The organism is Amycolatopsis vastitatis (assembly GCF_002234595.1).
GTDB classification, from domain to species: domain Bacteria; phylum Actinomycetota; class Actinomycetes; order Mycobacteriales; family Pseudonocardiaceae; genus Amycolatopsis; species Amycolatopsis vastitatis.
Genome location: NZ_NMUL01000004.1, coordinates 1 through 57,671 on the forward strand (window position 1 = coordinate 1; position 57,671 = coordinate 57,671).

The 57,671-nt window shown below is 71.0% G+C and carries 50 protein-coding genes (1 of these 50 running past the window's edge); 21 read left to right on the forward strand and 29 right to left on the reverse strand.

Features of this window, described 5'->3' with window-relative positions; all coding sequences use genetic code 11:
* The coding region (locus tag CF165_RS02785; RefSeq protein ID WP_093945822.1) for an SDR family oxidoreductase at positions 1-571 on the forward strand (571 nt) is incomplete at its 5' end.
* Here the strand turns inward: CF165_RS02785 and CF165_RS02790 are convergent.
* Positions 568-1,305: a TetR/AcrR family transcriptional regulator gene (locus CF165_RS02790; RefSeq protein WP_093945823.1), complete on the reverse strand. Its 738-nt coding sequence runs from the start codon at positions 1,303-1,305 to the stop codon at positions 568-570. The two genes, CF165_RS02785 and CF165_RS02790, sit on opposite strands and share 4 nt — an antisense overlap.
* 72 nt (positions 1,306-1,377) lie before the next feature.
* A complete protein-coding gene (locus CF165_RS02795) occupies positions 1,378-1,734 on the reverse strand; it encodes a hypothetical protein (RefSeq protein WP_093945824.1) in 357 nt (118 codons plus the stop codon).
* Positions 1,735-2,143: 409 nt separating this feature from the next.
* On the opposite strand from CF165_RS02795, the gene CF165_RS02800 reads away from it, so the two are divergent.
* The 4 genes from CF165_RS02800 to CF165_RS02815 all read left to right on the forward strand — a co-directional run bounded on the left by CF165_RS02800 (position 2,144) and on the right by CF165_RS02815 (position 7,091).
* Entirely contained in the window at positions 2,144-3,013 is an 870-nt protein-coding gene (locus tag CF165_RS02800; RefSeq protein ID WP_093945825.1) for a ribokinase, read from the forward strand.
* 28 nt (positions 3,014-3,041) lie between these two features.
* Positions 3,042-3,782: a hypothetical protein gene (locus tag CF165_RS02805; RefSeq protein WP_093945826.1), complete on the forward strand. Its 741-nt coding sequence runs from the start codon at positions 3,042-3,044 to the stop codon at positions 3,780-3,782.
* Positions 3,772-5,403 carry a phosphoenolpyruvate--protein phosphotransferase gene (gene ptsP / locus CF165_RS02810; protein WP_093945827.1) on the forward strand — a complete coding sequence of 544 codons (1,632 nt, stop codon included), beginning with the start codon at positions 3,772-3,774 and terminating at the stop codon, positions 5,401-5,403. Before CF165_RS02805 ends, ptsP begins: the two co-directional genes overlap by 11 nt.
* Before the next feature lie 290 nt (positions 5,404-5,693).
* Positions 5,694-7,091, forward strand: coding sequence for an MFS transporter (locus CF165_RS02815; protein ID WP_093945828.1), 1,398 nt, complete (start codon positions 5,694-5,696; stop codon positions 7,089-7,091).
* 86 nt (positions 7,092-7,177) lie between these two features.
* Here the strand turns inward: CF165_RS02815 and CF165_RS02820 are convergent, their stop codons facing one another.
* On the reverse strand, positions 7,178-7,840 hold the full coding sequence (locus CF165_RS02820) for a DUF1707 SHOCT-like domain-containing protein (protein ID WP_093945829.1): 663 nt from the start codon (positions 7,838-7,840) through the stop codon (positions 7,178-7,180).
* Between the two features lie 75 nt (positions 7,841-7,915).
* On the opposite strand from CF165_RS02820, the gene CF165_RS02825 reads away from it, so the two are divergent.
* Positions 7,916-8,959 carry a hypothetical protein gene (locus tag CF165_RS02825; protein WP_093945830.1) on the forward strand — a complete coding sequence of 348 codons (1,044 nt, stop codon included), beginning with the start codon at positions 7,916-7,918 and terminating at the stop codon, positions 8,957-8,959.
* 4 nt (positions 8,960-8,963) lie between these two features.
* On the opposite strand, the gene CF165_RS02830 is transcribed toward CF165_RS02825, so the two are convergent.
* Genes CF165_RS02830 through CF165_RS02840 form a run of 3 tightly spaced genes read right to left on the reverse strand, consistent with a single transcriptional unit; the run spans position 8,964 to position 11,949 of the window.
* Positions 8,964-9,620, reverse strand: coding sequence for a response regulator (locus tag CF165_RS02830; protein WP_093945831.1), 657 nt, complete (start codon positions 9,618-9,620; stop codon positions 8,964-8,966).
* Positions 9,617-10,753 carry a MacS family sensor histidine kinase gene (macS, locus tag CF165_RS02835; RefSeq protein ID WP_093945832.1) on the reverse strand — a complete coding sequence of 379 codons (1,137 nt, stop codon included), beginning with the start codon at positions 10,751-10,753 and terminating at the stop codon, positions 9,617-9,619. Before macS ends, CF165_RS02830 begins: the two co-directional genes overlap by 4 nt.
* Entirely contained in the window at positions 10,750-11,949 is a 1,200-nt protein-coding gene (locus CF165_RS02840) for an AI-2E family transporter (RefSeq protein ID WP_093945833.1), read from the reverse strand. The genes macS and CF165_RS02840 overlap by 4 nt, the downstream gene beginning before the upstream one ends.
* Before the next feature lie 225 nt (positions 11,950-12,174).
* Here CF165_RS02840 and CF165_RS02845 point away from each other — a divergent pair, with 225 nt between their 5' ends.
* Positions 12,175-13,134: a hypothetical protein gene (locus tag CF165_RS02845; RefSeq protein WP_093945834.1), complete on the forward strand. Its 960-nt coding sequence runs from the start codon at positions 12,175-12,177 to the stop codon at positions 13,132-13,134.
* Between the two features lie 206 nt (positions 13,135-13,340).
* A complete protein-coding gene (locus CF165_RS02850) occupies positions 13,341-16,817 on the forward strand; it encodes a beta strand repeat-containing protein (protein WP_240521434.1) in 3,477 nt (1,158 codons plus the stop codon).
* A 221-nt stretch (positions 16,818-17,038) separates the two neighbouring features.
* Here CF165_RS02850 and CF165_RS02855 read toward each other — a convergent pair whose 3' ends face one another.
* The gene (locus tag CF165_RS02855) at positions 17,039-17,809 is read right to left on the reverse strand and encodes a dioxygenase family protein (RefSeq protein WP_093945835.1); all 771 of its coding nucleotides are present in this window, start codon (positions 17,807-17,809) and stop codon (positions 17,039-17,041) included.
* Between the two features lie 64 nt (positions 17,810-17,873).
* Positions 17,874-18,266: a helix-turn-helix domain-containing protein gene (locus tag CF165_RS02860; RefSeq protein ID WP_093945836.1), complete on the reverse strand. Its 393-nt coding sequence runs from the start codon at positions 18,264-18,266 to the stop codon at positions 17,874-17,876.
* 66 nt (positions 18,267-18,332) lie between these two features.
* Here CF165_RS02860 and CF165_RS02865 point away from each other — a divergent pair, with 66 nt between their 5' ends.
* Positions 18,333-18,785, forward strand: coding sequence for a MarR family winged helix-turn-helix transcriptional regulator (locus tag CF165_RS02865; protein WP_093945837.1), 453 nt, complete (start codon positions 18,333-18,335; stop codon positions 18,783-18,785).
* A 164-nt stretch (positions 18,786-18,949) separates the two neighbouring features.
* Here CF165_RS02865 and CF165_RS02870 read toward each other — a convergent pair whose 3' ends face one another.
* Positions 18,950-19,351, reverse strand: coding sequence for a hypothetical protein (locus tag CF165_RS02870; RefSeq protein ID WP_143268424.1), 402 nt, complete (start codon positions 19,349-19,351; stop codon positions 18,950-18,952).
* Positions 19,352-19,531: 180 nt separating this feature from the next.
* Between CF165_RS02870 and CF165_RS02875 the strand changes: the two genes are divergently transcribed.
* Positions 19,532-23,194 carry an nSTAND1 domain-containing NTPase gene (locus CF165_RS02875; RefSeq protein ID WP_093945839.1) on the forward strand — a complete coding sequence of 1,221 codons (3,663 nt, stop codon included), beginning with the start codon at positions 19,532-19,534 and terminating at the stop codon, positions 23,192-23,194.
* Here CF165_RS02875 and dnaB read toward each other — a convergent pair.
* The 12 genes from dnaB to CF165_RS02935 form a co-directional block, all read right to left on the reverse strand.
* A complete protein-coding gene (dnaB, locus tag CF165_RS02880; protein WP_093945840.1) occupies positions 23,191-24,594 on the reverse strand; it encodes a replicative DNA helicase in 1,404 nt (467 codons plus the stop codon). The genes CF165_RS02875 and dnaB overlap by 4 nt on opposite strands.
* Before the next feature lie 504 nt (positions 24,595-25,098).
* Complete coding sequence (locus CF165_RS02885) at positions 25,099-25,887, reverse strand: ESX secretion-associated protein EspG (protein ID WP_093945841.1); 789 nt, start codon at positions 25,885-25,887, stop codon at positions 25,099-25,101.
* Positions 25,888-25,975: 88 nt separating this feature from the next.
* Positions 25,976-27,316, reverse strand: coding sequence for a hypothetical protein (locus tag CF165_RS02890; RefSeq protein ID WP_093945842.1), 1,341 nt, complete (start codon positions 27,314-27,316; stop codon positions 25,976-25,978).
* Between the two features lies 1 nt (position 27,317).
* On the reverse strand, positions 27,318-27,944 hold the full coding sequence (locus CF165_RS02895; protein ID WP_093945843.1) for a DUF3558 domain-containing protein: 627 nt from the start codon (positions 27,942-27,944) through the stop codon (positions 27,318-27,320).
* A complete protein-coding gene (locus CF165_RS02900) occupies positions 27,941-28,291 on the reverse strand; it encodes a hypothetical protein (RefSeq protein ID WP_093945844.1) in 351 nt (116 codons plus the stop codon). Before CF165_RS02900 ends, CF165_RS02895 begins: the two co-directional genes overlap by 4 nt.
* Positions 28,292-28,419: 128 nt before the next feature.
* Entirely contained in the window at positions 28,420-28,881 is a 462-nt protein-coding gene (gene rplI, locus CF165_RS02905; protein ID WP_093945845.1) for a 50S ribosomal protein L9, read from the reverse strand.
* 14 nt (positions 28,882-28,895) lie between these two features.
* Complete coding sequence (gene rpsR, locus CF165_RS02910) at positions 28,896-29,144, reverse strand: 30S ribosomal protein S18 (protein ID WP_003098744.1); 249 nt, start codon at positions 29,142-29,144, stop codon at positions 28,896-28,898.
* 43 nt (positions 29,145-29,187) lie between these two features.
* Entirely contained in the window at positions 29,188-29,700 is a 513-nt protein-coding gene (locus CF165_RS02915; RefSeq protein ID WP_093945846.1) for a single-stranded DNA-binding protein, read from the reverse strand.
* A 17-nt stretch (positions 29,701-29,717) separates the two neighbouring features.
* Positions 29,718-30,044, reverse strand: coding sequence for a 30S ribosomal protein S6 (rpsF, locus tag CF165_RS02920; RefSeq protein WP_176742059.1), 327 nt, complete (start codon positions 30,042-30,044; stop codon positions 29,718-29,720).
* A 102-nt stretch (positions 30,045-30,146) separates the two neighbouring features.
* Positions 30,147-31,037 (reverse strand): hypothetical protein, encoded by an 891-nt coding sequence (locus CF165_RS02925; protein WP_093945847.1) that lies wholly within the window; start codon positions 31,035-31,037, stop codon positions 30,147-30,149.
* Between the two features lie 81 nt (positions 31,038-31,118).
* Positions 31,119-32,021, reverse strand: a complete 903-nt coding sequence (locus CF165_RS02930) for a hypothetical protein (protein WP_205660749.1) — start codon at positions 32,019-32,021, stop codon at positions 31,119-31,121.
* Positions 32,022-32,143: 122 nt separating this feature from the next.
* Positions 32,144-32,959 carry a hypothetical protein gene (locus CF165_RS02935; RefSeq protein WP_205660750.1) on the reverse strand — a complete coding sequence of 272 codons (816 nt, stop codon included), beginning with the start codon at positions 32,957-32,959 and terminating at the stop codon, positions 32,144-32,146.
* A 113-nt stretch (positions 32,960-33,072) separates the two neighbouring features.
* Between CF165_RS02935 and CF165_RS02940 the strand changes: the two genes are divergently transcribed.
* Positions 33,073-33,846, forward strand: coding sequence for a deoxyribonuclease IV (locus tag CF165_RS02940; RefSeq protein WP_167441332.1), 774 nt, complete (start codon positions 33,073-33,075; stop codon positions 33,844-33,846).
* Here CF165_RS02940 and CF165_RS02945 read toward each other — a convergent pair.
* Together CF165_RS02945 and CF165_RS02950 are read right to left on the reverse strand one after the other, a co-directional pair.
* Positions 33,843-35,396 (reverse strand): glycosyltransferase family 87 protein, encoded by a 1,554-nt coding sequence (locus CF165_RS02945; protein WP_093945850.1) that lies wholly within the window; start codon positions 35,394-35,396, stop codon positions 33,843-33,845. The genes CF165_RS02940 and CF165_RS02945 overlap by 4 nt on opposite strands.
* Positions 35,397-35,444: 48 nt before the next feature.
* Complete coding sequence (locus CF165_RS02950) at positions 35,445-36,503, reverse strand: ROK family transcriptional regulator (RefSeq protein ID WP_093945851.1); 1,059 nt, start codon at positions 36,501-36,503, stop codon at positions 35,445-35,447.
* 76 nt (positions 36,504-36,579) lie between these two features.
* On the opposite strand from CF165_RS02950, the gene CF165_RS02955 reads away from it, so the two are divergent.
* Positions 36,580-37,635, forward strand: a complete 1,056-nt coding sequence (locus CF165_RS02955; RefSeq protein ID WP_093945852.1) for a Gfo/Idh/MocA family oxidoreductase — start codon at positions 36,580-36,582, stop codon at positions 37,633-37,635.
* A gap of 34 nt (positions 37,636-37,669) precedes the next feature.
* Here the strand turns inward: CF165_RS02955 and CF165_RS02960 are convergent, their stop codons facing one another.
* From CF165_RS02960 to CF165_RS02975, 4 genes are all read right to left on the reverse strand, one after another.
* On the reverse strand, positions 37,670-40,066 hold the full coding sequence (locus CF165_RS02960; RefSeq protein WP_093945853.1) for a transglycosylase domain-containing protein: 2,397 nt from the start codon (positions 40,064-40,066) through the stop codon (positions 37,670-37,672).
* An 85-nt stretch (positions 40,067-40,151) separates the two neighbouring features.
* Positions 40,152-42,605 (reverse strand): transglycosylase domain-containing protein, encoded by a 2,454-nt coding sequence (locus CF165_RS02965; RefSeq protein WP_439098486.1) that lies wholly within the window; start codon positions 42,603-42,605, stop codon positions 40,152-40,154.
* A gap of 146 nt (positions 42,606-42,751) precedes the next feature.
* On the reverse strand, positions 42,752-45,484 hold the full coding sequence (locus CF165_RS02970; protein WP_167441333.1) for a transglycosylase domain-containing protein: 2,733 nt from the start codon (positions 45,482-45,484) through the stop codon (positions 42,752-42,754).
* A 67-nt stretch (positions 45,485-45,551) separates the two neighbouring features.
* The gene (locus CF165_RS02975; RefSeq protein ID WP_093945855.1) at positions 45,552-45,947 is read right to left on the reverse strand and encodes a DUF5318 domain-containing protein; all 396 of its coding nucleotides are present in this window, start codon (positions 45,945-45,947) and stop codon (positions 45,552-45,554) included.
* Positions 45,948-46,192: 245 nt separating this feature from the next.
* Here CF165_RS02975 and CF165_RS02980 point away from each other — a divergent pair, with 245 nt between their 5' ends.
* From CF165_RS02980 to CF165_RS02995, 4 genes are all read left to right on the forward strand, one after another.
* The gene (locus CF165_RS02980) at positions 46,193-46,741 is read left to right on the forward strand and encodes a PadR family transcriptional regulator (RefSeq protein WP_020642474.1); all 549 of its coding nucleotides are present in this window, start codon (positions 46,193-46,195) and stop codon (positions 46,739-46,741) included.
* Between the two features lie 69 nt (positions 46,742-46,810).
* Entirely contained in the window at positions 46,811-47,899 is a 1,089-nt protein-coding gene (locus CF165_RS02985) for an inositol-3-phosphate synthase (RefSeq protein ID WP_093945856.1), read from the forward strand.
* Between the two features lie 103 nt (positions 47,900-48,002).
* Positions 48,003-48,521 (forward strand): RNA polymerase sigma factor, encoded by a 519-nt coding sequence (locus tag CF165_RS02990; RefSeq protein ID WP_093945857.1) that lies wholly within the window; start codon positions 48,003-48,005, stop codon positions 48,519-48,521.
* Complete coding sequence (locus CF165_RS02995; RefSeq protein WP_093945858.1) at positions 48,518-49,276, forward strand: hypothetical protein; 759 nt, start codon at positions 48,518-48,520, stop codon at positions 49,274-49,276. The genes CF165_RS02990 and CF165_RS02995 overlap by 4 nt, the downstream gene beginning before the upstream one ends.
* Here CF165_RS02995 and CF165_RS03000 read toward each other — a convergent pair.
* The gene (locus CF165_RS03000; RefSeq protein ID WP_093945859.1) at positions 49,242-49,880 is read right to left on the reverse strand and encodes an HAD family hydrolase; all 639 of its coding nucleotides are present in this window, start codon (positions 49,878-49,880) and stop codon (positions 49,242-49,244) included. The genes CF165_RS02995 and CF165_RS03000 overlap by 35 nt on opposite strands.
* Positions 49,881-49,946: 66 nt before the next feature.
* Here CF165_RS03000 and CF165_RS03005 point away from each other — a divergent pair, with 66 nt between their 5' ends.
* The 5 genes from CF165_RS03005 (at position 49,947) to CF165_RS03025 (ending at position 56,299) form a co-directional block, all read left to right on the forward strand.
* The gene (locus CF165_RS03005) at positions 49,947-50,405 is read left to right on the forward strand and encodes a MarR family winged helix-turn-helix transcriptional regulator (RefSeq protein WP_093945860.1); all 459 of its coding nucleotides are present in this window, start codon (positions 49,947-49,949) and stop codon (positions 50,403-50,405) included.
* Entirely contained in the window at positions 50,395-51,612 is a 1,218-nt protein-coding gene (locus CF165_RS03010; protein WP_093945861.1) for an MFS transporter, read from the forward strand. Before CF165_RS03005 ends, CF165_RS03010 begins: the two co-directional genes overlap by 11 nt.
* Before the next feature lie 141 nt (positions 51,613-51,753).
* On the forward strand, positions 51,754-53,814 hold the full coding sequence (locus CF165_RS03015) for a PhoX family protein (protein WP_093945862.1): 2,061 nt from the start codon (positions 51,754-51,756) through the stop codon (positions 53,812-53,814).
* Between the two features lie 179 nt (positions 53,815-53,993).
* Entirely contained in the window at positions 53,994-55,625 is a 1,632-nt protein-coding gene (locus CF165_RS03020) for a DUF7850 domain-containing protein (protein WP_093945863.1), read from the forward strand.
* Positions 55,622-56,299, forward strand: coding sequence for an SDR family oxidoreductase (locus tag CF165_RS03025; RefSeq protein WP_093945864.1), 678 nt, complete (start codon positions 55,622-55,624; stop codon positions 56,297-56,299). Before CF165_RS03020 ends, CF165_RS03025 begins: the two co-directional genes overlap by 4 nt.
* Positions 56,300-56,714: 415 nt before the next feature.
* On the opposite strand, the gene CF165_RS03030 is transcribed toward CF165_RS03025, so the two are convergent.
* Positions 56,715-57,671: the 3' portion of an amidohydrolase family protein gene (locus tag CF165_RS03030; protein WP_093945865.1), read on the reverse strand. The gene runs 351 nt beyond the window's last position; 957 of the gene's 1,308 nt are visible here — the last part of the coding sequence; its start codon lies beyond the right edge, outside the window; the stop codon is at positions 56,715-56,717.

Here is a 57,671-nt window from a genome sequence, read left to right on the forward strand (position 1 = left end):
CGCGCTGGCGATCCAGGCGGATTCGGCGGACGCTTCAGCGGTTTCCTCGGCGGTCCAGGCGACCGTCGCGGAGTTCGGCAGGCTCGACGTCCTGGTGAACAACGCGGGCGTCGGGTTCGTCGGCGCGTTCGGTGAAACTTCTTTGGAAGATGTCGACCGCGTGCTGGCGGTGAACGTCCGCGGCGTGTTCGCGGCGACCCAGGCCGCGGCCGGAGTCCTGGCCGACGGCGGCCGCGTGATCACGATCGGCAGCTGCGTCACCGATCGCGTGCCCGGCCCGGGCATGGCGCTGTACGCGACCAGCAAGGCGGCGATGGTCGGCCTGACCAAGGCGCTGGCGCGCGAGCTGGGCCCGCGCGGCATCACGGTCAACCTGGTCCACCCGGGCCCGACGGACACGGACATGAACCCGGCCGACGGGCCTTTTGCGGCCGACCAGCGCGCGCTTACGGCGTTCGACCGCTACGGAAGGCCGTCCGAGGTGGCCGCGGCGGTCGCTTACCTCGCTTCACCCGGCGCCGAGTACGTGACGGCGGCGGTGTTGTCGGTGGACGGCGGCCACGCCGCCTAAGCGGAGTAGAGCCCGATCTCCCGCGCGAGGTCGGCCAGCATCGATTCGAACAGAACGTCCGGTTTGGACATCGGGATCGGGTAGTTGCCGAAGACCTCGAGCGTGACGTGCCCGTAGAGCCGGGCCCAGAACTGGATCATCAGGTACGTCACGCCGAGGTCGATCTTTTCGACGGGCACGCCCTGGTCGGACTCGACGAGCACGGCAACCAGAGACTCCTGGAAGGTCTTCAGGTCATCGCGCAGCTCATCGGGCACACTGCTGGCCGACGGCAGCACGATGTCGTGCCGCGCGAGCACCCGCCCGGCGGCGGCGAGGAAGATCCGCCCGAACGGCTCGTCGACCCGGCTCAGCGCACTCCCCGACGTCGACCCGACGCCACCGGTCGGCGACGCGAAGACCAGCGTGAATTCCTTCGTGTGGGTGAGCGCCCACCGCCGGAAGCCCTTGCAGATGGCGAACAGCTGCAGCACGCCGTCGTCGGGCAGCTCGGCGATCTCTTCGGCGAGATCGTCGGCCAGGTCGGCGCAGACGTCCAGCCGCAGGTTCTCGACGAGGTCGTCGCGGGATTCGTAATAGCGGTAGAGCGCGGGCGCGGTGATCCCCAGTTCGCGCGCGATGGCGCGCAGGGTGACCGCCTCGGGCCCCTGCTCGACGAGCAGTTTCCGGGCGGTCCGCCGGATGTCCTGTTCGGTAGCCGCACGCGCGCGACCCCTCCTCGTGGGGTGGCTCATCCGAACAGTCTAGGTGTTTACTACGACAATTCTTGCATTAACGCGATCTCGGCCGTAACGAAAAGGTGCAGCTCAGAGGTCCCGTACCTGCCACCGGGTCAGCGGCCGCAGCAGCCACATCGCCACCACGGACATGCCGAGCGCGCCGAAGAAGTGCACGGCCCACGCCCCGATCAGCGACGGTCCGCCCCACGAACCGGCCGCGCCGGCCTCGGTCCAGAAGAACCCGAAGGTCGTGATCCGCCAGACGAGGAACCAGATCAGCAACGCGAATGGGAAGGCGGCGAGGGCCGCGAAGAAGGCGGGGCCGCCTCGGGGCTCGGCACCCAGCAATCGCCGCGCCAGCCACCGCCGTGCCGCCGGGCCCGCCAGGAACGCGGGCAGCGCGAGGGCCGCGTAGATCGTCCGCTTCCAGTCGGAAATGCTCATGGAAGTGACGTTAGGAGCGGCCGAACAGCCAAAACATCCGGTTGCCCACCCGGCGAGGTGGGGAAAACCCGAGTGTCGCGGTACCGGCTGCCGGAAGCCTTCAGCGACGAGCGGGGCGCCGCCGACGCCGATCACTCGGGGGGCTACGTGATCGGCGCCGGCGACACGATGCCCTGCCCGGCTCGCGCCGGTTGGGGCAAATCATCACGTTTCCGTGATGACGCACCTGGAGAGCGGGACCGGGCCACGAAGTGACGGCCGGGGGACGGACGTCCTCCGATCGAGTGACGGTCATCCGCTGCTCGCATGATTGTCGCACTCAGCCCCGGATAAGTTACAAAAACCTTCACTTTCCCCTTCGGGGCCGGTTCTGACCTGGTCCGGGTGGCTTCCGTGGGACAGTTCGGGCATGAACTCTGACGTGCTCGTTGTGGGATCCGCCAATGCCGACCTCGTCGTCGCGGTGGACCGGCGACCGGCCGGTGGGGAGACGGTACTGGGCGGCGACACGGTGCTCTCGCCGGGTGGCAAGGGTGCCAACACGGCGGTCGCGGCGGGCCGGCTCGGGGCGGACGTCGCGCTGCTCGGCGCGGTCGGCGACGATCCCTACGGCAGGCTGCTGCTCGATTCGCTGCGCGCCGCGGGCGTCGACACCGGGCTCGTGCGGACCAGCGACCGGCCGACCGGGATCGCCTACATCACCGTCACCCCCGACGGCGAAAACTCGATCCTGGTCTCCCCCGGCGCCAACTCGGGCCTGGAGCCCGCCGACGTCGACGCCGTCTTCGACGGGGTCGAGATCGTGGTCGTCTCGCTCGAGGTGCCGCTGCCGACCGTCGAACACGCCGTCGCGAGGGCCGCCGAGAAGGGCGTCAAGGTCCTGCTGAACCTCTCACCCGCGGCGAAGCTGTCTCCGGAGACGCTCGCCAAGCTCGACGTGCTGCTGGTCAACGAGCACGAGGCCGCCTGGCTGACCGGACCCGGCGCGGACTTCCGGAAACTCCTCGACCTCGGGCCGAAGACGGCCGTCGTCACGCTCGGTGCGGCCGGTGCGGCCGTCGTCGAAGCCGGCGGTGTCACCGAGGTGGCGTCACCGCAGGTGGAGGCCGTCGACACGACCGGGGCCGGGGACGCCTTCGCGGGCGCTCTCGCCGCGTCGCTGGCCGACGGCGCCGATCTGGTCTCCGCGGCGAAGCGAGCCGTTCGCGTCGCGGCGTTCAGCGTGACGCGGCCCGGCGCGCAGCCGTCCTACCCGACCGCCGCCGATCTGGGGGAATGACCACTCCGCCGGACGTGTTGCCCATCACATGGGCGATTCGTTCGGTTCGGCCTGGTGGCGCGGCTATGCCGCTCAGCTGAAGGCGATCGCGGAGGCGCGCCGCCCCGACCACCTCGCGATCATGCCGCTCGACGAAACCCTCCAGGCGCTCGGCAAGCAGACCGAGCTCGACGAAGGCGTGTACGACGTGCCGCTGGACGGTGTCGTCGGCACGGTCGCCCGCGCCGGGGACTTCGACCGCGAGTTCCGGCCGCGCAACCGGGCACTGCGAGACCGCTGGGAGCACCTGACGCGGACGTCGGCGGACCTCCCGCCGGTGCGGCTCGTCCGGCTCAGCGACATGTTCTTCGTCGAGGACGGCCACCACCGCGTCGCCATCGCGCGGGCGCGTGGTGCCCGGACGATCCGCGCGCGGGTCCGGTGGATCGGCACGGTCGCCTGCGCGCTGCGGTGCCTGACGCTCGCCGACCTGCCGTCGAAGACCGCCGAGCGGATGTTCCTGGAGCGTGTGCCGCTGCCGGACGACGTCCGGCTCGGACTGTGGCTCGACGATCCGGCCGACTGGTTCCGGCTCGCCGACTCGGCCGAGGCCTGGGGGTTCCGCCGTATGCTGGCCGGACGGCCGGTGCGCAGCCGCGACGAACTGGCCGATGCCTGGTGGCAGGAGGAGGTCCGGCCGGTGCTCGAACAGGTGCGGCGACGGGGCTTGTGCCCGCCACCACGAGATATCCAGGCTTATCTGAGCTATGGTCTAGACCATGCCGTCTGAGTTTCTGTCCGGGGTCGCCGTCAGCCCCGGCCGCGCGAGTGGTCCTGTCGTCCGTGTCGCGGAGCCGCTGGGCGAGCCCGCCGCCACCCCCGCCCCGGCCGATCCGGCCGCCGAGGCCGCCCGGATCGTGCCCGCCGCCGGCGCGGTCGCCGCACGGCTGGAGAAGCAGGCCGAGACCGCGTCCGGCGAAGCGGCGACGATCCTGATCACGACCGCCGCGATGGCCGCCGACCCGGCGCTCGCTTCGCAGGCCGAACAGCTGGTCAAAACGCAGGGGCTGCCCGCCGCGCGAGCCGTCTACCAGGCCGCCGAGGGCTTCGCCGAAGCGCTGGCCGCGGCCGGCGGGTACATGGCCGAGCGCGTCCGCGACGTCCGCGACGTGCGAGACCGCCTGATCGCCGAGCTGCTCGGCATCGCGCCGCCGGGGGTGCCCGAGCTGGCGTCGCCGAGCGTGCTGGTCGCCCGCGACCTCGCACCCGCCGACACCGCCGGCCTCGACCCGGCGAAGGTGCTCGCCCTGGTGACCGAAGAGGGCGGCCCCACCAGCCACACCGCGATCCTGGCGCGCGCGCTCGGCATCCCGGCGGTCGTCGCGGTGCGCGGGCTGCTGGCACTGGACGCGCAGGCGCTCGCGGTCGACGGCGACGCGGGCACCGTCGAGGTCGCGGACCCGTCGGCGCCGGTCGTCGCGGCGACGGTGGCGCAGGTCGCGGAGTGGAACGGCACCGGCGCGACGTCCGACGGTCACCGCGTGAAGGTCTACGGCAACGTCGGCTCCCCGGCCGACGCGCAGGCCGCTGCCGACGCGGGCGCCGAAGGTGTCGGCCTGTTCCGCACCGAGTTCTGCTACCTGAACGCCTCGGACGAGCCGTCGGTGGCCGAGCAGCGCGCGGCGTACACCGCGGTGCTTTCGCCGTTCCGCGGCAAGCCGGTGATCGTGCGGACCCTGGACGCCGGCGCCGACAAGCCGCTGGCCTTCCTCTCCCCGGAAGCCGAGCCGAACCCGGCGCTCGGCGTCCGCGGGCTGCGCGTGGCCTTCGACCGTCCCGAGGTGCTGGACCGCCAGCTCGAGGCCATCGCGGGCGCGGCGACGGACTCCGGCGCCGACGTCTCGGTGATGGCACCGATGGTCGCGACGGTCGAGGAAGCCGCCTGGTTCGCCGAGCGCGTCCGCGCGGCGGGCATCGCCCGGGCGGGCGTGATGATCGAGATCCCGGCGGCGGCGCTGAGCGCCCGCGAGATCCTCGGCGTCGTCGACTTCGTCTCGGTCGGCACGAACGACCTGGCCCAGTACACGTTCGCGGCGGACCGTCAGCTGGGCGCGGTCGCGAAGCTCAACGACCCGTGGCAGCCGGGGCTCCTGCGCCTGCTGAAGCTGATCGGCGACGCGGCCAAGGCCACCGGCAAGCCGGCGGGCGTCTGCGGCGAAGCGGCCGCGGACCCGCGCCTGGCGCTGGTCCTGGCCGGCCTGGGCCTGACGAGCCTGTCGATGAACGCCCCGGCGGTCCGCACGGTGGGCGCGAGCCTCGCCGCCACCACGCTCGCGGAGTGCGAAGCCCTGGCCGAAGCGGCCTTGGCGACGTCGGATCCGGCCGCGGCCCGGGCGGCTGCTCGCCCCTGACCTGCACCGACCGCCCGGCAGGCTGGACAGTTTCTTGGGGGCGCCCCCCACTTTCAGTCTATCGGTCATCACCGACAGTGCCGGGTTGTGCCAATGTGGAGGGGCGGAGTTGTCCACATTGATCGAGGGGTGTGGGCAACTTGTCGTAAGTCCGTGAAGGCCACCTTGAAGGGCCTCGAGGTGGCCTTCACGGCGTTTCTCCGAAAATCCGGCGGGTGGTTTGTCGATCCGGGGGCCGGTCGCTCGACGCAGTGGTGAGAACGAAGCCACCGAGTCGAGAGGACCTCACCATGACCGCCACCATCGCCGCCCCGGCCGAAGTGCTCCGGGCCGGGCGCCGGGAGTGGATCGGCCTGGCCGTGCTGGCCCTGCCTGCCCTGCTCGTCTCGCTGGACGTCTTCGTCCTGATCCTCGCCCTGCCGAAGCTCGCCGTCAGCTTGCACGCCGACGGCACCGAGCAGCTGTGGATCATGGACATCTACGGCTTCATGGTCGCCGGGTTCATGGTCACCATGGGGACCCTCGGCGACCGGATCGGGCGGCGGAAGCTGCTGCTGGCCGGGGCCACCGCCTTCGGGGCCGCTTCCGTCGTCGCCGCCTTCTCCACCAGCGCCGCCACACTCATCGCCGCCCGGGCCGTGCTCGGCATCGCCGGGGCGACGCTGGCGCCGTCCACGCTCTCCCTCATCGGGACCATGTTCCAGAACCCGCGGCAGCGCGCCGAAGCGATCGGGATCTGGGCCGGCTGCTTCACCGTCGGCGCGATCATCGGCCCGATGGTCGGCGGGTTCATGCTGGAGCACTTCTGGTGGGGCTCGGTCTTCCTGCTCGGCGTCCCCGCCATGGTTCTGCTGCTGGTCATCGGCCCGAAGCTGCTGCCCGAGTACCGCGACGAGACCGCCGGCCGTCTCGACGTGCCGAGTGTCGCCCTGTCGCTGGCCACGATCCTGCCCGCGGTCTACGGCATCAAGGAACTCGCCCGCGACGGCGTCCACCTCGTTCCCGTGCTCGCTCTCGGCGCCGGCCTGGCCATCGGGTACGTCTTCGTGAAGCGGCAGCGGACGCTCGAAGACCCGCTGATCGACTTCAGCCTGTTCGCTGCGAAGGCGTTCCGCACCACGCTCGGCGGGATGCTCCTGTTCAGCATGCTCGGCGGCACCACGATGCTGTTCGTCGCGCAGTTCTTCCAGGTCGTGCAGCACCTCTCGCCGGTCGGGGCCGCGCTGGGCCTGCTGCCCGGCATGGCCACCTCGACCGTCAGCTTCCTCGCCGCGCCCGTCCTGGCCCGCCGGGTGAAGCCGAGCGCCTTGATCGCCGGTGGTGTCGCCCTCGCCGCGGCCGGCATGGTCATCCTCGCCCTCGTCGACCCCTCGGCCGGGGCGGCCTGGCCCGCCATCGGCTTGGCCGTGACGTCCGCGGGTGTCGGCCCGATGATCGCGCTGGGCACCGACCTCGTCGTCGGGTCCGTGCCGCCGCGCAAGGCGGGTGCCGCCTCCGCGCTCGCCCAGACCGTCAACGAGTTCGGCTACTCCCTCGGCATCGCGACCGTCGGGACCCTGGGCAACGCCGTCGTCCGCGCCCACGGTTTCGCCGACGGGCTGCACGTCGTCGCCGGGCTCGCCGCCGTCGCGTTCACCGCCCTGGTCTGGTTCGTCTTCCGGAACCTCCGGCCGGCGGCCATCGCCTGAGAACAGCGCCTGAGAACGGCGAAGGCCTCCCCACCCGATGCCTGAGTGGGGAGGCCTTCTTGACGCCGGGGGCAGAGGGGCCCCGGCTAGCCGAACAGCCCGCGCCGCGGGTGCCGGACGACCAGCGAGCCGCCGTGCACGCGGCCGGTCAGCACGAAGCGGGGGTTGCCCATCCGCCCGTTGCTGCGGGTCTTGTCCTCGAGTGAGCCGAACTTGATGTCGGTGATCGAGTTGACGTCGACCGCCGCGTGCTCCGGGATGATCACCTCGACCGAGCCCCACTTGGCGTCCAGCTCGATGTGCACCACCGGCGACTGCACCTGGGCTTCGGTGAAGTCGAGCTTCGTCGAGCCGTACTTGTTCCGCACCACCATCTCGGGCGGGACGACCCACGGTCCGCTGCGGACCAGCGACGAGTACTTCGCGTTGAGCTCGAAGCGCCGGCCGGGCGAGTAGCCGCCGTAGCCGATGGGGGGCGCGTACGCCGGAGCAGCGGCAACGGCCGCGGCGGGGTGGTAGAGGCCGGCGAGGTCGGCCAGCACGGCGTTCAGCTCGCCGCGGGTCCGCGACGCGAGCGCGCGGTCGGTGCGCTCGGTGAACTCGTCGAGGTCGATCATGCCGCGGCCGATGGCCTTCTGCAGCACGCCGACGACGTGCTCGCGCTCGTCGTCGGACACCCGAAGATCGCGTTCGCTCAACGGCTTGGTCTCCGTCACCGGTTCCGTCGCCGTGGTCTCTTCCTCGCCCATGCCCTTGATGGTAGAAGGGGATTTCACCAGGGAGATCGGGGGAAAACCCTGAACGGACCCGTAATCCGCGGTGCCGTGCTCGGCGCGGCACTGGCGCTGCTGTGCGGGTGCACCGGCGAACCGCCCGCACCACCATCACCAACGTCGACGACCACCACGGCACCGCCCACCCCGGTGAAGGGGCTCAGCGGCATCCCGGCGACCGGGATCGGGGTCACCGCGCTCCTGCCCACCACCGGCCCCACCCTCTTCGACGCCGACCGCGGGGCCACGGCCAGTCCCCCCGGCTACCCCGGCGGCCTCGGTGTCGTCCGGGTCGGCAAGCAGGCCGTCCTGACGGCCTACCCGGTGGGCACAGCCGACGAGGCCCCCTACGAGATGTTCGCCTACACCGGCCCGTCGACCCCGCCGCGGTCACTGGGCCGCGCCTGGTCGGTGGCGCCCGGCGCCGACCAGCAGAGTGTGTGGCTGATCCGGCAGGACGCGCCGGACAGCTGCCGCCTCCAGCACGTCTCGCTGACCGGTGCGGCAGTTGGAGAGCTCGGCCACGGCCAGTCCGCCAGCTGCCGCACCCAGGTCAGGGCCGAGACCCCGCACGGCCTGCTGATCACCATCAACTCCGGTTCCGCCGAGTCGACCGACGCGCTGATCGACCCGCAGACCGGCCGCACCGTCCGCCAGTACCCGCGGATCCTCGGCGCCACCGGCGACTGGCTGCTGCTCGACGGCTTCACCGACCTCAGCCTGCTCAACCTGCGCGATGGCAGCACCAAGCCGCTCACCCGGCCGGCGAGCGGCGGCGGCCCGCCGATCGTCGTCCCGTCGCGGGACGGCTACGTCTTCGCGGTCGACTTCGTCAACCCGTCCTACCGCGGTCCGGTCCAGACCCGGGACATCTGGCTGCTCAGCCTGAACACGCGGACCTGGGAGCACGCACCCGGGATGCCGTTCATCACCGACCACCTGAAGCAGGGCGGCGGGATCGACTGGAGCGCGGACGGCGACCTCGTCCTCTCCGACGGCGTCCTCGCGGCCTGGCACCCGGGCGAACCCCAGTGGCGGCTGGGCAAGGCCACGCTGCCGGACGGTGAGTGGAACGGCATCGCGGTGCTCCCTTGAGGAGCTACTCCTCGTCGAGGCCGTGCTCGATCGCGTACCTGGCCAGCTCGACGCGGTTGTGCAGCTGCAGCTTCCGCAGCGTCGACTGCACGTGGTTCTCCACCGTGCGGTGCGACAGAACGAGCCGCTCGGCGATCTGCCGCGCGGTCAGCCCCTTCGCGACCAGGCGCAGGACGTCGGTTTCGCGCTCGGTCAGCCGGGGCGGCTCGGCTCCTTCCGCCGGCGCGTCGGCCATCCGCCGGTATTCGCCGAGCACCAGCCCGGCCAGTCCCGCGGTGAACACCGGGTCGCCGGCGGCGGTCCGGTGGACGGCGTCGACCAGCTCCGCCGCGGACGCCGACTTGACCAGGTAGCCGGACGCGCCGGCCTTCACCGCCTCCAGGACGTCCTTGTGCTCGCCGCTCGCCGACAGCACCAGCACCTTCGTCGTCGGCAGCGCCGAGGTGATCTCGCGGGTCGCGTCCACGCCCGACGTGCTGCCGAGATTGAGGTCCATCAGCACGACGTCCGGCCGCACGGTCCGCGCGATCCGCAGCGCGGCGTCGGCGTCGGGCGCGGTCGCCCGCACGTCGAAGCCGTGTTCGGTCAGGTCACGGGCCACCCCGTCGCGCCAGATCGGGTGGTCGTCGACCACCATGACCGAAATCCGCGGCTCGCTCATCCCGCACCCCTCGTGCTCGGCACCCTGACCTCCCACTCCGTGCCCCGGCCGGGCCCGGTGTCGAGGGTCGCGCTGCCTCCGAGGTCGCGGACCCTCCCCCGGATGGATTCCACCACGCCGAGGTGCCCTTCCGCGGCCGCTCGCTCGAGAACGCCGTCCGGAATGCCCGGTCCGTCGTCGCGGACGCTCACCACGACCTCGCCGCCGAGGTCCTCCAGCAGCACCCAGGCGTGCGCGTCCGGACCCGCGTGCTTCTCGACGTTCGCCAGTGCTTCGCGGGTCACGGCGAGCAGCTCGCCGGTGACGTGCGCGGGCAGCTCGACGTCGTCCGCCGGGGTCGAGACCTGCACCGACGGCGTCGCGAGCAGCTGCAACGCGGCCCGCAGGCTCGTCGTGCCGCGGTCGTTCGGCTTCAGCGGCTCGGTCGTCACCAGCGAGCGCAGCGCGATCTCCTGCTCGCCGGCCAGCCGGGCCAGCTCGGCCGCTTCGCCGCCGACCTCGTTGCCGCGCTTGCGGACCCGGGCGAGCACCTGCAGCACGCTGTCGTGGATCGACCGGGCCAGCCTTTCCCGCTCGGCCGTCGCCGCTTCCTTCCGCAGCGCCTGCTCCAGCCGCGCCGCGGACCGGCGGCCCATCGTCGCGGCCATGCCGACCAGCAGGCCGGCCGCGGCGAGCAGGACGGCGTCGCGCGCGACGTCGAGGTCGAACTTTTCCCGCGCCAGCGCGGTCGCCGCCCCGACCACCAGCCCGGCGAGCACCCCGCCCGACGCGCCGAACCGCGCGCCCGCGGCGACCGGCGCCACGGCCGCCCACACCGTGGTGATGAGCGGGACGTTCAGCGCGAACTGCGTGTTGCTGAGCACCCACGGCGAGGTCAGCAGCAGCGCGGTGGTCAGCACGAGGTCGAAGACCACCAGCGACGGCGGCCGCGTCCGCTCGCGCAGGTAGAGGAAGCCGCTGACGACCGACCACACGGCCATCACGCCGAGGATCGCCCAAGCCAGCCCTTCGCGCCGGTACTGTCCATTTTGGACGATCACGGTGCCGCAGGCGAACGCCCAGGTGAGCACGCGGAACGCGATCACGCCCCGCCACATGGGCGTGATCGGGTCGGGCGTCCTCCCGGCGGTCATTTCTCGTCGTCGCCGCGCGTCGGCACTTCCGCTCCCTCGGACCCGGGCTCGGCGTCGTTGGGCTGCGCGGCCTGGTCCGTGAGGACGTCCACCTCCTGCGGGTCCGGGTCCGACTCGTGCAGCAGGGACCGGATGCCCGCGTTGAGCACCGCCAGGATCGGCACCGCCATCAGCGCGCCCGCGATCCCGCCCACGACGAGCCCGCCGGTGATGGCCAGGACGACGGCGAGCGGGTGCAGTTTCACCGCGCGGCCGAGCAGCAGCGGCTGCAGCACGTGGCTTTCCAGCTGCATCACGCCGATCACGATCGCCAGCACGATCACCGCGCCGATGAAGCCGTTGGTGACCAACGCGATCAGCACCGCGACGCCGCCGGTGATGACCGCACCGATGATCGGGATGAACGCGCCGATGAAGACCAGCGTGGCCAGCGGGATCACCAGCGGCACACCCACGATCCACAGCCCGACGCCGATGCCGACGGCGTCGACGACCGCCACGGCCGCCGTCGCCCGCACGTAGCTGACCAGCGACGCGAACCCGCGGCGCCCGGCGACGTCCACCCGGTTGCGGACCCGGCGGGGCACGACGCGCACGAGGAACGACCAGATGCCCTCGCCGCCGCTGAGGAAGAAGATGGTGATGAACAGCGTGAGCAGGAAGCCGGTGACGATCTCGCCGACCGTGCCCGCCGTGGTCAGCGCGGTGTCGGTCAGCGCGGCCTGGTTGTTCTGCAGGAACCCGAAGACCTGGTTGATGAACTGCTGGATCTGCTCCTGGCGCAGGTGCACCGGGCCGTTGATCAGCCAGTCCTTGATCTGGTTGAGGCTCTCGTTGAGCTGCTTCTGCAGCTGGGGCAGGCCGCTGGAGAACTGCGTGACGACGAACGTCAGCAGCCCGCCCAGCACGGCGAGCCCGGCGATCAGCACGATCGCCGTCGCCAGCCCGCGCGGGAACCGCACCGCCACCAGCTTCTGCACCGCCGGCGCGAGCAGCGCCGACAGGAGCAGGGCGATGCCCAGCGGGATGACGACGACGGACAGCCTGCCGACGATCCAGCCCAGGCCGTACAACGCCGCGCCCACCACGATCAACCGCCACGCCAGTGCCGCGCTGATGCGCAGGCCCCGGGGGATCAGCCCGGTGATGTCCTCGTGCTCCGGCAGGAATGGGTCTTCGCGTCGCGCGTGGCTCACGGGCTCACCGTAGCGGCTGGACCGCCCGATTCGGCCGCTTTCCCGCGGCCGCGTCCGACACACCCGGCGGCCAGGCATGATCACCGACCGTCAAATCGGGCTACACGGTGTGTCCTTCACACGATGGGGGCATCAAGTCGCGCCGAGGATGCGTGACGCGGGGCGGATTTGGTTAGGTCGCTTTCGCAACGGACGGATCACGAATGAGGCACGAGGAGACGACGAGTGGCGAGCACGGCGACGAACGAGGGGCAGGGCGCCAAGCGCGTCGGCCGTCTCGTGTCGCGTGCGCTGCTCGTGTTCGGTGGTGCCGTGGCCGGTACCGCCGCCGCGTGGCTCGTCTCCGGTGCGACGGCCTCCGCCGACACCGTCGAGGTCGGCACCGCCTCCGTCACCCCGGTCGCCGAGGCTGCCGATGGCAGCATCGCCGACGCGGACCACGGTGCCAAGCACTTCTCGGGTGACATCGCCGGCGGGGCCTGCCACCAGGACGCGACGACGTGGAGCGAGCCGCGGACCGAGTGCGGCCGCACCCTCCGGCACGAGGTGTCCGAGCGCGTCGGCGACTCGGTGTCGGACCTCGCCGGTGACGCGGTGCTGAGCCCGGCCGAGCGCACCCTCGGCGCGGTCGAGCACATCGCCAGCAAGCCCGAGGACACCCGCCAGGTCATCGAGGAAACCGTCGCCCCCGCGCCGGCCAAGGAGTTCGGCCGCCAGGTGTGGCAGCTGCTCGACCCGGCCGCGCACGGCGACCTGCTCCCCTCCCTTCCGGGCCTCGCCCCGGCCGGGCAGGGTCCGGCGGCCGCGGGCACCGGACAGCAGGCCGGTACGGCCGCTGTCACCGCCACCGAACTTCCCGCCGCGTGGCGAGCCGATGCGCTCGCGACGTCGACGGGTCTCCAGCACGACGACGTCACCGGTGCCGCGGGCCACTCCCGCGACGGGCACCGTAACCTCCCGTCGCCGCTGACCCCGGCGCAGCTTCCGATCGCGCCGGCCGTTCCCACCGCCCCGGGTGGCAGCACGACCTCCGGTGGCACTGGTGGGCACTCTGACGGCTTCAACGTGTGCGCCCCGTCCCGGGCCGCCGAAGCCATTGACACCGCCTTCGCGGCGATGAGCCGCGTCGGCCTGCGCCGTTCGCTGCGCTCCCCGGGCAAGCAGCCCGGCGTCACTCCTGACTGAACACCTCCCTTCACGGGTCGCTGACGCGCCCAAGTCCGTCTTCGTCTGACGGCTTCGCGTCCGCGCAATACCCGTGACACGGCGGTGCGCTTTGTTGCGCCCGCAAGAAGTTCCTTCCCCTCGGTGCGGCTCGAAGCCATCCCTCTTTGGCGAGCGCGCACCGCCATAAGCCCGCAAGGGAACCCGAAATAAAGGAGAAAAACCCCATGCAGACGTGGGCAAAGCGCGGCGTACAGACCGCGTTGGTCACGGGTGGGTTGCTGATGCTGGGTACCGGCATCGCCTCGGCTGACGAAGACGTCAACCCCGACGCTCCGGCGTCCCCGCTCGACCTCAACGTGACGGCTCCGGTCCAGGAAGCCAACAACGCCGTCGGCACCCCGTTCGGCCAGCTGGACCTGCCTGAAGAGCAGACGGAGCTGAGCACCAAGCCGGCCACCCAGGCGGCGAACGAGGCTGCCCGGCAGCTCGACGAGTCGAGCCCCATCAACAACAGCGCCCTCGGCGCCAAGTTCACCCCGAGTCACAACAACCTCAAGGGCAACAAGGTCGCGGGCGACATCGTCGTTCCGATCCAGATCGTCGACAACGCTGTCGGCGTCATCGGCGACGCGCACGTCCAGGGCACCGACCACTCGCAGACGTGGTCGCACGACCAGGACGTCAAGACGACGGGCCAGGACTCGAGCCTCGCGGGCAACGCCGTCGTCCTCGACTGGGCGCTCCCCGTCCAGATCGCCGGCAACGGCGGCGGCGTCGCCGGCGGCACCGGCCGCGTGACCGGTGGGTCGGCCAGCCAGAGCACCAGCGAGACCGGGGACGTCGCCACCGACGGCGACGGCTCGGCCCTCTCCGGCAACGTGGTGGCGGGCCAGTTCGCCACCCCGGTGCAGGTGACCGGCAACGCCGCTTCGTACCTGCTCGGCAACGGGCAGAGCCACGGCTACACGGCCGACACCGTCGCGTCCTCCGGCGGCTCGCTGCTGAGCTCCGGTGACAAAGCATCCGGGTCGGGCAACGTGGTCGGCGCGCCGATCGCCCTGCCGGTCAAGTTCAACTGCAACTCCGGTGCGGTGTGGGGCTCGCTGTCGAACTCCGACGGCTGCGCCACCTCCGCCGACGCCACGGCCGGGGACACCCGCAAGGGCAGCCTCGGCATCCCGACCTACCTCGAGACGAGCGGCAACGACTCGTTCCTGTCGGGCAACGGCGCGGCAGCCTCGCTGTCACCGATCGCGAACGTCGCGGGTGTCGCGGGCTCGTGGATCGGCAACGCCTCGGCGGGCCTCCCCTGTGACGGCAGTTCCTCCAGCACTGTCGACTCGGGTGGCTTCGTCCAGACCGCCGGTGACAACTCGAGCGGGTCGGGCAACGTCCTGAACCCGTCGGTCGCGCTGCCGGTCGAGGCCTTCGGCATCGGTGGCACGTACATCGGCCAAGCGGACGCCGCGCACGACAACACGACCGACGCCAACGCCGGCAACGGCAGCTACACCAAGGGCAACGGCGCCGTCCTCGGCGGCAACATCGTCAACACCCAGGCCGCGGGCGCGCCCGAGGTCTTCGGTATCGGCGGCAGCCACATCGGCAACGCGACCGGCTCGGCGACCGAGGACAAGACGGTCACCGCCGGGGCGTACGACGGGACGCAGGGCAACGACTCGTCCGGCTCGGGCAACGTCATCCAGGTGCCGGTCGGCCTCCCCGCCGAGGTCTTCGGCATCGGCGGCTCGTTCATCGGCCAGGGCTCCGGCGCGGCCGACGAGACCAAGGTCGTCTCCGGCGGCGGCGGTGGCAGCACCCACGACGACAACGGCTTCCTGAGCTCCAACCTGGGCACGGTGCCGGCGTCGCTCCCGGTGCAGGTCGCCAACATCGGCGGCGCGTTCATCGGCCAGGGCCACGGCAAGGGCTCGACCGACACGACGTCCAACGCGGGCGGCGACGTCAAGGCGAACGGCCCGGCCGGCGCCGGTGCGGGCAACCTGATCGAGGCCCCGGTCTCGCTGCCCCTGCAGGCGATGGGCGTCGGTGGCGCCCTCGGCGGCATCGGCACCGGCGAGAACGACAACATCACCGACTCCTCGGCGGGCGGCGACGCCGTCACCGACGGCCGGGACGGCGCGCTGACCGGCAACATCGTGAAGGCCCCGCTCGCGGGCGCCGGCACGGTCTTCGGCGACGGGCTCGCCGCGGCGGCGCTGGGCACCGGCGCGGGCACCAACGACGTCGCGTCGGAGGCGGGCGGCGACGCCACCACCAACGGCGACCGCGGCAGTGTGGCGGGCAACATCATCGGCGTGGACGCGCTGCCGGTGGCGCAGGTCTTCGGCGACGCGGTCAGCGTGGCGGGTGTCGCCAAGGGCACCGGCATCAACATGACCGAGGTCGAGAACGCGGGCGACGACACCACCTCGGGTGTCGAAGGCGCCGTGTCGGGCAACATCCTCGACCTGCCGGTGACCGCGATCGCGCAGCTGTTCGGCGACGCGGTGACCGTGGGCGGTGTCGCGCACGCCGTCGGCGACAACACGCTCACCACGGAGAACGGCGGCAAGGCCGTCACCGCGGGCGACCAGTCGAGCCTGTCGGGCTTCAACCTGTACCACCCGTTCGTGCTGCCGGTGCAGATCTTCGGGGTGCCCCTCGAGCTGCTCGGGGAGGCGACCGCGGTCGCGACCGACGCGACGAGCATCGACGAGGACGTCGACCCCATCGCGTACCCGATCGAGGGTTCGGAGCTGGCGGCCGACGAGCTGCCCTCGCTGGCCGCGCTCCGGAGCGGCCTGCCGACCACCGGGCTGCCCTCGCTGGGCGGCTTCACCGGTGGCCTGCCCACCGGTGGCCTGCCCACCGCGGGCCTGCCTCTGCTGGCCGGGCTCACCCAGGGCCTGCCCACCAAGGAGCTGCCCTCGCTGACCGGGCTCGCCAGTGGCCTGCCGACCGCCGGCCTGCCCGTCCAGGGCCTGCCCGCGCTGCCGTCCGTGGCTCCGATGGGCACCGGGCGCGCCGACGTGCCGCCGGTGACCAGCCCGGTGCCGGCGCTGCCGGCCCTCGGTGGCGTTCCGGCGCTGCCGAAGCTGCCCGCGGTTCCGGCGCTGCCGGCGCTGGGTGGTCTGCCGGGTCACGGCACCGAGCGTGCCGACGTGCCGTCGGTTCCGGCTCTGCCGGCTCTGGGTGGCGTTTCGACGCTGCCGAAGCTGCCCGCGGTTCCGGCGCTGCCGGCGCTGGGTGGTCTGCCGGGTCACGGCACCGAGCGTGCCGACCTGCCGACGGTTCCGGCGATGCCGGCCCTGGGTGGCGTTCCCGCGCTGCCGAAGCCGGCGCTGCCCGCGGTTCCGGCGCTGCCCGCGCTGGGCGGTCTCCCGGGTCACGGCACCCAGCGCGCCGACGTGCCGTCGGTTCCGGCTCTGCCGGCTCTCGGTGGCGTTTCGACGCTGCCGAAGCTGCCCGCGGTTCCGGCGCTGCCGGCCCTGGGTGGCCTTCCGGGTCACGGCACCGAGCGTGCCGACCTGCCGACCGAGGTCCTGCCGGTGATCCCGGCCGCTCCGGCCATCCCGGCCCAGCTCCCGGTCAACGCCAAGCTGCCGGTGCTGGACAGCACCCCGCAGGTGCCGGCGATGTCGGGCCTGGACTCCACCGGCTTCCTCGCGAAGCTGCTGGGTCTGATCAAGCGCAAGTAGTGCGGTGAAGCCGGGCGGGTTCCGCGAACCCGCCCGGCCCACGAACCCCGCTATCACGACGGCAGGCGCTCCACGCGCCGCGAGGGTGACCTCGCACGGAGCGCCCCGGCCACGCGATCGCGGTGCGGGCTCGCCCGCGAACACCGGATAGCTCTCCTTCCCTGGAGACGACGAGCCCCAGGAGCCGACATGGCTCCTGGGGCTCGTTCGCGTCGGCGGGATCAGGAGAACTGCAGGGAACGCTTCGCCAGGCCGTGCCAGAAGCCGTCGATCACCGTGCGGCCGGAGCCTTCGTCGGAGCTGGCGCCGAGGGAGACGAACAGCGGCGCGAAGTGCTCGATCCGCGGGTGCGCGAGCGTCGCCGCCGGCGCCTTGTGCCGGAAGTCGAGCAGCGTGTCGACGTCGCCGCTGCGCAGGACCTCGTCACCCCAGTGGTCGAACTCGGCCGACCACGCCGGCGGCGTCCCGTCGGTGGACCGGGCCATCCCGCTCAGGTTGTGGGTGAAGAAGCCGCTGCCGATGATCAGCACGCCTTCGTCGCGCAACGGCGCGAGCTTGCGGCCGAGGTCGAACAGCTCCCGCGGGTCGAGCGAAGGCATCGACACCTGCAGCACCGGGATGTCGGCGTCCGGGTACATCTCGACGAGCGGCACGTAGGCGCCGTGGTCGAGGCCGCGCTCCGGCGCGTCGTGCACCGGCGTCTCCGTCGAGCGAAGCAGCTTCCGCACCTTCGCCGCCAGCTCCGGCGCACCCGGAGACGCGTACTTCACCTGGTAGTAGCGCTGGGGGAAGCCCCAGAAGTCGTACACGAGCGGCACGGTCGTGGTGGCCCCGATGGTCAGCGGCGCCTCCTCCCAGTGCGCCGACACGACCAGGATCGCGCGAGGCTTCGGCAGGTCGGTGGACCAGCCGGCGAGCTGGCGGGTCCAGGTGGCGTCGTCGGCGAGCGGCGGGGCGCCGTGGCTGAGGTAGAGGACCGGGGTGCGGGTCATCGTGCGCTCCAGTGCTTGAAAGTTCAACTACTAGAGCAGACGCCGCTGAGTTCCCGGATATTCCTCAGGTGGCTTCGAGGTTGGCCGCGCAGCGCTCCAGGGTGCGGATCGTCGCGCGGTAGTCGTCGTCGCCGATGCCGTCGATCGCGAGCGTGCGGAAGGCGTTGACGCGCTGCTCGACGCGCGCGTGGGCCTCGCGGCCCGCGGCGGTGAGCTCGCCGTTTCCGGCCACCCAGCCGCGCTCGCGCAGGTCGGCGATCTTCGGGGTCATCGAGCCCTCCGCGGCGACGAACGGCGCCATCACCGTGTCGACCTCCTCCGGCGTGTGGGCGCCGAGGGCGATCGTGTTGAGTACCTGCCAATGCCGCCGGGTCAGCGACTCGTCGTCGAGGATCCGGCCCATGGAGGATTCGAGAAGCTCGTGGAGGTGGCGCAGCCACCAGCCGAGGGGTTTCATGGAGACTCCTGAATGTCGATGAACAACTACATGTAAAACTACATGTAGTTCGGAGGTGGAGCAACCATGACGGACGCGGTGGCCGACGTCGAGCGCGCCATGATCGCGATCCGCCGCAGTCAGCAGCGCCGGGCCCTCAGCCGGATCGGCAAGGCGAGGGGCCGCGGCGCGCACGACCCGGTGCACGAGCTGCTCGACATCGTCGAGGAGCTCACCGAACGCGGTGAGCCCAGCACGGTGACGGCCCTGAGCGCGGCGATGGGCGTCGACCAGCCGCGCGCCAGCAGGCTCGTGGCGCGCGCGGTCGAACAAGGCCTGCTTCGCCGCGAAGCCGATCAGCGGGACGGACGGCGTGCGGTGCTCGTGCCGACCGAAGCCGGTCAGGCGCACCTCGACGAGATGCACGCTTTCCGCCGCGGGGTGTTCGCGGAGGTCATGGCGGACTGGCCGGACGAGGACCGCGACACCTTCGGCAGGCTCCTCACCGCGTTCGTCCGCGGGTACAGCGCGCTCGGCTAGTCGTACAGACCGCAGAATGCCGTTCGCGACGGGGTCCGTCGCGAACGGCATCCGGCGTGATGGTCCACCCCCCTCGGTGGGCCGCCCGGATCAGCGGACCAACAGCCGCCCGGTGGTGCGGGCCTGGCCGTTGACCGTGATCCCCCCGTTGGGTGTGCGGTTGGCTAAAGGCTGACCTGGTAGACGCGGCCGCCCAAGTTGGGGTCGCCGCTCGGTGCCCGGCGCTGGCAACGCAGGTTGAAGCCGACCCCGCCCTCGACGGTGCCGAGGTAGTGCATGCCCGAGTCGCCCCGGTCGATGTAGACCCAGCTGGTCACGCCGATGCCGTCGATGTAGAGCTGGCACCGCTCGCCGCCCGCGGCGTGGTCGGTCAGGGCGATGAGGATCTTCTTGACCGTGGTGGTGGACCACGCCGGCGGATACGGATCGCACACGGTGCCCGGCCCGGTGGCGTTGCTGCAGGTGAAGGTCGCGGGGACCGCGGCCGACGCAGCCGGCGCCATCGCCGTGGCCAAGCCGGCGGCGCCGAGCAGGACGGCGAACAAAGACGGCATTTTGCTCTTCAAAGAATTCTCCTGGAAAGTGGGTCATTTCTGACTCCGTCGCTGCGGAATTCCTCCGGATCAATGTGATCCGGAGGCGAGTCAACCGGCCATTTGGTTGATAAGCAATGGTCAGCGCGGTGGTTATCAATTCTTGCGCGCCGATCGCCTCTCTGCGAAGCTGGTCACGGCCGGAGGAGGGGCATGGGGCGGCGGGAAAGAAAGCTGGACGTCGACGCCGGTCCGACACAAAAGTTCGCCGGTGAGTTGCGAGAACTGCGGCAACGTGCCGGGAACCCGACTTACCGGGTAATGGCGGCTCGCGCGGGCTATTCCGCGCCCGCGTTGTCGCAGGCCGCCGCTGGGCAACGGCTACCGTCACTGGCGGTGACGCTGGCCTATGTCGCCGCGTGCGGCGGAGATGCCGGTGAGTGGGAGCCTCGCTGGCGGCGAGCGGCGCGCGATTCGGCCGCTCAGCCCGTCGAAGACGGTGCCGAAGACCCGCCGTACCTCGGGCTGGCCCGGTTCGAAGCCGAGGACCACGACCGGTTCTTCGGCCGGGACAACCTCATCGGCGAGCTGGTGGACCTGCTGGGCGACAGCCGGGTCGTGGCTCTCGTCGGCGCCTCCGGAAGCGGGAAGTCTTCGGTGCTGCGGGCCGGCCTGCTGCCCCGGCTGCGCGGCGAAGACCCGCCGCGGTTCGGCGCGATCCGGATGATCACCCCCGGCCCGCACCCGATGGCCGAGCTCGCCCGGATCCGGGCTTCGCCGGGGGACACCTTGCTGGTCGTGGACCAGTTCGAGGAGGTGTTCACCCTCTGCTCGGACCCGGCCGAACGCAGCGCCTTCCTCGGCGCGCTTCCGGCCATGGCCACCCGGACGGAGCACCCGTTGCGGGTCGTCATCGCGATCCGGGCCGACTTCTACGGGCGCTGCGCGGAAGACCGGGCACTGGCCGAAGCGGTGAGCCGGACGCACATCCTGGTCGGCCCGCTCACCGAGGACGAACTGCGGGACGTGATCGTGAAACCGGCGTCGGCGGCGGGGCTCGTCGTCGAACGCGCGTTGACCAGCCGGTTGATCGAGGAGGTCGTGCACCGGCCGGGCGGTCTGCCGCTGCTGTCGCACGTGCTGCTCGAAACTTGGCGCCGCCGTCGCGGCCGCACGCTGTCCCTCGACGGGTACGTCTCCTCGGGCGGGGTGCACGGCGCGATGGCGCAGACCGCGGACAGCGTCCACGAGAGCTTCACCGCGCAGCAGCAGGTGCTCGCCCAGCGGATCCTGCTGCGCCTCGTCGCGCCGGACGACGGCACCCGGCGGCCCGCCGATCGCGCGGAGCTCGTCAGCACGCAGCTGCCGCACGACGACACCGAGATCGTCCTCGCGCGGCTGGTCGCCGCGCGGTTGATCACGCTCGACGGTGAGACGGCCGAGCTGTCCCACGAGGCGCTGATCACCTCGTGGCCGCGGCTGGCGAACTGGATCGAGGAGAACCGCGAGTGGCTGCGGGTACACCGCGAGCTGACCGAGGCGGCCCGCCGCTGGGAGGAACTGGACCACGACCACGGCGCGCTGTACCGCGGCGCCCGGCTGACGGTCACCCGCGAATGGACCGAGCACGGTGGCCGGTCCGCGGACCTCAACCCCGTCGAGCGCGCGTTCGTCGACGCCAGCATCGCCGAGGCCGACCGCGAGCGCGCGACCTCGGCGCGCAGCCAGCGCCGCATCCGGTACCTCGCGATCGGGCTGGCGGCGGCGTTGCTCGTGGCCGTCGGGGTGGGCGTGACGGCGATCGGCCAGTACCGGGAGGCCGTGACCGCCGCCGACGTCTCGCGGTCCCGTCAGCTGGCCGCGGAAGCACTCGGGCTGGCGGACTCCCGGCCCGGCACGGCGATGCTGCTCGGCGTGGAGGCCTTCCGCGCGGCGCCGACCCCCGAAGCCCGTGGCGCGCTGCTCAGCGTGGCGAACCGCCAGGCGTACCAAGCGGAGTTCACCGGGCACGGCGACGCGATCAGCAAAGTCGCCTTCAGCCCCCGCGACGACACGATCGCCACCGTGAGCAAGGACCAGACGCTCATGGTGTGGGACCGGGTGCACCACACCCGCCGCGCCGTTCACCGCGACCACGCGACCTGGCTGCGTGCCATCGCCTTCAGCCCCGACGGGCGGACCCTGGCCACCGGGGGCGACGACGGGAAGGTGGTGCTCTGGGACGCCGGGCTGGGCAAGCCGGCCGCCACGCTGACCGGGCAGGCGAACCGGATCAAGGACATCGCCTTCGCGCCGGACGGGCACAGCCTCGCCGCGGCGAGGGCGGACGGCACTGTCGTCGTCTGGGACCTGGATCGCCGTGCCGAGCGCTTCCGGCTGACCGGGCACACCGGCGCGGTGCAAGCGGTCGCCTTCAGCCCCGACGGCCGGACCCTCGCCACCGGGGGCGCCGACGGCACGATCGGCCTCTGGCCGGCCGACGGCGGCGCGAGACTGGCCGCCCTGACCGGGCACACCCGCTCGGTCGACGACGTCGCGTTCAGCCCGGACGGCCGGACGCTCGCGTCGGCCAGCCCGGACCTGACCGTCCGGCTCTGGGACGTGCCGACGCGCGCCGCGCTGGCCACCTTGACCGGGCACACCGGCGAGGTGCGCACCGTCGCCTTCAGCCCGGACGGGAGCGTGCTCGCCTCCGCCGGGCACGACTACCAGGTCATCCTGTGGGACGTGCGGACGCGGCAGCCACGCGCCCACCTGACCGGGCACACCGACAACATCTATTCGGTCGCCTTCCACCCGCGGCTCCCGCTGCTGGCCTCGGCCGACGAAGACGGGCGGATGATCCTCTGGGACACGACCCGCGTGCCCCCGGCCGGCGACGCGGGCCCGGTCAACGCCGTCGCCTACAGCCCGGACGGGAAAACCCTGGTCACCGGCGGCGAAGACCGGTCCGTCCGGTTGCAGGCGCCCCACCGCGGTTCCGGGAGCACCGTCATCACCGGCCTTCGGGGGCCGGTCAACGCGGTCGCGTACAGCCCGGACGGCCGGACCATGGTGATCGGCGGGGGCACGGCCGTGCAGAGCACGGGCCGCCCCGACCAGATGCTGACGGTCTGGGACGTCACGAACCCGCAGGCGCCGGTGCAGATCGGCGAGCTGCGCGGGCACACCGACCGGATCAAGACCGTGGCCTTCAGCCCCGACGGGCGGTTGCTGGCCAGCGCTGGCAGCGACCAGACCGTGAAGCTGTGGGACCTCCGGAGCCGCCGGGAGGTGCTCAGCATCGACGCCGGCGGCACGCTCAACACCGTCGCGTTCAGCCCGGACGGCCGGACGCTGATGTCGCTCTCCGGCAACAACCGGACCGCGACGCTGTGGAGCGTCCCCGACGGTGCCCGGGTGGCGACGCTGACCCACGACGGAGTGGTCAGCAAGGCGACGTTCAGCCCCGACGGCCGGACGCTCGCCGTGACGTCCATCGACCGCACCCTGACCCTGTGGGACGTGCCGAGCCGGACGCGCACCGCGACGCTGACGCACAGCGAAACGCTGACGGGCGTTGCCTACAACCACGACGGCAGCCGCCTCGCGACCGGCGATGCGAAGGGGACCACGGTCCTGTGGGACACGGCCACGCTCACCCGCCTGGCCACGCTCACCGGGCACCACGGTGCGGTGACTTCGGTCGCGTTCAGCCCCGACGATCGCGAAGTGACCAGCAGCAGCCTGACCGGCGAGGTCATCACCTGGACCACCGACCCCGCCGAGGCGGCCGCCCAGATCTGCGGCGCGTTGAACCGCAACCTCACCGCGGAGGAGCTGGCGCAGTTCTTCACCCAGCCGCCGGACCACGAGACGTGTGGGAGGACCGGCTAGTCGTGCGAGAGGTCCACGAAACGGCTGTAGTGCAGCTGGTGCGCGACGGTGATCGTCGCCGTCGGCCCGGCGCGGTGCTTCGCGATGATCAGGTCCGCCTCGCCCGCGCGCGGGTCGTCCCGCTCCCAGGCGTCGGGGCGGTTGACCAGGATGACGAGGTCGGCGTCCTGCTCCAGTGAGCCGGACTCACGCAGGTCGGACAGCATCGGGCGCTTGTCCGTGCGCTGTTCCGGACCACGGTTCAGCTGGCTGATCGCGATCACCGGGACCTCGATCTCCTTCGCCAGCAGTTTCATCTGCCGGGAGAACTCCGAAACTTCCTGCTGCCGCGACTCGACGCGCTTGCCGGACGTCATCAGCTGGAGGTAGTCGAGGACCACGAGCTTCAGGTCGTTGCGCTGCTTCAGCCGCCGTGCCTTCGCCCGGATCTCCATCATCGTCATGTTCGGCGAGTCGTCGACGAACAGCGGCGCCTCGGAGACCTCGCTCATCCGGCGGGCCAGCCGCGTCCAGTCGTCGTCGGACATCTTGCCGCCGCGCATGTCGGCGAGGCGGATCTTCGCCTCGGCCGAGAGCATGCGCATGACGATCTCGGTCCGGCTCATTTCCAGGGAGAAGATGACGCTGGTCAGGCCGTGCCGGATGGACGCGGACCGCGCGAAGTCCAGCCCCAGTGTCGACTTGCCGACACCCGGGCGGGCCGCGACGATGATCATCTGGCCCGGGTGCAGGCCGTTGGTCAGCTCGTCGAAGTCGGTGAACCCGGTCGGGATGCCCTGGGACTGGCCGCCGCGCGACGCGATCGCGTCGATCTCGTCCATCGTCGGCTGCAGCAGCTCTTCCAGCGCGACGTAGTCCTCGCTGGTCCGCCGCTCGGTGACGTCGTAGATCGCGGCCTGCGCGCGGTCGACCACCTCGTCGATGTTCGCGCCGTCGGCCGCGGCCGCGCCGTAGCCGTACTGCACGATCCGCGTGCCCGCCTCGACCAGCCGGCGCAGCACCGCCTTCTCCGAGACGATCTCCGCGTAGTACCCCGCGTTCGCCGCCGTCGGCACCGTCGCGATCAACGTGTGCAGGTAGGGCGCGCCGCCGACGCGGCCCAGCTCGCCGCGCCGCTCCAGCTCCGCCGACACCGTGATCGGGTCGGCGGGCTCGCCGCGGCCGTAGAGGTCGAGGATGCAGTCGTAGATCGCCTGGTGCGCGGGCCGGTAGAAGTCGTCGGGACCGAGTGCTTCGATGACGTCGGCGACCGCGTCCTTGGACAGCAGCATGCCGCCGAGGACGGACTGCTCGGCCGCGATGTCCTGCGGTGGCTGGCGGTCGAAGCCGCCGGAACCCGGATCGCTCGGACCCGGGTCGGACTCCGCATACATCGGACCGCGGTCGTCGGTCAGCGCCACCGCTCCGGACACCTCCTCATCGTGTCGAACACTCGTTCGAGTATGCCGGAACTTCGCTCTCGAAGCACGCGGCTCGGTTCGTGCTCCCGTCCCCCGGACGTGTCCTCTCGATGATCGGCGAGAACGCCGTCCGGTTCTCGGAGGCACGCCGGGCGCCACCGTGAGTACAGGCCCGAGCGGGCACGCTAGATCCCCCGGACGGCCGATGGCAATTCAGGGTGGGGACCCTTCTGTGGACAACCTGGGGATGAATGGGGGTAACCAGTCACAGGTGCCGCGAGAGCTGTGGACAAGTTGGGGACAAGCGTGATCGGCTTCGGTAAAGCTGCAGGTCAAGCCCTGTGAACAAGCTGTGGAGAACTTGCGGAAAACTCGTCCGGCGTGTCGCGAGAAGTCCGTTCTTCGGCGTGTCGTGGGGTGGGCGCGGGCTCGGGCGTCGCGTCACCTGTGGATGAAAATCACGGACGGTAGACGGGTAACCCGGAGGGCTGAACGGCCTCGGGGTCAGGCCGCGGTGAGCCGACCCTGTGCGCTGCGTAACCGGTCAGCGAGAACGCGCTGGTCGGCCGGGGTGAAGGCGATCCGGTTCTCGCCGCGGCCCGGTATCTCCTCGGTCAGCCATCGGCCTTCCGAGGTATCGATGTAGTTCACCGGGCGTTCGATCCGGTGCCACGCGCCGCTGCGGCTACGGGCCGCGACGTAGAGGCTGCCGCTCCCCATCCGGCGCAGCGCCAGGATCCGCCGGAGCTCTTCGACCTCCTGCGAGCCCTCGGCCGGGCGGTCGTTGCGGAGCACCGCGAACCCGCCTTCGTCCCGGCGGGCGGTTCCCTCGATCTGGCTCTTCGGCACCGCGAGCGGCGTCCCGCGCCCGGGCGCCAGCTTCGGGATCTGGCCGAGGAAGTCGTCGAGCAGCTCCCCCGGCCGGGTCGACTCGATGACGACGACGTCCAGCGCCTCGTGCTTGGCCAGCACGAACGCCTCGCCGCCGGCACTGCCGGCCAGCAGCCGGTAGCTCACCGCCTTGCCCTGGAACCCGCCGTCGACCCAGCCGTAGTACTCCAGCTGCGGCCGGGCGATCGCTTCGACCGTCGCGACGAACCCGGGGTGCATGCCGCGCGGGCCGAACAGCCCGGCCTTGGCGAGTTCGGTGTTGACCCGCTCGTCCTCGCTGCGCTGGGCTTCTTCGCTGTACCAGGTCGGCTTCTCGGACAGCACCGTGTGCGGCTCGCCGCCCCGGCGCCGGATCAGGTTGATCAGGGTGCCGGTCGAGAGGGTGACCTGCCTGTCCAGCACCGCTCTTTCCCCCTAGTGAAGATCAGCTTGAACACTCCGAAAGCCGGGCGCGGCCCATCTTGGCACGCGCCCGGCGGTCCCGCGTGCGCTACTCGCCGATGACCGGCGGCGCGGTCAGCTCGTCGGTCCCGAAGATGTCGTTCGGGTCGTCGCCGAGCAGGTACTTCGACGTCCGTTCCTCGTCGCCGCCGCCCTGGCCCTTGGCGCCGTGGCCCATGCCGCCCATGCCACCCATCCCGGTGGCGCCGGAACGGCCCGCCGCCGCGCCGCCCGCGCCCATGGCTCCGCCCGCGCCGCCCCGGCCGGCGCCGGACGCGCCGGCGCCGGCGCCGCCAGGAATGGCCGCCCCGGTCGAGCCGCCGGGCCCGAAGCCCGCCCCGCCCGGACCGAAACCCGCTGCCGGGTCGCCGATCCCGCCCGACCCGCCGGGACCGAAGCCGCCGCCCGGGATCGAGAAGTCGCTCGCGCCGCCGGAACCGCCGGGGCCGAAGCCGCCGGCACCGGGGATCTTCGGCGGGGTGAAGCCCGACGAGTGCGTGCCGTCGTTGAAGTTCGGCGGCGTGTAGGTGCCGCCGCCGGGGATCTGGGACGGGTCGAAGCTGCCGCTGGGGACCTTCGACGGGTCGTAGCCCGGCACCTTGGACGGGTCGAAGCTGCCGCCGGGGGTGTTCGGCGGGCCGCCGATGGACGGCATGCCGCCCGGACCCGGAATGTTCACGCCGGGCATCGAACCGGTGCCGGTGCCGGTCCCAGTGCCGGTCCCGGTTCCGTTGCCGTTGCCGTTGCCGGTTCCGTCGCCCGGCTTCTTCTTCCCGTCCTGGCCGCCGTCGACGTTGACGTTCTCCTGCTGGCCCTTGAGCGCGGAGTACGTCGGCATCTTCTGGCCGTTGTCGTTGCTCGCCTTGAAGTAGGTGTTGAAGGCGTCGACGTTGGCCTGGCCCTTGGCGTTGTAGTCGCGGATCGCCCGGTCGGTGTCGGTCGTCCACGGCGTCATCGCGTTGAGCAGGTTGTTCTTCGGCGGGTCCTTCGGGACCTCCTGCACCTGCGCGTGCACCGTGGTGAAGGCGGTGTTCTGCTCGCCGAGGTACTTGTCGGAGTCGGTCAGCTTGGTGCCCGAGTCCTCCATCCACACCCGCAGCGGGTGCGCGCCGGCGTTCTGCGCCGCTTCGGCGCCGCCGCCGGTCCAGGCCGCGTCCATCTCCTTGGCCAGCGTGTCGATCGTGGTGAGCCGCTCCGCGTACGCGCCCTTCAGCCGGCTCGCCGCCGCCTGCCCGTCCTGGATCGAACCGGTGCCGGGACCGTGGGTGATCTTGTCCCAGATGTCGTAGCAGTCGATCTTGCGGTCGCCCTGCTGCGAAGTGTGGTCGTCCGAATGCGTGGTGGCCAGGTTGTACGCGGCGAAACCGCCGAGCAGCACCAGTTCCAGCATCTCAGCCCTCCTTCAAGGTCTGGATCATCGCCTCGGCCGCCTTCAGCGCGTACGGGCACGGGTCGCTCGCGCCCGGGCCGGAGCCGATCTGCGTGAAGACCTGGACGGCCTGGCTGTCCGTCACGCCCACCAGCAGCTTGCACTGCCCCTGGGTGCGGAAGTCCTTCGTCGCGGCGTACACCCCCGGGTAGCCGGAAACCTCGGTCGGCTCCCAGTACTCGTACTGGTCCTTGCCGCCCTTGGCGTAGAGGTCGTAGATGCCGGCGAGGCCGTCGGTGTTCGGGTCGGCCGCGATGTCGACGCGGCTGCTGCGCGTTTCGTCGTCCCTGTACACCCAGGCGCAGCTCGAGCCGGCGGACGTCGTCCGCGGCGTGCCGTCCTCGACACCCAGCGACGAGCGCTGCGAAGCGGAGAGCACCGAACAGACGTCGGACTTCAGCTTCGCCGGGTCGAGCGGGCGGGACACCTTGGGGGCGCCGTTGCCGCCACCGCCGTCACCGTTCGTGCTGCTCGAGGTGTCAGGTCCGCTGGACGCGACGGGGTTGGCCGTGCCGTCGGTCTTGGTGCTGCAGCCGGCGAGGGCGAGCGCCGCGAGGAGCAGGCCGGGCAGGACGAGCCGGCGGTTCACGCCTGCGTCCCCGCCTTCGAGATGTCGCCGGTGTGGTCGGCGTCCGCGGCGGTGAGCTTCTTCTTCGCGTCGAGCAGGGCCTGGATGTAGTTCTTCACGTAGTCCTGCATCTTCTTGTTCTGCTCGAGGAACGCCTTGCCGGACGGGTTGGCGAGCTTCTCCCAGTCGCCGCTGGCGAACTCCTTGCCGGGCGCCTTCACGTCGGCCATCAGGTTCGCGTCGGCCGCGTCGTTCTGCAGGTCGGTCTGCAGGTCCTGCCACTTCTTGATCACGCCGTCGATCTTGTCGGCGTCGAACGTGAAGCCCCCTCCGCCGGACGGCGCGGACATGTTGACCTCGTTACCCATCCCGGTGCGCTCCCTTCGCGTCCCGCTCCATTGTCCTACGACGGCGCCCGCGTGTCCGGGGTTCCCCCGAAACGCGTGAAGGCGGGCCGCCCACCAGGGAGCGACCCGCCTTCCACGAGGTACTTGCCTTACTGCGCGACGGCCTTGACCTCGAGCCGCACCTCGACCTTGACGTCCGGGTGCAGCCGGGCGCCGACCGAGTGCTTGCCGACGGTCTTGATGTGGTCGCGCAGCTCGATGACGCGCTTGTCGAGCAGCGGGCCACCGGCCGCCTTGATCGCGTCCACGATCTCGGCCGAGGTGATCGAGCCGAAGAGCTTCTTCGAGCCCTCGGCCGCCTTGCCGGTCAGCTGGATGGCGCCGAGGCCCTCCAGCGTCGCCTTGATCTCCTTGGCGTGGTCGAGGTCGCGGATGCGACGGCTCTCCTGCGCGCGCTGGATCGTGCGGACGTTCTTCTCCGCGCCCTTGGAGGCCGCGATCGCGTAACCCCGCGGGAGCAGGTAGTTGCGCGCGTAGCCGTCCTTGACCTCGACGATGTCGCCGGGTCCGCCCAGGTTGGCCACGTCCGTGGTGAGAATGATCTTCGCCATGTCAGTGCCCTCCCTTAGCGCGCGGTCGAGGTGTAGGGCAGCAGCGCCATTTCGCGGGAGTTCTTGACCGCGATGGCGATGTCACGCTGGTGCTGGCTGCAGTTGCCGGTGACGCGACGGGCACGGATCTTGCCGCGGTCGGAGATGTACTTCCGCAGCAGGTTGGTGTCCTTGTAGTCGATCAGTTCCGGGCGGCCCTTCTTCTCGGCCTTGCAGAACACGCAGACCTTCTTCTTGGGCTTGCGAATGGGTGGCTTGGCCACTGTCTACTCCTGGTAATTCAAATCTTTGTGGATGTGTACGAGATCAGAAGGGGGGCTCGTCGGAGAAGCCGCCGCCACCGCCGCTGCTCGCGGCCGGGGCGGAACCCCACGGGTCGTCGGCAGGCATTCCGCCACCGCCGCCGCGGTTCCCGCCGCCACCGCCGCCGAAGTCACCACCGCCGCCGCCACCGCGGCTGACCTTGTTGACCTTGGCCGTGGCGTAGCGCAGCGAGGGGCCGATCTCGTCGACCTCGAGCTCGACGACGGTCCGCTTCTCGCCTTCCTTCGTCTCGAACGACCGCTGCTTCAGGCGGCCCTGCACGACGACGCGGGCGCCGCGGGTCAGGGACTCGGCGACGTTCTCCGCCGCCTGCCGCCAGATGTTGCAGCGCAGGAACAGCGCCTCGCCGTCCTTCCACTCGCCCGACTGCTTGTCGAGCGTGCGCGGGGTGGACGCGACGGTGAAGTTCGCGACCGCCGCGCCGGACGGGGTGAAGCGCAGTTCCGGGTCGGACGTCAGGTTGCCGATCACCGTGATGACGGTGTCTCCAGCCATCGGGATTCCCCTCGGGCTCAGGCCTTGGCGGCGGCGGGCTTGGCCGCGGCGCGCTTGACCTCGCGACGCATGACCTTGGTGCGGAGCACGGTCTCCTGCAGCGACAGCTGGCGGTCCAGCTCCTTCACCGCGTCCGAGGACGAGTTCAGGTCGAGCAGGGCGTAGATGCCCTCGGCGTGCTTCTTGATCTCGTACGAGAGGCGACGACGGCCCCAGACGTCGACCTTCTCGACGCTTCCGCCCGAAGTGCGGATGACGTTGAGGAAGGTGTCCAGCGTCGGAGCGACCGTGCGCTCGTCGAGCGTGGGGTCCAGGATGACCATTACCTCGTAATGGCGTGACACAACCACTCACCTCCTATGGGCTCGCGGTCACGGACTGTCCGTGACAGGAGGGTTTGTCCAGGTAAGGCTACCTGGGGGTACCGACAGGACCGGAGGGCGGGGTCAGCTCGCGCGGCGCAGGACCCAGGTTCGGACGAGACCCGCCGTGACGCCGGCGAGCACGATCACCGCGAGGAGCATCGGCAGCTGGACGTCGTTCGACGCGCTGTTCGAGGCGAGCGACTGCGCGTTGCCCGCGTCACGGATGTCCGCGCCCTGGCCGCTCTGGTCGCCCGCGCCGGCCTGCGGGGCCGACGCGTCGCCGGGGAGGATGCCGTTCGCCGGGTAGCGCACGCCCGGGGCGACGGCCGTGCCGGCGGTCGCCGTCGGGATGCCGCTGTAGTCGCGCATCGGCGCGCTGCCGCCCGTGCCACCCGCGGTGCCCGCGTTGAGGTTCGAGAGGTTGCCCGACGCGCCGCCGGGAGCCGTCCCGGTGCTGCCCTGCGTGCCGCCCGCGTTCGGCTGGGTCGGGGTGCTCGGCGCCACGTAGTTGGCGGCGAGCAGCGTGAGGCCGCAGCCCTTGGCGACCGTGCTCTCCACGCTGTTCAGCGTCTTGTTCCAGTCGAGCCCGAGGCCCCACGTGCCGGAGTTCGCCAGTGCGGTCCGAACCGCCTTGCCAATCGCGGCACCGCTCGCCTCGCCGCCCGCGGAGTTCGGCACCTGGCCCACCAGGATCGAGTGGTTCTTGGCGATCGAATCGCCCGCCCAGCTGCCGATCGCGAGGGTTCCGGCGTTGTTCGCACCGTTGGTGACCAGGGTTTTGACCGAGGCTCCGTCGATCGCCACCTGGTCGCCCATCTGTCCGGTGACCGAGCCCGTGCAGCTGTTGCTGACGAGGGTCGTCGCGGCGGAGGCCGTGCCCGCGGACAGGAATGCGCCTCCGGTCACGAAAGCGGCGATCGCGGTGAGGGTCAGTGCTCGGCGAGTCGTCTGCCAGGTCTTCCGCACGAGCACTTCCTCCGTGGCGTTATCGGGGCGTCTTCCTGAACAACAGGATGAACGAGGGAGATACGCGAAAGATACTCGGCAGTCGTATCAATTCGCAGCGGCCATTCGGCGGAGTACCCAGGTGCGGACGAGGCCCGCGCTGACTCCGGAGAGTGCCAGGACCGCGATCAGCATCGGCAGGTTCGACCCGTTGGTGAAACCGTCCGATGCGGACGGCAGTGCCTCGGCCTGGCCGGCGGTCTGGACGCCGGCGTTGCTGCCCGAGGCGCCGTCCGGGCCGTTGAGGCCGTACTGCGGGGCGTAACCCGGAATCTGGCTGCCGTACCGGATCGCCGGCGACGGCGTGAACAATCCGGCCGTCGCGAACGGGATACCGCTGTAGTCGCGCATCGGCGCATAACCGGTGCCGAGGGCGAACGGAAACCCGCCGAACACCGGGATGCTCGAAAAACCGGGCAGAAGCGGGCTGTTCGCCTCGGGGATCGGCGTGGTGCCTGCCGGGGTGCCGCCCTGCTGGGGCGCGCCGCCGGTCCCGCCGTTGGACGGCGGCTGCTGCGGGTTGCCGCCGCTACCGGGCTGCGGAGACTGCTGCTTGCCGCCGCCGCTCACCCCGCTCAGGCCCTGCTGGGCAGCGCCGGTCACGCTCTGGACGCCCTGGTTGATCGCGCTCGCCGCGGGCGCGCCGACCACCGGGACCGGCGAGACGACGGTGTTCACCACGTTCACCGTGACCTTGCAGACCGTGCCGAGCAGCCCGTTCACGGTGGTGGTCAGCACGGTGGTCGCCTGGGTGACGATGCCCAGGTCGATGAGCGGCAGGCCGAGCAGCGAGCCCTGGATGTGGTCGCCCGGCGCCGCCGACACGGTGCTGCCGCAGGGCACGGTCTTCGTCTCGGCCGACGCCGTCCCGGGCAGGCCGAGCACGGCCGAACCCGCGAGCACGAACGCCGTCGCTCCGACCGCCGTAGCCCTCCGTGTCCGATCCTGCATCCTCGCCGCCCCTGGTCTCGTCGCCTCTTCCCAGGACAACGACGTTAAGGCAGCCGGGTGACGCCCGCTCGCTCAGAAATGTCCGGCATTCGAGTGGAAGGGGGCGTCACGATGGGTGAAGGTCAGGCGGGCTTGCGGCGGATCCACGCGCGGACGAGCGCCGCCGCGACGATCGCCAGCGCCAGCACCGCGAGCAGCATCGGCAGCTTCGCCGGCGGGGTGACGCCGGGCAGGGCCTCCGCGGTGCCCGACTTCTGCTCGTCGACGGTCGGGATCTGCTGGCCGGGGATGACCTGGGCGATCACCGGCACCTGCACCAGGCTGCCCGGGATCAGCGCGGCGTGGGTGAAGATGCCCGAAATCGAGTCGCCCGGCAGGCCCGCGTTGCCCGGGCCGGTGACGATGGGGCCGGTGCTGCCGCCGGGCGGGTTCGGAGCCGGGTGCGGCGGGTTCGGACCTGGCGGAACGGGCGGAACGGGCTGAGGCGGGGCAGGCTGGGGCGGGTTCGGACCCGGCGGGAGCGGCAGCGGCGGCAGTCCGGCGGCCACCCCCTGCGTCAGGTCGCCGACCGCGTTGACGGTGCCCTGCGCGGCCGGGCAGACGCCTTGCGCCGCCACGTCGCCGACCACCGGGACCTCGCCGACGCCGAGCGCCTTCACGGTGTCGCCGAGGGGCAGCGTGAGCAGCGGTGCCGAGCCGTTCGTGTTCCGCGAACTCGAGTCGAGGCCGATGGTGAGCTGGTTCGGGGCGTTCAGCGGGGCGCCGGCGTCCAGCAGGAGGCCGGTCGAGCCGGTGCGGGCGGCACTGTTCTGCAGCGTGGCCTGGCAGTCGCCGCCGAGCGTGGGGTTGGTGTCGGCGCTCGCGACGCCGGGCGCCAGCGTGACGGACGCGGCGATCGTGAACCCCAGTGCGGCGATCCGGGCGACGTGCTTCCCCATCATGCCCTCCGGCAGTCGGACCAATCTGGATCACGGAACGCGCTCACGGTACTCCACCTGCGTCACCAACCGGTCCCAGTGGCCGAAAATCCGCCCGGAGTAGCGTGCTCGCCATGCTGATTGGCGCCCATGTCCGTGACGACGACCCGTTGACCGCGGTCGCCGAGCGCAAAGCCGACGTCGTCCAGTTCTTCCTCTCCGACCCGCAGGGCTGGAAGGCCCCGAAGCCGCACCCGCACGGCGAAGCCATCGCGGCCGACCCGGTCGAGGTGTTCATCCACTCGCCGTACCTGATCAACGTGGCTTCGCTGAACAACCGGATCCGGATCCCGTCGCGCAAGAACGTCACGCAGCACGCGGACGGCGCCGCCGCGATCGGCGCGAAGGGCCTGATCGTGCACGGCGGGCACGTCGGCGCGAACGACGACGTCGAGGCCGGCCTGGACAACTGGCGCAAGCTGTTCGAGCGCGAGCAGGAAAAGGGCGGCTTCAAGGTCCCGATCCTGATCGAGAACACCGCGGGCGGCGAGAACGCGATCACGCGCGACCTCGACGTGATCGCCCGGCTGTGGGACAAGGTCGGCGAGTTCGGCGCCGGGTTCTGCCTGGACACCTGCCACGCGTTCGCCGCGGGCTGGGACCTGGCGACCGCCGTCGAGAAGGTCAAGGCCATCACCGGCCGGATCGACCTGGTGCACCTCAACAACTCCCGCGACGAGTTCGGCTCGACCCGCGACCGGCACGCGAACGTCGTCGAGGGTGAGGGCACCATCGACCCGGACGTGCTGGTCGAGGTGGCCCGGGCCGCCGGAGCGCCGGTCGTCGTCGAGACGCCGGCCGAGGGCCAGGCCACCGACATCGCCTACCTGCGGGAGAAGCTCGGCTAAGCGGCGACGGCTTTCCGGCGGCGGCGCCGGACGGCGTTCGGGATGATCACGTCACGGGCGCCGTCGAGGAAGCCGCCTGCCGGGTCGTCGTCGCCGTCCATCCGGACCAGGTCGGCGGCCGGCAGGTAGATCTCCCGGACGACCAGCACGCACAGCCCGACGACGGCGAGGTCGCGGACCACGACCGTGCCGAGGAACCAGCCCTCGGGCAGGCCCTTGTGGTCGACGCCGAGGTAGTAGAACATCCGCGGCACCCAGACGACGGCGTCGATCAGCATCCAGCCGAGCAGCAGCCGCCAGCGCGGGATCGCGAGCACCGCCAGCGGCACCAGCCACAGCGAGTACTGCGGGCTCCACACCTTGTTCGTCAGCAGGAACGCGGCCACGACGAGGAACGCGAGCTGCCCGACGCGCGGCCGTCGCGGCGCGGCGAGCGCCAGGTAGGCGATGCCCGCGCAGCAGGTCAGGAACAGCACGGCCACCGTGATGTTCAGGTACGTCGGTGTCTGGTTCTTCTGCAGCACGCCGTCGAACCCGGCCCAGCCGCTGATGTACGAGAAGACGTTGTACAGCGAGTCGGGGTCCATCGGCCGCAGGGTGCTCATCCGGAAGAACTCCCACCAGCCGCGGGTCGCGGTGAGGATGAACGGCGCGTTCACCGCCAGCCACGTCACGACGGCGGCGCCCGCGGTCTTCCAGAACGGCGTGAGCTTGCCCGCGCGCAGGCACAGCACGAAGAGCACGCCGAGCAGGAACAGCGGGTAGAGCTTCGCGGTCGCGCCGAGGCCGAGCAGCAGCCCGGCGAGCAACGGTCGTTTGCGCGCCCAGGCGAGCAGGCCGGTCGCGGTGAACGCGGTCGCGATCGCGTCGAAGTTGGTGAACGCGTGCACCAGCACCAGTGGCGAGACCGCCACCAGCACCATGTCCCACGGCCGGCGTTTCACCGTCCGCCCGGTCGCCCACACGGTGACCAGCCAGGCCGCCGACAGGAAGAACGCCGTGATGTCGAAGTAGATCGCCACGGGCAGCGCGCCCGGCAGCCAGCCGGACCGGGCGACGTTCAGCCAGCCCGCCGCGAGCTTTGCGTTCGCCCACTGGAAGAGGCCGGTGAACACCGGGTACTCCATGTACCGGGTGTTGTTCTCGGCGGTCTGCGAGCTTTCCTTCCACGACGTGTAGTACGGGAAGGTGCCCGGCCGGTCGAGCCGCTCGGCGCCGTAGAGCGGCACGATGTCGGAGTAGCACATGGCGACGAAGGGGCGGCCCGCGCGCCAGTCGAGCTGGGTGGCGCCGCTGGAGTCCTGGTACTGCTGGATGCAGGAGCCCTTGCCGAACCAGCAGAGCATCAGCGCGAGGGTCGCCAGCAGCAGCCCGACGCGTTGCGGGGACCAGAACCAGTGCCTGCCGACCGCCGCGTGCTCACCGAGCGGCCCGCCGAGGGGTCTGGTGACCGCCGCCGCCAGCGGGTCGTTCCAGCTCGGGACGACCCGTTCCGCCCGGGTCAGCGTCACGGGCCCGGGCTCCGGCTCCCGCGTGGTCTCCTCTGGCACGAGGCGGATCGTATCGGTGATCGGGGTGCACGGTGGTGAAGCCGGTGATCATGCCGGATTCGCGTAGTACGAGGCCAGGACCTCGGCGGCGGCGCCGCGGGTGACGATCTCCTCGCCGGAGCCGTCTTCGACGACTTCGATGCGCTGCCAGTGCGGCACCGGCAGCAGTTCCTCGAGCCGCGCCGAAACGGCTTCGCGGTGGACGTCCGGCTCGTCCCGCACCGCGCGTCCGGCCAGCACGATCCGCTCCAGGTCGAGCACCTGCACCAGGTCGGCCAGCCCGATGCCGAGGAAGCCGGCGGCGGTCCGCGTGTCGGGGGCCCGCTTGGCCATGATCTCGACGCAGCCCCGCCGCCCGCACGCGCAGCGGGGGCCGTCGTAGGCGATCGTGGTGTGCCCGAACTCACCCGCGTTGGTGCGCGGGCCGCGGTAGAGCCGCCCGTCGATGAGCAGGCCGACGCCGATGCCGGTGCCGACGAGCACCACCGCGGTCGCCGTCGGCTCGCCGTGCGGCCAGAACCGGGCGAACGCGGCGGCGTTGGTGTTCTTGTCGAGCGTCACGGGCAGCCCGGTCCGCTTTTCCAGCAGGTCACGCAGGGGGACCTCGTGCCAGCCGGGCATGTTCGTCGCGTCGCGGACCAGGCCCGCGAGGTGGTCCAGCGGGCCGACCGCGCCGAGCCCGAGACCGAGCACGTCGAAGCCGTCGGCGAGCTCGAGCGCGGTGGCGCCGATGGCTTCGACGGCCTGTTCGGGGGTGAAGCCGGGCGGGAGCGGGCCGCCCGCCGTCTCCTCGACCTCGCCGATGAGGTTGGTGCGCAGCACGCGGTATTCGTCGCGATCCAGCCGCGCGCCGAGCGCGTGCCGGGCGCCGGCGCGGATGGTCAGCCGGGTGCGGGGCTTGCCGACCCCGCCGGACGGCTGGCGCTGCTCGTCCAGCAGGCCCGCGTCGAGGAGTTCGGGCACGATCTTGGAGACGGCCTGCTGCGTGAGCCCGGTGCGTTCGGCGAGCTCGACGCGGCTGAGGCCGCCGGCGCGCAGGATGTGCGTGAGCAGCAGGGCACGGTTGTGCTCGCGCACGTCGCGCAGGTTCACCCCGGTGTCCGCCATGACAGGATCTTCGCACGACTGGTCAGTTAGGCAACGCTGTTGTTTTAATAAGCGGCGGCGGGGTTTAATGACGGGCATGGCGGACGATTTGCGGGTGGGCATCCTCGGGTACGGCATCGGGGGCCGCGTCTTCCACGCACCCCTGGTGGCGGCGACGCCCGGGCTGACCCCGGCGGTGATCGCCACCTCGAGCAACGCCGCCCAAGCCCGCGTCGACCACCCGGGCGCGGAGATCGTGCCCGACGCCGACGCGTTGTTCGAGCGGGCAGGCGACCTCGACCTCGTCGTGGTCAGCACGCCGAACCGCACGCACGTCCCGCTCGCGCTGCGGGCGATCGAAGCCGGACTGCCGGTGGTCGTCGACAAGCCGTTCGCACCGACCGCGGCCGAAGCCGAGCAGGTCGTCGCCGCGGCGAAGGCGGCCGGCGTCGGCTTGACGGTCTTCCAGAACCGGCGGCTCGACTCCGACTTCCTCACCGTGCGGAAGGTCCTGGACTCCGGACAGCTGGGCGACGTCTTCCGCTTCGAGTCCCGCTACGACCGCTGGGTGCCGAAGCCCAAGGACAACTGGCGCGAATTCGGCGACCCGGCCGAGGCCGGCGGCCTGCTCTACGACCTCGGCGCGCACATCGTCGACCAGGCGCTGCAGCTGTTCGGCCCGGTCACCACCGTCTACGCGGAGGCCGACCGCCGCCGGGCCGGCGTCCAGGTCGACGACGACGTCTTCGTCGCGCTGCACCACGCGAACGGCGTCCGCTCGCACCTGTGGGCGACCGCCCTCGCGGGCACGCAGAACCCGCGGTTCCGGGTGCTCGGCGACCGGGCGACCTTCACCAAGTACGGCCTCGACGTGCAGGAACCGCAGATCAAGGCGGGGCTGCGGCCCGGCGACGAAGGCTGGGGCGTGGAACCCGCCGCGGACGCAGGGAAGATCGGCGTCGGCAGCGACGTCAAGACCGTGCCCACCGAGACCGGCCGCTACGAGCAGTTCTACGCCCAGGTGCGCGACGCGCTGCGCGGTGAAGGCGAGTTCCCGGTCGACCCCGCGTCGTCGGTCGAGGCCCTGCGGGTGATCGAGGCCGCGCACCGCTCCGGCGTCGAAGGCACCGTCGTCGAGCTGACGACCCCCTGACTGGCCGTGACCTCGGTGACCCCCAGCTCCGAGGTCACGGCCTCCTTCGGCCGCGCTGCTGGTTCTGCTGGTTCTGCAGCTCCTGCAACCGCTGCTGGAACTGGCGCAACTGCTCCTGCTGATCGAGCTGCTGTTGTTGTTGCTGCTGTTGCTGCCGGTTGCCGCCGTTGCCGAACTGGACCGAGTTCTGCTGCTGCTGCTGCTGCTGCTGTTGTTGCTGCTGGTCTTCGTCCGGCTGGACCTGGACCTGCACCCGGTCCTGCGGCGAGCTGATCGCCGCCACGCGGTTGAAGCGTTCCGCCGGCTTGCCGCCCAGGTAGAGCTGCATGAAGCGGTCCCAGATCGGGCCGGCGAGCGTCGAGCTGGACAGCGGGGCGCCGCCCGGGCCGCGGAGGGCCTTGTCGCCGTCGCTGCCCACCCAGACCGCGGCCGACACCGACGGCGTGTAGCCGACCATCCACGTCTGCGAGTTCGCGTTCGCCGCCGACGGCGGTTCGTCGTTCTGCGGCGTGTGCTGCTGCGTTCCCGTCTTGCCGGCGCACTCGTGGCCTGCCGGGCAGCTCAGCCGGGCGAACTGGATCACCGGCGCCAGTGCCGCCGTCACGTTGCCGGCGATCTGCGCGCTCTTCGCCGTGTCGTTGTCCGCGAACGCGTCGGTCCCGCGGATCTTGGCCTCGTACGCGGTTTCGCCGTTGGCGTTGGTCACCTTCTGCACGAAGTGCCGGTCGTGCTGGACGCCGCCCGCGGCGAAGGTCGCGTACCCCGACGCCATGTCGGCCGCGGTGACCTGCGTGCCGCCGCCGCCGATCGAGATGTTGTTGTCGCCGGTGAACAGCGTGCTGCGGCCGCCGTTGTCGGTGGTCCGGATCCCCGCCTCCTGCGCGGCTTCCGCCACCCCGGACGGCTTCGTCACGTTGAGCACCATGTCGTAGAACACCGTGTTCGTCGACCGCTGCATCGCCTCGGCGACGGTGCACTGCTGCGAGCAGCTGCTGCTGTCGCCGGCGTTGCGGATCGGCAGGTCGACGCCGGGGAACGTCCGCGGTGACGTGCCGTCGAACCGCGCGTCGAGACCGCGGCCGAGCTTGAGGAACGCCGCCAGGTCGAACGGCTTCATCGACGACCCGGGGTTGTGCGGCTCGTCGGCCCAGTCACGTCCGGCCTGGTCCTCGCCGTTCGGGCCCTTCACGATCGGGTCGCCGCCGTCGTAGGCGACCACGCCGCCGGTCTTCGGGTCGACGGCCACCATCGCGCCGAGGATCCGGTCGTCGGTCTGCTCGGCCATCCCCTCGGCCATCGCCTTCTCGGCCGCCTGCTGGGCCTGCGAATCGATCGTGGTGAACACCTGGAACCCGCCGGAGTAGTACCGCTTCTCGTCGATGCCCTGCGCGGCCAGCTCGGCCCTGACCTGCTTCTTGATGAACGGGTTCAGCGCACCGGCCTGCTTGCTCTCCCGCAGCGGGATCAGGGTCGGGAACTTCGCCGCCGCGCGCTGGGCCGGCGTCAGGTAGCCGTTCTTCAGCATCCGGTCCAGCGCCGTCGTCCACCGGCTCGTCGCGACGGCCGTGTTCTCCGAGCGGCCCGGCTGCTGGATGAGCCCGGCCAGCAGCGCGGCCTGGGAGTAGTCGAGCTGCCCGGCGTCCTTGCCGAAGAAGGCCTGCGACGCGGCCTGGATCCCGTAGGCGCCGCGGCCGAAGTAGATGATGTTGAGGTAGGCGGTGATGATGTCCGCCTTCTCGTAGGTCTGGTTCATCTTGAACGACTTCGCGAGCTCGACCCACTTGCGCGTCAGGGTCGGGTCGTCGTCGCCGGAGGAGGTCTTGATGTACTGCTGCGAGATCGTCGACCCGCCGCCGGAACCGCCGGTGACCTGGTTGTACGCCGCACGCAGGATGCCGCCGACGTCGAAACCGGAGTTGGTCTCGAAGGACGCGTCCTCGGTCGCGATCACGGCCTTCTTCACGACGTCCGGGATCTGGTTCGGCGCCAGGAGCTGGCGGTTGCCGCCGGTGGGCACGTCCTTGCCCATCTCGGTGCCGTCGCTGTACAGGTAGGTCACGGCCTGGCCCTGCGCCTGCGCGACCGTCTCCGGCGAGGGGACGTCGACGGCGAAGTAGGTGACCGCGAACGCGATCGCGGGGACGGCGAAGAACAACCCGGCGACGACGTAGGAGATCCGCCGGATCCGGCGCCAGCGCCGTTTCCGCAGGTCCTGCGCGGTGAGTGGCCGTGGCCGCCGCGGTGGCTCACCCAGGCGCGGCCGCAGGATCGGCACGGTGGGCGGCTCGTCCGGCTCGGTGCCGTTGTGCGTGTGGTGGGTGATGAGCTCCGGCTCGGCGCCCAGCAGCCCGGCGCGGGGCACCGGACGGCGGGTACGACGACGTGGATCGGATTGCCGGCCAGGCGACGTGCGGGTGCGGTCGTTGTTCACGGGCCGTCCTCGGGTACCACGGTGGGCTGCGGGCGCAGTCCCCTCTGGGAGCACACGTACCGCGGCCCACCGTGGTTCACGGCCCCTAGTTGCCGGGGTCGGCGCCCGAGGTCGGCGTCTCCTTCGAGGACGACGGCGGCTTCGGGTGCTTCGACGAGTTCGACGTCGACGACTGGCTGGGGGTGTCGCCGTCGTGGTTGCCGCGGCCGGGGTGGTCGCGGTTGTCGCCTTCGTCGCCGTTGTTCTCGGTGGACGGCGCCGAGCCCGTGGTCGTCACGACGTCACTGGACGGCGGCGGTGCCACCTCGCCACCGATGCGGTCGACCTTGTCGAACCGCTCGCCCGACGTGCCCGTCAGGTACAGCGACAGGAACTTCTGCCACATCGGGCCGGCGATGGTGGCGCCGTAGATCGGCGAGTTGTTCTTGCCGTGCAGCGGCTTGTTGCCGTCGCCGCCGACCCAGGCCGCCACCGAGACCGACGGGGTGTACCCGACCATCCACGTCTGCGAGTTCGTGTTCGCCGCCCACGACGGCTCGCCCGCGACCTTGGCGTGCTGCTGCGTCCCGGTCTTGCCGGCGCACTCGTGGCCGTTCGGGCAGTGCAGGTGCGAGAAGTCGATGACCGGTTTCAGGCCCTCGGTGACGTTCCCGGCGATCTGCCTGCTCTTGTCCATGTCGCTGTCGAACGCCGCCTTGCCGTCCTTCGGAGCTTCGTACGCGACTTCCTTCTGCGCGTTGGTCACCTTCTGCACGAAGTGCCGGTCACGGCGTTCGCCGTTGCCCGCGAAGGTCGCGTACGCCCCGGCCATGTCGAGCGGCGTGATCTGGGTGTCGCCACCGCCGATGGAGATGTTGTTGTCCTTCGTGGAGATGATCGACTGGCCGCCGTCCTCCTTGGTCTTCACGCCGGCTTGGCGGGCGGCTTCCTTGACCGGTCCCTGTTTGGTCTGGTTGAGCACCATGTCGTAGAACACGGTGTTCGCCGACCGCATCATCGCGTCCGCGACGGTGCATTCCTGCGAGCAGCTGCTGCTCGGGCCGGCGTTGCGCACGGTGCGGCCGTCGAAGACGCGGTTGTTGGAGCCGTCGAACGTCGCGTCGAGGCCCTTGCCCATCTTGAGGAACGCCACGAGGTCGAACGGCTTCATCGACGAGCCCGGGTTCTGCGGGGTGTTCGCCCAGTCTCGCCCGGCCTGGTCCTGCCCGTTGACCTGCACGACCGGCTTGCCGCCGTAGTAGGCGAGCACCCCGCCGGTCTTCGGGTCGACCGCGACGAGCGCGTTGAGCAGGTTGTCGTCCACCTGGTCCTGGAGTGCCTCGGTGCCGGCCTTTTCCGCGGCCTGCTGCGCTTTCGGGTCGATCGTGGTCTGCACCTGGAAGCCGCCGGCGTAGTAGCGGTCTTCGGGGATGTCGTGCGCGGCCAGCTCGTCCTTCACCTGCTGCACGATGAACGCGGGCGGCGCGCCCGCCTGCTGCTTGCTGTCTTCCACCGGGATCGGCGTCGGGAACTGCGCCGCCGCGCGCTCGGCCGCGCTGATGTAGTTGTTCTTCACCATCCGGTCGAGCGCGACGGTCCAGCGGTCGTGCGCGACCTTGTCGTTCTCCGACCGGCCCGGCTTCTGGATCAGCCCGGCCAGCAGTGCGGCCTCCGAGAAGCTCAGGTCCTTGGCCTCCTTGTGGAAGAAGGCCTGCGAAGCCGCGCCGACGCCGTACGCCCCGCGCCCGAAGTAGATGATGTTCAGGTACGCGGTGATGATGTCCTTCTTCTCGTACGTCTGGTTCATCTTGAAGGACTTGGCCAGCTCGGTCCACTTGCGCGTCAGCGTGGGCGCGTCGTTGTCGGTGGCCTTCTTGATGTACTGCTGCGAGATCGTCGAACCACCGCCGACCCCGCTGGTGGCCTGGTTGTACACCGCGCGCAGCAGGCCGCCGATGTCGAAGCCGGAGTTGGTCTCGAACGAGTCGTCCTCGGTCGCGATCGCCGCGTGCTTCATGATGTCCGGGATCTGATCCGGGGTCAGCAGCACGCGGTTGCCGCCGCGCGGGACGTCCTTGCCCATCGGCGAGCCGTCGGCGTAGAGGTAGGTCACCGCCTGGCTCTGGTTCTGCGCGACCTCCGTCGGCGAAGGCACGTCGACCAGGAAGTACGTGATGACGAACGCGATCGCGGGCAGCACGAAGAACAGCCCGACGAAGGCGTAGGAGACCCGCCGGATGATCTTCCAGCGTCTCTTCTTGCGCTGCTCCGGCGTGAGAACCGGCTTGCCGTCGCCGGGCGGCTCGACGCCCTCTTCGTCGTGGGGGCCGTCGTAGCCCGACGGCTCGTCGTACGCGTGGTGCGTCATCAGCTCCGGACCGCCGCTCATCGGCGGCGGCTCGGGCCGGTAGGCGCGCGGTGGCGGCTGCTGCGGGCGGCCGGGCGGCGGCGGCACCGGGCGGCGGGGGACCTGGCCGTGGGGACCCTGTGGTGCGGACGGCCCACGACGGCGCGGATCGGGACCCTGGCCGGGCCAGGAGCGGGATCGATCGTCGGGCACGGGGTCCTCCAGTGAACGCAGGAGCGGCGACGGTCGCCGTCCCTCTAGAGGAGGGGACGCACGTGACCCCGGCGGGTTGCCGGAATGATCACCCCGGAACCGCTTCGGGGCCCGCCGCGTGTTCGCGACGGGCCCCGAAGGAGCGGCTAGCCGGGTCCTGGACCCGGTCTCGAGATGAGCCCGCCACCACCACCGGAGGTGTTGCCCTCACCGGGGTTGATGATCGGCGGCGTCGGACCGGGCCGGGACGTCCGCGACCTCGACGGCGTGTCGGTCGACGTCTCCGTCGACTCGGTGCTGGGCGGCGTGTCCGACGTGGTCGGCGTGGTCGTGGTCGTCGGCGTGTCCGGCGGCTTCGTCGCCGTCGTTGTCACGTCGTTGACGTCCTTGCCGATCGCCGCGACCTTGTCGAACTTCTCCGCCGGCTTGCCCTTGAGGTAGAGGTTCATGAAGTTCTGCCACGTCGGACCGGCGACGGTCGCCCCGAAGATCGGCTTGTTCTTCGGGTCGTGCAGCGGCTTGTTGCCGTCGCCGCCGACCCAGACCGCGGCCGACACGGACGGCGTGTACCCGACCATCCACGTCTGGGAGTTGCGTTCGCCGTACGCCTTCGGGTCGCCGTCCTTCGCCGTGTACTGCTGCGTCCCCGTCTTGCCGGCGCACTCGTGGCCGGTCGGGCACTTGAGCTTCGAGTGGTCGATGACCGGCACGAGCGCCTCGGTGACGTTGCCCGCGATCTGCTGGCTCTTCGAGGAGTCGTTGTCGAACGCCGGCTTGGTCGTGACGTTGTTCTCGTCGAACTCGACCTCGTCCTGCGCGTTCGTCAGCTTCGAGACGAAGTGCTGCTCGTGGTAAACGCCGCCGTTCGCGAAGGAGGCGTACCCGGCTGCCATGTCCTCCGGCGTGATGGCCGTGCCACCACCACCGAGCGAGATGTTGGCGTCGTCGGTGTACAGGACGCTCTTGCCGTCCGGCGCCACCTTGACCCCGGCCTGCTTCGCCGCCTCCGCGACCCGCGACGGCTTCGTCACGTTCAGGACCATGTCGTAGAACACGGTGTTCGCCGAGATCTCCATCGCCGTGGCGACGGTGCACTCCTTGCCGCAGCTGGCGCTGTCACCCGCGTTCCGGACGGTGCGGCCGCCGAGCTGCCGGTTGTTCGAGCCGTCGAACACCTCGCCGAGGCCCTTGCCCATCTTCAGGAACGCCGTGAGGTCGAACGGCTTCATCGCCGAACCCGGGTTTCTCGCCTGGTTCGCCCGGTCCTGGCCGATCTGGTCCTTGCCGTTCGCGTCCTTCACCAGCTCCGGCCCGCCGTAGTAGGCGATCACGCCGCCGGTCTTCGGGTTGACCGCGACCAGCGCGTTGAGCAGGTTCTCGTCCGTCTGGCCCTTCATGCCTTCCTGGGACGCCTGCTCGGCCGCGTCCTGCGCCGCCGGGTCGATCGTGGTGTAGATCTTGGCGCCGGTGGAGAACAGCTTGTTCTCGTCGTAGCCCTTCGTCGCCAGCTCGTCCTTGATCCGCTGCTGGAGCTGGTAGGTCATCTTCCCGGAGTTCTGCTCCTTGTTGGCGTTCTTCGGGATCGGCGTCGGGAACTGGGCGGCGGCCCGCTCGTCAGGGCGCAGCCACTTGTTGGCGACCATCTGGTCCATCACGTACGTCCAGCGCTGCTGGGCGTACTTCTGGTTTTCCGACCGGCTGGGGCCCTGGATCAGGCCGGCCAGCAACGCGGCTTCGGAGGCGCTGAGGTCCTTGACGTCCTTGTTGAAGTAGGCCTTCGAGGCCGCCTGGATGCCGTTCGCGCTGCGTCCGAAGAAGACGATGTTCAGGTAGGAAGTGATGATCTCTTCCTTGGACTGCTGGTTGTTCATCTTGAACGACTTGGCCAGCTCGGTCCACTTGCGGGTCAGCGTCGGAGCGTCGTTTTCGGTGGCCTTCTTGATGTACTGCTGGGAGATGGTCGAACCACCGCCCTGGCCGCCGGTCACCTGGTTGTACACCGCGCGCAGGATGCCGGTGACGTCGAAGCCCGAGTTGGTCTCGAACGTCGCGTCCTCGGCCGAGTACACCGCGTGCTTGACGACCTCGGGCACCTCGCCGGGCTTGAGCAGCTGGCGGTCGCCGCTCGGCGGCGTCTCCTTGCCCATCACCTGGTTGTTGACGTCGTAGTAGGTGATCGCCTGGTTCTGCAGGGACTTGATGCTCTCCGGCGTCGGCACGTCGACCAGGAAGTACGTGATGACGAACGCGATCGCGGGCACCACGAAGAACAGCCCGACGAAGGCGTACGCCACCCGCCGGATGATCTTCCACCGGCGCTTCTTGCGCTGCGCCGGCGTCAGGACCTTCTTGCCGTTTTCGTCGAGCTCCTCCTGGGGCTCGACGTCGTCGGCGAACTCGTTGAAGCCGGCGTCGTCGTAACCGTCGTCGTACGGGTCACGGCCGATGTCGTCGGTGCCGTTGTGCGCGTGGTGGGTGATCAGGTCCGGTTCGCGCTCGGGCGGCGGAGCCGGCGGACGGCGTCCCGGCGGCGGCTGGCGGAAGCCCTGCGGAGGCGAGCCGGGCGCGGCCTGCCCCGGGCGCTGACCGGGCGGCGGGACCGGGCGCCGCTGCGGCACGCCCTGCTGGCGCGTGCGCTGCGGACGCCGTGGCGCCTCGTCGGCGGGCCACTGGGGACCACCTTCGTCGCCGGACGGCCACTCGGGCGACCCGCCGCCACGCGGGTTGCCGCGAGGCGGTGTGCCGCGCTGCGGACGGCGAGGGGCTTCTTCGCCGGGCCACGCCGGTCCGGCGTCCTCCCCCGGCCCCGGGCCTGACTGGGCACGGCGAGGTGCATCTGGCTCCTGGCCTGGCCAGGAGCGGTTGCGGTCGTCGTTCACGAATGGGCCTCCCAGACCGGCGCCCGGTGGGGTGCCGTTCTGCGCTCTGCAGCGGTTGTGTTCCAGCTCACCGGCCTGCGGTCCTTCGTGGACCGGCCGGTTCCCCCGTGCCGAGGACGTATGACCGCACCAGGTGGTTCCAATGGCACGCCCGGCACACCTCGACGTCGTACACGGTGAACTCGGCGAACAGGCCGGCCATCCTGGCCAGCTCTTCGGGGGATCTCGCCGAGCCCGCGACGTGCTTGAGTTCGTCACCGTAGACCCAGGACACGAGGGTCAGCGGCTCCTGGCGGCAGATCGGGCAGGGCAGGTCACCGGCCCGGCCGTGGAACTTCGCCGCCCGCAGCAGGTACGGGCTCGCGTCGCAGGCTTCGTAGCTGCCGACGCGCCCGGAGCGGACTTCGGCGAGCAGCGCACGGCGCTGCAACGCGTAGTCCACGACCTGCCGCTGGTTAATCACCAGGACAGAGTACGGGCTCTTCCTGTGCCGTCCACGCCCCCTAGCGCGGCCGGGCCGCCGACCGGGGCGGACACGCCGGACGTTCGATAACTCTCCGGTGAATTTCGCCCACATTGGGTAGGACGTCAGGGTTAGCTTCGCCACTTCGATGTATCGGCGCGATATAGTGGCTGAGTAGGTTGGATCGAGGCGGTCGTCCGGAGCAACGCCGGTCGCTTCGGTTTGTTCCCGAGAGGGGGTGCGGTGTGCTGGAGTTCGCGATCCTCGGTCTTCTGCACGAAGCGCCCATGCACGGGTACGTGCTGCGCAAGCGGCTGCACGAGACGCTCGGCACGTTCCGGACGTTCTCGTACGGCTCGCTGTACCCGACCCTGCGGAAGCTGCTGCGGGCCGGGTACCTGGTCGAAGAGCTGGACGAGGCCGACGACCGGGCGTGGTCACGGCGAGGACGGCGGGTCTACAAGCTCACCGCGGAGGGCAAGGAGCGCTTCGGCGAGCTGCTCGGCGACGCCGGGCCGCAGACCTGGGACGACGAGGGCTTCGGCGTCCACTTGGCTTTCTTCTCGCGGACCCCGGCCGACGTGCGGATGCGGATCCTCGAGGGCCGCCGCCGCCGCGTCGAAGAACGCCGTGAGGGCTTGCGGGCGGCGCTGGCCAGGGCCGAGGAGAGGATCGATCGCTACACCCGCGAGCTGCACCGGCTGGGGCTGGAGACCAGCGAGCGGGAGGTGCGCTGGCTCAACGAGCTGATCGCGCACGAACAAGCGGAGCGGCAGGGGCCGGAGACGACCTGAGCCGCGAAGCCGGGCCGCAGCGTCGCGGCACCAGACCTACTGACAGACGGATTGAAGGAGAAACCTCCCATGGGCGAGAACCGCCGCGTACGGGTGGCCATCGTGGGCGTCGGCAACTGCGCGGCGTCGCTGGTCCAGGGTGTCCAGTACTACCGCGACGCGGACCCGGCCACCCGCGTCCCCGGTCTGATGCACGTCGACTTCGGCGGGTACCACGTCCGCGACATCGAGTTCGTCGCCGCGTTCGACGTGGACGCCAAGAAGGTCAGCCGCGACCTGTCCGAGGCGATCTTCGCCTCCGAGAACAACACCATCAAGATCGCCGACGTGCCGCCGCTCGGCGTCACCGTCCAGCGGGGCCACACCCACGACGGGCTCGGCCGGTTCTACCGCGAGACGATCGAGGAGTCCGACGAGACCCCGGTCGACATCGTCGCCGCGCTGCGCGAGGCGCAGGCCGACGTGCTCGTGTCGTACCTGCCGGTGGGCTCCGAGGTGGCCGACAAGTTCTACGCCCAGGCCGCGATCGACGCGGGTGTGGCGTTCGTCAACGCGCTGCCGGTGTTCATCGCCTCCGACCCGGAGTGGGCGAAGAAGTTCGAAGACGCCGGCGTCCCGATCGTCGGTGACGACATCAAGTCCCAGGTCGGCGCGACCATCACGCACCGCGTGCTGGCGAAGCTGTTCGAGGACCGCGGCGTCCAGCTCGACCGGACGATGCAGCTCAACGTGGGCGGGAACATGGACTTCCTGAACATGAAGGAGCTGGAGCGGCTCGAGTCGAAGAAGATCTCGAAGACCCAGTCCGTCACCTCCCAGGTCGACCGCGACCTCGGCAAGGGCAATGTCCACATCGGACCGTCGGACTACGTGCAGTGGCTCGACGACCGCAAGTGGGCCTACGTCCGCCTCGAAGGCCGCGCCTTCGGCGACGTGCCGCTGAACCTGGAGTACAAGCTCGAGGTGTGGGACTCGCCGAACTCGGCGGGCATCATCATCGACGCCGTGCGCGCCGCGAAGATCGCCCTCGACCGCGGCATCGGCGGGCCGATCCTGTCGGCCTCGTCGTACTTCATGAAGTCGCCGCCGGAGCAGTACGACGACGCGACCGCCCGCGACGCCGTCGAGAAGTTCATCCGCGGCGAAGTCGAGCGGTAAAAGCTGACCTCGTCGAAGGCCGTCACCGCTGGTGACGGCCTTCTTCGCGTGCTCCACTAAACCGGTGGGGCGGGGTGGGCGTTGGCGGGGTGTGAGTGCGAGCGTGGGCGAAAGCGCGTCGGAGGACCTGGGCGCGCCGACCTTCTACGACCTGTTCCGCGAGTACTTCGGCCAGATGACCCGGCTGGCCCACCTGCTCGGCGCGGACGACTCGGAGAACGTGGCGCAGGAGGCCTTCGTCAAGCTCCACCAGCGCTGGGACTCCCTGACCGACCACACGCGCGTGGCCGGCTACCTCCGCACGACCGTGGTGAACTTGGCGCGGTCGCGGACCCGGCACCTGCGCGTCGTCCGGCGGAGCCCGCAGGAGCGGCCGCCGGACGAGCCGTCGGCCGAGGTCAGGGCGGTGGCCAACTGGGAACACCAGCGGCTGCGCGCGGTACTGGTGAAGCTGTCCCGTCGCCAGCGCGAGGTGCTGGTGCTGCGCTACTGGCTGGACCTGAGCACGGCGGCCATCGCGGAAACGCTGGGTGTATCGCCGGGCACGGTCAAGGCGACGACGCACCACGCGATGGAGAATCTGCGCAAACACCTGGGGGACGACCTGGGAGACGAGCGATGATCGACCTCGAACGCAAGCTGGCCGAGACGCTGCGGGAGCAGGCCGGGGAGGTCACGCCCAACCTCGACGCGGCCTGGGCGGAACAGCGGCGGAGGCAGCAGCGGCCTTCGCGCCGCCACCGGACCGCGGTGTGGATCGCCCCGCTGGCCGCGGTGCTGGTGGTGCTGACCAGCGTGCTCGTGGCTACCGAGCTGAACACGGCTCAGCCGCCGGCCCCGCCCGGGGACGGAAGCGAAACGTTGCACCTGTCGGGCTTCTCCACCCAGGACATGTCCCTGTTGCGCGTGACCGACTCGGTCCGGCTCACCGAATTCGCGGGTCAGGCCGATGCTTGGAGCGCCTACGCCTTCTCGGCGATCGCGACCAGGACCGCGGACTCGATGCTGTGCGTGGCAGCGGTGCCCACCGGTCAAGAGCTCAAAGACCACGTTCCGCAGTACGGCACGAAGTCGCCGCAGTGCATCTCGGCCCGCGAACTACCCGTCCGCGGTGTGCGTGCCGCATACGTCGGCGAGGCCGGGGGGCCGTTGCCACCGGGCAAGGCGGTCTTCCTCGTCACTTCCGAGGTCCGGAGCCTGCGCCTCTACGACGCGGCCGGCGACCCGGTTCCGGCGAAGGAGGTCGGCGCCCTGGTCCCGGCGAAAGAGACCGGCGTGCCGGGGCGCGACAGGGTGTTCCTCGCTGACGTGAAGCCCGGTTCGCCGCCGGTCCGCTACGAACTCAACCCAGTCCAAGCGCACCCGGCAGGTCGGTGATCTTCTCCACGACCGCCGTGGCCTGCTTCAGCACCTCGGGATCCGGCGGGAAGTGCGGGTTCGGCACCGCGTACACGGCCATCTTCGCCGCGAGCGCCGAGCGCAAGCCGTTCGTGGTGTCCTCGACAGCCGCGCAATCCGAGGGCGCCACGCCCAGCAGCTCGGCCGCCCGCAGGTACACGTCCGGTGCCGGCTTCCCGGTGCCCACCTGCTCCGACGACACGGCCGCTCCGACCGGCAGGCCCGTCACGTCCAGGAAACCCTTGATCAGGATCACCGGCGACGAACTGGCGATCGCCACCGGCCACCGGTTCGACACCTGGCGCACGACGTCCACCGCACCCGGGATCAGCGGCGGCTCGGCGGCGTACCGGGCGGCCATGCGCTGGACGACGAGGGTCGCGATCTCGGCCGGGGTGGTCCGCGCGCCGAGCTCCTCCACCAGGTAGCGGGCCCATTCGGGGGTGCTCATCCCCTGCTGGGCCCGCGTCGCCTCCTCGCGCCAGGTGCCGCCGTGCTCGGCGACGACCGCGCGCCGCACTTCGTCCCAGATCCGCTCGGAGTCCACCAGCACGCCGTCGAGGTCGAAGATCACCGCGTCCATGCCCCGAGCCTAGCCTGTGAGCCGACTTACTTAGCTACCCTTACTAATTTTTGTTAGCCTGGCTAAGTGACTTCCGCGATCACCGACCTCGCCCACCGGCTGCGGCCGCTGGTCTTCCGGCTGTACCACCAGGTGCGCCGCCAGACCCCGCAGCTGTCGCTGACCCTCACGCAGGGTTCGGTGCTGAGCGAGCTGGTCAACGGCGGCCCGCGGCGGATGAGCGCGCTGGCCGAGTTCGAACGGGTGAAGCTTCCGTCGATGACCGACGTCGTCGGCAGGCTCGAGCGGCTCGGCCTCGCGACCCGCCGACCGGACCCCGCCGACGGCCGCGCGGTGCTCGTGGACGTCACTGACGAGGGCCGTCGCTTCTACGCCGAGACGGTGGCCGCTCGCGAGGAGTTCCTTCGCGAACGGCTCATCGCCATGGACGACACCGACCGCGCAGCGATCGAAGCCGCCCTCCCGGCCCTCGCCAAACTGCTCGTGGACACCAAGAAGGAGGAACTGATCAGCGATGAGCGCTGAACACCACTCGAGTCTGCTGGACGCCGTCAAGGGCCAGCCCAAGCAGGTGTGGATCACCGCGTTCGCCGCGGTCATCGCCTTCATGGGGATCGGGCTGGTCGACCCGATCCTGCTGTCGATCGCCAAGGGCCTGGACGCGACGCCGTCCCAGGTCACCCTGCTCTTCTCGTCCTACCTCGGCGTCCAGGTCGTCGCGATGCTGGTCACCGGCGCGGCGAGCGCCCGCTTCGGTGCGAAGCGCACCGTGCTGGTCGGGCTGACGCTGATCGTCGCCGCCACCGCCCTGTGCGCGGCCGCCGGGTCGATCGAGCAGCTCGTCGGGCTGCGCGCGGTCTGGGGTCTCGGCAACGCCTTCTTCATCGCGACGGCGCTTTCGGTGATCGTCGGCGCCGCGACCGGCGGCCAGTCCGGGGCGATCCTGCTCTACGAAGCCGCGCTCGGTGTCGGCCTGTCGGTCGGCCCGCTGCTGGGTGCGCTGCTCGGCTCGATTTCCTGGCGCGGCCCGTTCCTCGGCACCGCGATCCTGATGGCGGGCGCGCTCGTGCTGTGCGCGGTGTTCCTCAGGAGCGACAAGCACGAGCGGCGTGCCCCGATCAAGCTGCTCGACCCGCTGCGCGCGCTGAAGCACACCGGGCTGCTGCGTACTTCGGTCGCTTCGGCGCTGTACACCGCCGCGTTCTTCGCGGTGCTCGCCTGGTCCCCGTTCGTCCTCGGCTGGAGCGCGATCGCCGTCGGCCTGGTCTTCTGCGGCTGGGGCCTGTGCGTCGCGGTCGCCGGCGTCGCACTGGCGCCGCGGCTGGCCGCCAAGCTGGGTGAACGGCACGCCGCCGCGGCCGCCGTCTTCGGCTACGCCGTGCTGATGCTGGTCCTCGCCGTGCCGAGCAAGCCGGTGCTGGTCGCCGGGATCATCGTCTCCGGACTGGTGTCCGGCCTGCTGAACACGCTGTTCACCGGCACGGCGATGTCGATCAGCGACGCGCCGCGCCCGGTCGCCAGCGCGGGCTACAACTTCTGCCGCTGGCTCGGTGGCGCGGTCGCCGCGACGCTGGTCGGGCACGTCGCCGAGTGGTTCGGTTCGCCGCAGGCGCCGTTCGTCGCCTCGGCCGTGCTGTGCGTCGTCGCGGGCGGGCTGCTCTCCCTGCGGGAGCGCCAGGCCGACCCGCACGAGGTGCCGAAGGAAGCGGTGCTCGTCGGCGAAGAGTTCTGAGTTCCGCACCCACAGTGACAGCCCCGAGATGTCCGTCTCGGGGCTGTCGTGCTGTACACCCGTTGTTCACTTGGAAGTCCGGAAAGGCTGGTTTTCGGCGCTTAGGTTCGGTTCGTTCCCGATCCCCACCATGGAGGCGCTGTGCCCGACCGCCTGCTCCCGCTGTTCCCCGCTCATCCGGGCGGCCGTTCCTCGATCACCTGTGAGTACCGCTGCGGCAACGCGTGCGCGCACCCCGAGGCGAACGACTCCGGGAACGAGTACTTCGGTGATGTCGTCAAGGACATCTCCCGCCGCCGGGTGTTCAAGGCCGGTGCGGTGATGGCCGCCGCCGCGGGCGGGTTCGCCGCGTTGTCCGGGACCGCTGCCGCCGAGCCGCTGCAGAAGCCGCGCCCGCGGCCGGTGCCCGGCACCGACTTCACGCCGGTGCCGCCGAACAAGCTCGACGCGGTCAGCATCCCCGACGGCTACGCCCAGCGCGTCGTCGTCCGCTGGGGCGACCCGGTCGTCGCGGGTGCGCCGAAGTTCGACTTCACCAAGCAGACCGCGGCCGCGCAGGCCAAGCAGTTCGGCTACAACAACGACTTCGTCGGCCTGATCCCGCAGGACCCGCTGGGGACGACGAACCTGCTCGTGGTCAACCACGAGTACACCACCGAGGTCCACATGTTCCCGGCCGACCAGTACGACCCGGCCAACCCGACCGAAGAGCAGGCGAAGATCGCCTGGGCGGCGCACGGCCTTTCGGTGCTGCAGGCGCGCCGCGACCCGATCCACGGCGGGCTCGAGGTCGTCCCGAGCCGCTACGGCCGCCGGATCACCCTCGACACGATCTTCGAGGTCCGCGGCCCGGCCGCCGGCTCGAAGTACCTGAAGACGTCGGCCGACCCGAGCGGGCGCCAGGTCCGGGGCACGCAGAACAACTGCTCCGGCGGCGTGACGCCGTGGGGCACGGTGCTCTCCGGCGAGGAGAACTTCGACCAGTACTTCGCCAACTCCGACAAGGTGACCGACCCGGTCGCGGCGGCGCGGCTCAAGCGCTACTCCATCGGCAGCGGCGCCAGCACCCGCAAGTGGGAGCGGTTCGACAAGCGCTGGGACGTCTCCCAGGAGCCCAACGAGCCGAGCCGGTTCGGCTGGGTCGTCGAGATCGATCCGAACGACCCGAACTCGACGCCGGTCAAGCACACCGCGCTCGGCCGGTTCAAGCACGAAGCCGCGAACATCAAGATCACCGCCGACGGCCACGTCGCGGTCTACTCCGGTGACGACAGCCGGTTCGAGTACATCTACAAGTTCGTCTCGAAGGGCAAGTACAAGCCCGGCAACAGCGCACACGCGCGTCGGCACAACTCGGCGCTGCTCGACGAAGGCACGCTGTACGTCGCCCGCTTCACCGGCGACAGCCCGGCGGCGGAGATCGACGGCAAGGGCACGCTGCCCGCCGACGGCGAGTTCGACGGCACCGGCGAGTGGATCCCGCTGGTCAGCGAGGACAAGTCCTTTGTGGACGGATTTACCGCCGAAGAGGTCTACGTCTTCACCCGGCAGGCCGCGGACAAGGTGGCCCCCACGAAGATGGACCGGCCGGAGGACATCGAGCCGAACCCGGTCAACGGCCGGATCTACGCGGCGCTGACCAACAACAGCGACCGCGGCGCGGCGGGCAAGGCCGGCGTCGACGAGGTCAACCCGCGCAACGGCAACAAGAACGGCCACATCCTGGAGTGGGAGGAGAACTGCGGCGACGCGGCGTCGACCCGGTTCTCCTGGCGGCTGCTGCTGGTCTGCGGCGACCCGAAGGCGGCGGACACCTACTTCGGCGGTTTCCCGAAGGACCAGGTAAGCCCGATCTCCTGCCCGGACAACGTCGCGTTCGACCGGCACGGCAACCTGTGGATCGCCACCGACGGCAACGCACTCGGCGCGAACGACGGCCTGTTCTCGGTGCCGGTCACCGGCCCGGAGCGCGGCCACGTCAAGCAGTTCCTGTCGGTGCCGGTCGGCGCCGAGACGTGCGGCCCGGTCGTGACCGACAACCTGGTGCTCGTCGCCGTGCAGCACCCGGGCGAGAACGCGACCAGCTCGGCGAACCCGACGTCGCATTGGCCGGACGGCGGCACCGCGCAGCCGCGTCCGGCCATCGTCTCGGTGTGGAAGAAGGGCCGCTTCGGGCTGCCTGGCCGCATCGGCGAACGCTGAGGCCCGCGGGCCCGCCCGGCCGAGGTTCAATGAACCTTATTCAGCCGTCGGCAGGCGCGAGAGGTCGCCTCAGGCCACCCGCTCGCGATCCGTAGCGCCTGCCTAACCAGAATAAGGTTCACTCTTAAGTGGACGGTTCTCGGCCGGTGCGGGCCCGTGCCGCGCGTCATAGTCGAGAGGTGATCTTCTCGGCGCGGGCGACGGCGGTGGCGGTGGTGGCGATCGCGGGGGCGGTGGTGCCCGCGTCCGCGTCCGCGGATCCGCCGCCGGGCTGCGGCGGGCTCGCGGCGAACCCGAGCGTCGAGCTGACGGCGCGCAACGGCGCTCCGGACGGGTACGTGTTCACCCCCGCCGCGCCGGTCCCGCCCGGGACACCGGCCGCGAAGGCGCCGAAGCTGCTGACCGAGCAGGCGTACGCCGTCGACGGGCAGCGGTCGGCGGTCATCCAGACGCCGGACCACAAGACCAGCACCGCCTCCCAGGCCGAGCGGTTCGTCCCCGGCGGCGTCTACACGCTCAGCGTCTGGACCGCTTCGCACGCGCCCAGGAGCGAACCCGCCACCGGCCTGCGGTTCTTCGACGCGTCGGGCGCCCAGGTGCAGGAGACCAAGCTGGTCGCCGACCACTACGCCGGCGACGGGCACCTGGAACAGCAGGACTTCCCGGCGGCGACAGCGCCGGCGAAGGCGGCCGCGGTGAAGTTCTTCGCCACGACCAGCTTCGACCGGCTGCGCTGGGACTGCGTCGACCTCCAGCTCGCGGCGTACTCGGTGAAGAAGGAAGTCCAGAACCCGGCGACCGGCGCGTGGGGCACGTTCGCGACGGTGACGGCGGGCGAGGCCGCGCACTACCGCGTCACGGTGACCAACGAGGGCACGCAGGAGCTGACGGGGATCACGGTGCAGGACCCGTGGTGCGCCGAGCCGTTCGAGCCGTTCGGGCTGGCCGCGGGCGCGAACCGGCAGCTGACCTGCGACCACCCCGACCTCACGGTGGCCGACAACGGGCACGTCAACACGGCGAAGGTCACCGGCGTGCACTACGCGGGCGGCACGCTCGGCGACAAGACGGCGTCGGCGACGATCACCGTCCTGCCCCCGCCGTCGATCGCGAAGATCGGCGACTTCGTCTGGGCGGACCGCAACCGCGACGGCCTGCAGGACCCGGACGAGCCCGGCGTCGCGGGCGTCAAGGTGACGCTGAAGGACGGCGCGGGCGGCACGGTCGGCACTGCTACGACCGACGACAAGGGCAAGTACGGCTTCGAGAAGCTCAAGGACGGCACGTACCAGGTCTGCTTCGACGGCTTCCCGGACGGCTTCGCGGTGACGCGCCAGGACGCGGGCAACGACGACAAGGACTCCGACGCGGGCGCCGACGGCTGCGCCGCGCCCCGGACCCTGGGCGGCAAGGCGCGCGAGGACTTCACGGTGGACCTCGGCCTGGCACCGCCGACGAACCGGATCGGCGACTTCGCCTGGGCGGACAACGACGGGAACGGACGGCAGGACCCGGGCGAGCCCGGCCTCGCGGGCGTCAAGGTGACGCTGAAGAGCGGCGCCGCGGAGGTGGCGAGCGTCGCCACGGGCGAGGACGGCGCATACGCGTTCGACGGCCTGGAGGACGGCGGGTACCAGGTGTGCTTCACCCCGCCGCCGGGCGAGCACCTGGTGCCGAAGGACGCGGCCGACGACGCGGTCGACTCGGACGCGGACCCGGCGACGGGCTGCGCCGACGTCCGGCAGCTCGGCCAGGGCAAGCGCGAGGACCGCACGGTGGACGCCGGGTTCGCCGTTACGGTGGGGGCATGACGGATCTTCCCCTCGCCCTGGTGACGGGTGCGTCGCGCGGCATCGGCGCGGCGGTCGCCCACCAGCTCGCCCCGACCCACCGCCTCCTGCTCGGCGGCCGCGACGCCGACACACTGGCCGCGCTGGCGAAGGAGCTCCCGGGCGCGAAGCCGTGGCCGGTGGAGCTGACGGACCCGGCTTCACTCGCTTCGGCGGTCGCGGACATCTCGTCGTTGGACGTACTGGTCCACTCGGCGGGCGTCGCGCGGCTGGGCCGCATCGAGGACGCTTCCGCGTCGGCGTGGCGAGACAACTTCGAGGTCAACACCCTGGCGGTGGTCGAGCTGACCCGCCTGCTGCTCCCGGCCCTGCGCGCGGCCCGCGGCCACGTGGTCGTGATCAACTCGGGAGCGGGCCGCAACGCCCGCCCGGGCTGGTCCCCGTACGCGGCGAGCAAGTTCGCGGTCCGCGCCTTCGCCGACGCGCTGCGCGAGGAGGAACCGGACCTCCGCGTGACCTCGGTCTACCCGGGCCGCACGGACACGGAGATGCAACAGGAGATCTTCGCCGGCGAAGGCCGCGAGTACGACACAGCGCACCTGCTGAAAGCCGACTCGGTGGCGACGGCGGTGGTCACGGCGGTGTCAGCCACCCCGGACGCCCACCAGACGGAAGTGATCCTGCGGCCGCGCTGAGCAGGCCAGCCCGGTCTCTCCTGGCAGCGTTCCCACGCCGACCGGCCGCAGGGCCGAGCGTGACGCCCGCGGTAATCGACTTCGCCGGGGCGAGCAGGTCTCGGGGGTCTCCGCAGAGCTGGTTCGGCCTGTTATTGACCCACCACCCCGAAGCCGGATTGTGACGACGGACGGCAGCACCGCGTCAAGGCGGGAAAGCGTGCCTTGACCCGGCACTACCGTCCGTGTTCTGGCTTCGTATCGGGGTGGCAGGGAGGGGTCTGGGTGGGGCGCCGGTTGTGTCTTCAGCGTGCCGTCACGCCGGAGAGGCACCTGAAAAGGGGGCGCTACGACTTTGCCGGGGACCCTTGGGCCCGAAAACCTCCCCCGCGCTCCCCGGGGGACCCCCTGTGGACAAGCTCGGAAACCGCAGCGGTCAAGCCCGTAGCCGGGCCGCCGTCTCGGCCACTCCGGCCTGGACCTTCGCCCGGTCCACCTTCAGCGACTCGCCGTCCGCCACGACCTGCTCGCCGGCGACCCACACGTCCCGGACCCGGCGCGACCCCGCCGCCCATACGAGGTTCGACAGCAGCTGCACGTCCGGGACGTCCAGGCCGCACGCGAACGCCGGGTCGTCCAGGTCGATGTGCGCCAGGTCCGCCCAGCGGCCGGCTTCCAGGGCCCCGATGTCCGGGCGGCCCAGAGCCTCGGCTCCGCCGCGGGTGGCCAGCAGGAACACGTCCGCCGCCGTCAGCACCGTCGAGTCGCCTGTGGCCAGCCGGGCGAACATCGCCGCCAGCTGGAGTTCCTCCCACAGGTCGATGTCGTCGTTGGAGGCCGGGCCGTCGGTGCCTAGGCCGACCGCCACGCCCGCCGCGCGCAGGTCCGCGATGCGCGCGATGCCCGAGGCCAGCTTCGCGTTCGAACCCGGGCAGTGCGCCATGCCCACTCCGTGGGCCGCGAACAACGCGATGTCCGCATCCGACAGGTGGATCGAATGAGCCGCCAGCACCCGGCCGTCCAGCATGCCCAGCTCGCGAAGCAACGCCGGCACCGAACCGTGCGAGGCACGGACCGCGGTGTCCTCCGCGGCCGCCTCCGCGACGTGGATCTGGACCAGCGCGCCCCGCGCGGCCGCGGACTCCGCGGTCGCCCGCAGCCCTTCCGTAGAGAGCATGTACGCCGAGTGCGGGCCGTAGCCGAGCTCGATGCGGTCGCCGGGGCCGAAGCGCAGGCCGTCCGTGTCGATCCAGCGCTCGATCGCCTTCAGCTGCGCCCGCCAGTCGAGGCCCGGCAGCTCCATCACCGGCGGCGCTACCAGCACGCGGCCGCCGGTCGTGAGCACCGCGTCGACCAGCTGCTCACCTTCGAAGTACATCTCCGCGCTCGTCGT

Bases quoted from the DNA above. Each gene is read 5' to 3' on its own strand.
- CF165_RS02790 (WP_093945823.1), bottom strand. From the start codon at position 1,305: ATGAGCCACCCCACGAGGAGGGGTCGCGCGCGTGCGGCTACCGAACAG.
- CF165_RS02795 (WP_093945824.1), bottom strand. From the start codon at position 1,734: ATGAGCATTTCCGACTGGAAGCGGACGATCTACGCGGCCCTCGCGCTG.
- CF165_RS02800 (WP_093945825.1), top strand. From the start codon at position 2,144: ATGAACTCTGACGTGCTCGTTGTGGGATCCGCCAATGCCGACCTCGTC.
- CF165_RS02805 (WP_093945826.1), top strand. From the start codon at position 3,042: ATGGGCGATTCGTTCGGTTCGGCCTGGTGGCGCGGCTATGCCGCTCAG.
- ptsP (WP_093945827.1), top strand. From the start codon at position 3,772: ATGCCGTCTGAGTTTCTGTCCGGGGTCGCCGTCAGCCCCGGCCGCGCG.
- CF165_RS02815 (WP_093945828.1), top strand. From the start codon at position 5,694: ATGACCGCCACCATCGCCGCCCCGGCCGAAGTGCTCCGGGCCGGGCGC.
- CF165_RS02820 (WP_093945829.1), bottom strand. From the start codon at position 7,840: ATGGGCGAGGAAGAGACCACGGCGACGGAACCGGTGACGGAGACCAAG.
- CF165_RS02830 (WP_093945831.1), bottom strand. From the start codon at position 9,620: ATGAGCGAGCCGCGGATTTCGGTCATGGTGGTCGACGACCACCCGATC.
- macS (WP_093945832.1), bottom strand. From the start codon at position 10,753: ATGACCGCCGGGAGGACGCCCGACCCGATCACGCCCATGTGGCGGGGC.
- CF165_RS02850 (WP_240521434.1), top strand. From the start codon at position 13,341: ATGCAGACGTGGGCAAAGCGCGGCGTACAGACCGCGTTGGTCACGGGT.
- CF165_RS02855 (WP_093945835.1), bottom strand. From the start codon at position 17,809: ATGACCCGCACCCCGGTCCTCTACCTCAGCCACGGCGCCCCGCCGCTC.
- CF165_RS02860 (WP_093945836.1), bottom strand. From the start codon at position 18,266: ATGAAACCCCTCGGCTGGTGGCTGCGCCACCTCCACGAGCTTCTCGAA.
- CF165_RS02865 (WP_093945837.1), top strand. From the start codon at position 18,333: ATGACGGACGCGGTGGCCGACGTCGAGCGCGCCATGATCGCGATCCGC.
- CF165_RS02875 (WP_093945839.1), top strand. From the start codon at position 19,532: ATGGGGCGGCGGGAAAGAAAGCTGGACGTCGACGCCGGTCCGACACAA.
- CF165_RS02890 (WP_093945842.1), bottom strand. From the start codon at position 27,316: ATGCTGGAACTGGTGCTGCTCGGCGGTTTCGCCGCGTACAACCTGGCC.
- CF165_RS02900 (WP_093945844.1), bottom strand. From the start codon at position 28,291: ATGGGTAACGAGGTCAACATGTCCGCGCCGTCCGGCGGAGGGGGCTTC.
- rplI (WP_093945845.1), bottom strand. From the start codon at position 28,881: ATGGCGAAGATCATTCTCACCACGGACGTGGCCAACCTGGGCGGACCC.
- CF165_RS02915 (WP_093945846.1), bottom strand. From the start codon at position 29,700: ATGGCTGGAGACACCGTCATCACGGTGATCGGCAACCTGACGTCCGAC.
- CF165_RS02930 (WP_205660749.1), bottom strand. From the start codon at position 32,021: ATGCAGGATCGGACACGGAGGGCTACGGCGGTCGGAGCGACGGCGTTC.
- CF165_RS02935 (WP_205660750.1), bottom strand. From the start codon at position 32,959: ATGGGGAAGCACGTCGCCCGGATCGCCGCACTGGGGTTCACGATCGCC.
- CF165_RS02940 (WP_167441332.1), top strand. From the start codon at position 33,073: ATGCTGATTGGCGCCCATGTCCGTGACGACGACCCGTTGACCGCGGTC.
- CF165_RS02950 (WP_093945851.1), bottom strand. From the start codon at position 36,503: ATGGCGGACACCGGGGTGAACCTGCGCGACGTGCGCGAGCACAACCGT.
- CF165_RS02955 (WP_093945852.1), top strand. From the start codon at position 36,580: ATGGCGGACGATTTGCGGGTGGGCATCCTCGGGTACGGCATCGGGGGC.
- CF165_RS02985 (WP_093945856.1), top strand. From the start codon at position 46,811: ATGGGCGAGAACCGCCGCGTACGGGTGGCCATCGTGGGCGTCGGCAAC.
- CF165_RS02995 (WP_093945858.1), top strand. From the start codon at position 48,518: ATGATCGACCTCGAACGCAAGCTGGCCGAGACGCTGCGGGAGCAGGCC.
- CF165_RS03000 (WP_093945859.1), bottom strand. From the start codon at position 49,880: ATGGACGCGGTGATCTTCGACCTCGACGGCGTGCTGGTGGACTCCGAG.
- CF165_RS03010 (WP_093945861.1), top strand. From the start codon at position 50,395: ATGAGCGCTGAACACCACTCGAGTCTGCTGGACGCCGTCAAGGGCCAG.
- CF165_RS03025 (WP_093945864.1), top strand. From the start codon at position 55,622: ATGACGGATCTTCCCCTCGCCCTGGTGACGGGTGCGTCGCGCGGCATC.